The organism is Lactiplantibacillus dongliensis, from assembly GCF_005405105.1.
In the GTDB taxonomy this organism is placed as follows: domain Bacteria; phylum Bacillota; class Bacilli; order Lactobacillales; family Lactobacillaceae; genus Lactiplantibacillus; species Lactiplantibacillus dongliensis.
The window spans coordinates 1-57671 of record NZ_BJDK01000003.1 but is presented as its reverse complement, the minus strand read 5'-3'; the positions used below and the strand labels follow the sequence as shown (position 1 = coordinate 57671).

At 45.8% G+C, this 57671-nt stretch carries 50 protein-coding genes and 1 tRNA gene; 28 read left to right on the top strand and 23 right to left on the bottom strand.

What is annotated here, in order from left to right; all coding sequences use genetic code 11:
* Positions 1 to 569 precede the first annotated feature (569 nt).
* The gene (locus tag FFM80_RS01015; protein ID WP_137639115.1) at positions 570 to 764 is read left to right on the top strand and encodes a hypothetical protein; all 195 of its coding nucleotides are present in this window, start codon (positions 570 to 572) and stop codon (positions 762 to 764) included.
* Positions 765 to 824: 60 nt separating this feature from the next.
* On the opposite strand, the gene FFM80_RS01010 is transcribed toward FFM80_RS01015, so the two are convergent.
* The 3 genes from FFM80_RS01010 to FFM80_RS01000 all read right to left on the bottom strand — a co-directional run bounded on the left by FFM80_RS01010 (position 825) and on the right by FFM80_RS01000 (position 3544).
* The gene (locus tag FFM80_RS01010; RefSeq protein WP_137639114.1) at positions 825 to 1091 is read right to left on the bottom strand and encodes a metal-sensitive transcriptional regulator; all 267 of its coding nucleotides are present in this window, start codon (positions 1089 to 1091) and stop codon (positions 825 to 827) included.
* 8 nt (positions 1092 to 1099) lie between these two features.
* Entirely contained in the window at positions 1100 to 1420 is a 321-nt protein-coding gene (locus FFM80_RS01005) for a thioredoxin family protein (RefSeq protein ID WP_137639113.1), read from the bottom strand.
* Positions 1421 to 1630: 210 nt separating this feature from the next.
* Positions 1631 to 3544, bottom strand: coding sequence for a heavy metal translocating P-type ATPase (locus tag FFM80_RS01000; protein ID WP_137639112.1), 1914 nt, complete (start codon positions 3542 to 3544; stop codon positions 1631 to 1633).
* A 113-nt stretch (positions 3545 to 3657) separates the two neighbouring features.
* On the opposite strand from FFM80_RS01000, the gene FFM80_RS00995 reads away from it, so the two are divergent.
* Positions 3658 to 4623 carry a GDSL-type esterase/lipase family protein gene (locus FFM80_RS00995; RefSeq protein ID WP_137639111.1) on the top strand — a complete coding sequence of 322 codons (966 nt, stop codon included), beginning with the start codon at positions 3658 to 3660 and terminating at the stop codon, positions 4621 to 4623.
* A gap of 302 nt (positions 4624 to 4925) precedes the next feature.
* Here FFM80_RS00995 and FFM80_RS00990 read toward each other — a convergent pair whose 3' ends face one another.
* The 4 genes from FFM80_RS00990 to FFM80_RS00975 form a co-directional block, all read right to left on the bottom strand.
* Positions 4926 to 5624 (bottom strand): ElyC/SanA/YdcF family protein, encoded by a 699-nt coding sequence (locus tag FFM80_RS00990; protein ID WP_137639110.1) that lies wholly within the window; start codon positions 5622 to 5624, stop codon positions 4926 to 4928.
* Positions 5617 to 6345: a demethylmenaquinone methyltransferase gene (locus tag FFM80_RS00985; RefSeq protein WP_137639109.1), complete on the bottom strand. Its 729-nt coding sequence runs from the start codon at positions 6343 to 6345 to the stop codon at positions 5617 to 5619. The genes FFM80_RS00990 and FFM80_RS00985 overlap by 8 nt, the downstream gene beginning before the upstream one ends.
* A gap of 195 nt (positions 6346 to 6540) precedes the next feature.
* Positions 6541 to 6613 (bottom strand) — tRNA-Ala (locus tag FFM80_RS00980).
* Between the two features lie 64 nt (positions 6614 to 6677).
* On the bottom strand, positions 6678 to 7049 hold the full coding sequence (locus tag FFM80_RS00975) for a hypothetical protein (RefSeq protein ID WP_137639108.1): 372 nt from the start codon (positions 7047 to 7049) through the stop codon (positions 6678 to 6680).
* A 145-nt stretch (positions 7050 to 7194) separates the two neighbouring features.
* Between FFM80_RS00975 and FFM80_RS00970 the strand changes: the two genes are divergently transcribed.
* Positions 7195 to 7527, top strand: a complete 333-nt coding sequence (locus FFM80_RS00970; RefSeq protein WP_137639107.1) for a hypothetical protein — start codon at positions 7195 to 7197, stop codon at positions 7525 to 7527.
* A 256-nt stretch (positions 7528 to 7783) separates the two neighbouring features.
* The gene (locus FFM80_RS00965; protein ID WP_137639106.1) at positions 7784 to 8836 is read left to right on the top strand and encodes a C40 family peptidase; all 1053 of its coding nucleotides are present in this window, start codon (positions 7784 to 7786) and stop codon (positions 8834 to 8836) included.
* A 106-nt stretch (positions 8837 to 8942) separates the two neighbouring features.
* Here the strand turns inward: FFM80_RS00965 and FFM80_RS00960 are convergent, their stop codons facing one another.
* Together FFM80_RS00960 and FFM80_RS00955 are read right to left on the bottom strand one after the other, a co-directional pair.
* On the bottom strand, positions 8943 to 9134 hold the full coding sequence (locus FFM80_RS00960; RefSeq protein ID WP_137636160.1) for an LBP_cg2779 family protein: 192 nt from the start codon (positions 9132 to 9134) through the stop codon (positions 8943 to 8945).
* A 104-nt stretch (positions 9135 to 9238) separates the two neighbouring features.
* Positions 9239 to 10891 carry a phosphoenolpyruvate carboxykinase (ATP) gene (locus FFM80_RS00955; protein WP_137639105.1) on the bottom strand — a complete coding sequence of 551 codons (1653 nt, stop codon included), beginning with the start codon at positions 10889 to 10891 and terminating at the stop codon, positions 9239 to 9241.
* A 481-nt stretch (positions 10892 to 11372) separates the two neighbouring features.
* Between FFM80_RS00955 and FFM80_RS00950 the strand changes: the two genes are divergently transcribed.
* Positions 11373 to 12011 carry a TetR/AcrR family transcriptional regulator gene (locus FFM80_RS00950; RefSeq protein ID WP_171001010.1) on the top strand — a complete coding sequence of 213 codons (639 nt, stop codon included), beginning with the start codon at positions 11373 to 11375 and terminating at the stop codon, positions 12009 to 12011.
* Positions 12012 to 12173: 162 nt separating this feature from the next.
* Entirely contained in the window at positions 12174 to 12671 is a 498-nt protein-coding gene (locus FFM80_RS00945) for a MarR family winged helix-turn-helix transcriptional regulator (RefSeq protein ID WP_137639103.1), read from the top strand.
* A 630-nt stretch (positions 12672 to 13301) separates the two neighbouring features.
* Here the strand turns inward: FFM80_RS00945 and FFM80_RS00940 are convergent.
* Complete coding sequence (locus tag FFM80_RS00940; protein ID WP_137639102.1) at positions 13302 to 14264, bottom strand: DUF1002 domain-containing protein; 963 nt, start codon at positions 14262 to 14264, stop codon at positions 13302 to 13304.
* A gap of 179 nt (positions 14265 to 14443) precedes the next feature.
* Between FFM80_RS00940 and FFM80_RS00935 the strand changes: the two genes are divergently transcribed.
* The 4 genes from FFM80_RS00935 to FFM80_RS00920 all read left to right on the top strand — a co-directional run bounded on the left by FFM80_RS00935 (position 14444) and on the right by FFM80_RS00920 (position 16928).
* Positions 14444 to 14767 carry a hypothetical protein gene (locus tag FFM80_RS00935; protein WP_137639101.1) on the top strand — a complete coding sequence of 108 codons (324 nt, stop codon included), beginning with the start codon at positions 14444 to 14446 and terminating at the stop codon, positions 14765 to 14767.
* A gap of 19 nt (positions 14768 to 14786) precedes the next feature.
* Complete coding sequence (locus FFM80_RS00930) at positions 14787 to 15368, top strand: TetR/AcrR family transcriptional regulator (protein ID WP_223877268.1); 582 nt, start codon at positions 14787 to 14789, stop codon at positions 15366 to 15368.
* 3 nt (positions 15369 to 15371) lie between these two features.
* Positions 15372 to 15890 carry an O-acetyl-ADP-ribose deacetylase gene (locus FFM80_RS00925; RefSeq protein WP_137639100.1) on the top strand — a complete coding sequence of 173 codons (519 nt, stop codon included), beginning with the start codon at positions 15372 to 15374 and terminating at the stop codon, positions 15888 to 15890.
* A 210-nt stretch (positions 15891 to 16100) separates the two neighbouring features.
* Positions 16101 to 16928, top strand: a complete 828-nt coding sequence (locus tag FFM80_RS00920) for an undecaprenyl-diphosphate phosphatase (protein WP_137639099.1) — start codon at positions 16101 to 16103, stop codon at positions 16926 to 16928.
* Positions 16929 to 17562: 634 nt separating this feature from the next.
* On the opposite strand, the gene FFM80_RS00915 is transcribed toward FFM80_RS00920, so the two are convergent.
* Both FFM80_RS00915 and FFM80_RS00910 read right to left on the bottom strand, forming a co-directional pair.
* Complete coding sequence (locus tag FFM80_RS00915; protein WP_137639098.1) at positions 17563 to 18027, bottom strand: threonine/serine exporter family protein; 465 nt, start codon at positions 18025 to 18027, stop codon at positions 17563 to 17565.
* A gap of 12 nt (positions 18028 to 18039) precedes the next feature.
* On the bottom strand, positions 18040 to 18792 hold the full coding sequence (locus FFM80_RS00910) for a threonine/serine exporter family protein (RefSeq protein ID WP_137639097.1): 753 nt from the start codon (positions 18790 to 18792) through the stop codon (positions 18040 to 18042).
* 409 nt (positions 18793 to 19201) lie between these two features.
* Here FFM80_RS00910 and FFM80_RS00905 point away from each other — a divergent pair, with 409 nt between their 5' ends.
* On the top strand, positions 19202 to 20062 hold the full coding sequence (locus FFM80_RS00905; RefSeq protein ID WP_137639096.1) for an aldo/keto reductase: 861 nt from the start codon (positions 19202 to 19204) through the stop codon (positions 20060 to 20062).
* A 128-nt stretch (positions 20063 to 20190) separates the two neighbouring features.
* Here FFM80_RS00905 and FFM80_RS00900 read toward each other — a convergent pair whose 3' ends face one another.
* Positions 20191 to 21741, bottom strand: coding sequence for a bifunctional metallophosphatase/5'-nucleotidase (locus tag FFM80_RS00900; RefSeq protein WP_137639095.1), 1551 nt, complete (start codon positions 21739 to 21741; stop codon positions 20191 to 20193).
* Between the two features lie 356 nt (positions 21742 to 22097).
* Between FFM80_RS00900 and FFM80_RS14440 the strand changes: the two genes are divergently transcribed.
* Both FFM80_RS14440 and FFM80_RS00890 read left to right on the top strand, forming a co-directional pair.
* On the top strand, positions 22098 to 24281 hold the full coding sequence (locus FFM80_RS14440; RefSeq protein ID WP_171001005.1) for a GW dipeptide domain-containing protein: 2184 nt from the start codon (positions 22098 to 22100) through the stop codon (positions 24279 to 24281).
* A gap of 683 nt (positions 24282 to 24964) precedes the next feature.
* Positions 24965 to 27568 carry a cation-translocating P-type ATPase gene (locus FFM80_RS00890; RefSeq protein WP_137639094.1) on the top strand — a complete coding sequence of 868 codons (2604 nt, stop codon included), beginning with the start codon at positions 24965 to 24967 and terminating at the stop codon, positions 27566 to 27568.
* 55 nt (positions 27569 to 27623) lie between these two features.
* Here FFM80_RS00890 and FFM80_RS00885 read toward each other — a convergent pair whose 3' ends face one another.
* Positions 27624 to 28097, bottom strand: a complete 474-nt coding sequence (locus FFM80_RS00885; RefSeq protein ID WP_137639093.1) for a nucleoside 2-deoxyribosyltransferase — start codon at positions 28095 to 28097, stop codon at positions 27624 to 27626.
* A 381-nt stretch (positions 28098 to 28478) separates the two neighbouring features.
* Here FFM80_RS00885 and FFM80_RS00880 point away from each other — a divergent pair, with 381 nt between their 5' ends.
* Both FFM80_RS00880 and FFM80_RS00875 read left to right on the top strand, forming a co-directional pair.
* Positions 28479 to 28940, top strand: a complete 462-nt coding sequence (locus FFM80_RS00880) for a DUF1836 domain-containing protein (protein ID WP_137639092.1) — start codon at positions 28479 to 28481, stop codon at positions 28938 to 28940.
* A 23-nt stretch (positions 28941 to 28963) separates the two neighbouring features.
* Complete coding sequence (locus FFM80_RS00875; RefSeq protein ID WP_137639091.1) at positions 28964 to 29902, top strand: alpha/beta hydrolase; 939 nt, start codon at positions 28964 to 28966, stop codon at positions 29900 to 29902.
* A 23-nt stretch (positions 29903 to 29925) separates the two neighbouring features.
* Here the strand turns inward: FFM80_RS00875 and FFM80_RS00870 are convergent, their stop codons facing one another.
* Together FFM80_RS00870 and FFM80_RS00865 are read right to left on the bottom strand one after the other, a co-directional pair.
* Positions 29926 to 30621: an ATP-binding cassette domain-containing protein gene (locus FFM80_RS00870; RefSeq protein ID WP_137639090.1), complete on the bottom strand. Its 696-nt coding sequence runs from the start codon at positions 30619 to 30621 to the stop codon at positions 29926 to 29928.
* A gap of 161 nt (positions 30622 to 30782) precedes the next feature.
* Positions 30783 to 32000: an MFS transporter gene (locus FFM80_RS00865; RefSeq protein ID WP_137639089.1), complete on the bottom strand. Its 1218-nt coding sequence runs from the start codon at positions 31998 to 32000 to the stop codon at positions 30783 to 30785.
* 663 nt (positions 32001 to 32663) lie between these two features.
* Between FFM80_RS00865 and FFM80_RS00860 the strand changes: the two genes are divergently transcribed.
* Complete coding sequence (locus tag FFM80_RS00860) at positions 32664 to 34037, top strand: cytosine permease (protein ID WP_137639088.1); 1374 nt, start codon at positions 32664 to 32666, stop codon at positions 34035 to 34037.
* A gap of 47 nt (positions 34038 to 34084) precedes the next feature.
* Positions 34085 to 34468, top strand: coding sequence for a DUF1398 family protein (locus FFM80_RS00855; protein WP_137639087.1), 384 nt, complete (start codon positions 34085 to 34087; stop codon positions 34466 to 34468).
* An 83-nt stretch (positions 34469 to 34551) separates the two neighbouring features.
* On the opposite strand, the gene FFM80_RS00850 is transcribed toward FFM80_RS00855, so the two are convergent.
* The 4 genes from FFM80_RS00850 to FFM80_RS00835 form a co-directional block, all read right to left on the bottom strand.
* Entirely contained in the window at positions 34552 to 34845 is a 294-nt protein-coding gene (locus FFM80_RS00850) for a hypothetical protein (RefSeq protein ID WP_137639086.1), read from the bottom strand.
* A 15-nt stretch (positions 34846 to 34860) separates the two neighbouring features.
* Complete coding sequence (locus FFM80_RS00845) at positions 34861 to 35055, bottom strand: hypothetical protein (protein WP_137639085.1); 195 nt, start codon at positions 35053 to 35055, stop codon at positions 34861 to 34863.
* A gap of 119 nt (positions 35056 to 35174) precedes the next feature.
* Complete coding sequence (locus FFM80_RS00840; RefSeq protein WP_137639084.1) at positions 35175 to 36614, bottom strand: DHA2 family efflux MFS transporter permease subunit; 1440 nt, start codon at positions 36612 to 36614, stop codon at positions 35175 to 35177.
* Between the two features lie 97 nt (positions 36615 to 36711).
* A complete protein-coding gene (locus FFM80_RS00835) occupies positions 36712 to 37128 on the bottom strand; it encodes a Zn-Finger Containing protein (protein ID WP_137639083.1) in 417 nt (138 codons plus the stop codon).
* Positions 37129 to 37282: 154 nt separating this feature from the next.
* Here FFM80_RS00835 and FFM80_RS00830 point away from each other — a divergent pair, with 154 nt between their 5' ends.
* The 4 genes from FFM80_RS00830 (at position 37283) to FFM80_RS00815 (ending at position 46780) form a co-directional block, all read left to right on the top strand.
* A complete protein-coding gene (locus FFM80_RS00830; protein WP_137639082.1) occupies positions 37283 to 37567 on the top strand; it encodes a hypothetical protein in 285 nt (94 codons plus the stop codon).
* A 459-nt stretch (positions 37568 to 38026) separates the two neighbouring features.
* Positions 38027 to 38839, top strand: coding sequence for a hypothetical protein (locus FFM80_RS00825; protein WP_137639081.1), 813 nt, complete (start codon positions 38027 to 38029; stop codon positions 38837 to 38839).
* Between the two features lie 506 nt (positions 38840 to 39345).
* Complete coding sequence (locus FFM80_RS00820) at positions 39346 to 43608, top strand: bacterial Ig-like domain-containing protein (RefSeq protein ID WP_137639080.1); 4263 nt, start codon at positions 39346 to 39348, stop codon at positions 43606 to 43608.
* Between the two features lie 268 nt (positions 43609 to 43876).
* A complete protein-coding gene (locus FFM80_RS00815) occupies positions 43877 to 46780 on the top strand; it encodes a mucin-binding protein (protein ID WP_137639079.1) in 2904 nt (967 codons plus the stop codon).
* Between the two features lie 117 nt (positions 46781 to 46897).
* Here the strand turns inward: FFM80_RS00815 and FFM80_RS00810 are convergent, their stop codons facing one another.
* Complete coding sequence (locus tag FFM80_RS00810; protein ID WP_137639078.1) at positions 46898 to 48028, bottom strand: GGDEF domain-containing protein; 1131 nt, start codon at positions 48026 to 48028, stop codon at positions 46898 to 46900.
* 39 nt (positions 48029 to 48067) lie between these two features.
* Positions 48068 to 48718, bottom strand: coding sequence for an EAL domain-containing protein (locus FFM80_RS00805; protein WP_137639077.1), 651 nt, complete (start codon positions 48716 to 48718; stop codon positions 48068 to 48070).
* 246 nt (positions 48719 to 48964) lie between these two features.
* Here FFM80_RS00805 and FFM80_RS00800 point away from each other — a divergent pair, with 246 nt between their 5' ends.
* The 7 genes from FFM80_RS00800 to FFM80_RS00770 all read left to right on the top strand — a co-directional run bounded on the left by FFM80_RS00800 (position 48965) and on the right by FFM80_RS00770 (position 56968).
* Complete coding sequence (locus tag FFM80_RS00800; RefSeq protein ID WP_137639076.1) at positions 48965 to 49396, top strand: CopY/TcrY family copper transport repressor; 432 nt, start codon at positions 48965 to 48967, stop codon at positions 49394 to 49396.
* Positions 49397 to 49572: 176 nt separating this feature from the next.
* Positions 49573 to 51627, top strand: coding sequence for a heavy metal translocating P-type ATPase (locus tag FFM80_RS00795; protein WP_379853066.1), 2055 nt, complete (start codon positions 49573 to 49575; stop codon positions 51625 to 51627).
* 744 nt (positions 51628 to 52371) lie between these two features.
* The gene (locus FFM80_RS00790; RefSeq protein WP_137639075.1) at positions 52372 to 53358 is read left to right on the top strand and encodes a choloylglycine hydrolase family protein; all 987 of its coding nucleotides are present in this window, start codon (positions 52372 to 52374) and stop codon (positions 53356 to 53358) included.
* A 220-nt stretch (positions 53359 to 53578) separates the two neighbouring features.
* Positions 53579 to 54256, top strand: coding sequence for a VIT1/CCC1 transporter family protein (locus FFM80_RS00785; protein ID WP_137639074.1), 678 nt, complete (start codon positions 53579 to 53581; stop codon positions 54254 to 54256).
* A 24-nt stretch (positions 54257 to 54280) separates the two neighbouring features.
* Positions 54281 to 54973 carry a VIT1/CCC1 transporter family protein gene (locus FFM80_RS00780; protein ID WP_379853067.1) on the top strand — a complete coding sequence of 231 codons (693 nt, stop codon included), beginning with the start codon at positions 54281 to 54283 and terminating at the stop codon, positions 54971 to 54973.
* 172 nt (positions 54974 to 55145) lie between these two features.
* On the top strand, positions 55146 to 56036 hold the full coding sequence (locus FFM80_RS00775; protein WP_137639192.1) for a DMT family transporter: 891 nt from the start codon (positions 55146 to 55148) through the stop codon (positions 56034 to 56036).
* Between the two features lie 305 nt (positions 56037 to 56341).
* Positions 56342 to 56968 carry a uracil-DNA glycosylase gene (locus FFM80_RS00770; RefSeq protein WP_137639072.1) on the top strand — a complete coding sequence of 209 codons (627 nt, stop codon included), beginning with the start codon at positions 56342 to 56344 and terminating at the stop codon, positions 56966 to 56968.
* An 8-nt stretch (positions 56969 to 56976) separates the two neighbouring features.
* Here FFM80_RS00770 and FFM80_RS00765 read toward each other — a convergent pair whose 3' ends face one another.
* Positions 56977 to 57429 (bottom strand): GNAT family N-acetyltransferase, encoded by a 453-nt coding sequence (locus tag FFM80_RS00765; protein WP_137639071.1) that lies wholly within the window; start codon positions 57427 to 57429, stop codon positions 56977 to 56979.
* Positions 57430 to 57671: the final 242 nt, after the last annotated feature.

Here is a 57671-nt window from a genome sequence, read left to right as displayed (position 1 = left end):
GCTATGATTAGCGAAGCAACTTAAGATTGATGGTAGCAAGTAAGGGCTAGTTGAAGTTGCCGCCTACCGGTTGGTTTCTAAAATGCTGGAACGCTGTGGGCCATTTTGAAGCCAAAGTTCGGTCTTCAAAACTGACCTTGGCCTAAGTCCGAGCAGACCACTCGCACTAAGGCCAACGACACGGCTGAGCATTTTAGAAACCAACCTCTCGGCTAAATGACCGAAATGAAAATAATCAAGTGTTAATTTTTTTAATCCCCGTTTGTTAACGGCGGGCGGCCCAAAATTGGTTCAGTGGTGTCGTTTATCTTAGTCGGTGATTTTCCGACTTAGATAACCCCCGGTTTGTAGAAGACCGCACTTGGCTTTCAAACGCGGCCACCGTGTTCCAGCCGATTCTGGGCCAACCAGAGTGGTAAGCTGATCCAACTAGCACCAAGCGTATTCTTTGTATTGATGCAACCTTCGATACTTATGATCATGGCTAGTTGCGCGAGGTTAGAATTCTGCGCTATACTGACGCTAATAAAAACAAAGTATTTAAGTTAACGGTGTTGGAGGCAATGATGATGGCAGTGAGTGATATTATCGTTTGGACAGTTGTATTTATCTTGTTTACCGCCTTTGTCACCATTGTGACGACCGCCGTCTTAATGCGGCAGGCGAAACGACGCCCACATGATTCCCAAGAACCCAAAGAAGATGACTGGGATCGTGATAACTGGTCGAAAGATGACTGGAAAAAGGGCGGCTGGGATAAATAGATTGGTAAAATTGAATAAATAAAAAGGCGTGCTGAAAAATCGGCACGCCTTTTAAAGGTCTTATTTGGTTTTTAGTAATAGATCCAACGAATGGGTCAGCTTTTCAGCATCAACGTTGGCCTGATCGTCGACACAGTTAGTAATATTGCGGGCAATGACGAGTTTCATTGCCTTATCAACGCTGGATTTAACTGCGGCTAATTGAACTAAGACATCTTCACAAGGCCGATCTTCGGCCATCATGCGTAAGACACCGTCGAGCTGACCAGCGGAGCGTTTGAGGCGGGTTGTAATTTGTTTACTGGTCACGTAACTGTCAGTTGTCATTGGTTCACCTACTCGAGGGCTTTCTTGAGTTCAACTTCGAAGTTGGCTTTGGGCCGGGCCCCAACCATGTGGCTGACGACTGCACCGTCACGCTTAATTAAAAAGGTCGGAATCCCTTGGACTTGGAACTGACTCGCTACGGCTTGGTCATTGTCAACGTTTAAGGACACAAAGTTTACTTTGTCTTTGTAAGCTGGATCTTCTGAGAGTGATTTCAGAATTGGGTCCATCATCTTACATGGTGGACACCAGTCAGCCCGAAAGTCGACAACGGCAATCCCCGTATCAGTTTCAGCAGCAAAATCTTGGTCATGAATTTCTTTAATCATTAGAAAAGCCTCCATTGTTATTACCCTAGTAGGTATTCGTTAGTAAACGTGTGTTTTGAACTCAGTGTTTGGAAGTACCAAATGATGATTCAAACTAAGCACGCTATTTAATATACCCCCACCGGTATATCAAAGCAACTAATTTGCCCGGGAGTGGCAGATTGTAAAAAAATAGCCCACCAGATTGGCAGGCTATTTAAAGGGGGGAGCTTAAGCAGTGGTCGTTTTCGGTTGAGTAACCAGCGCTGGTTGGGCTTTATCGAATTTAGTTTGGAACTTGATTAAGCGCATCGCGTTGAAGATGACCACTAAGATGCTGGCTTCATGGACAAACATGCCGCTAGCCATGTAGATGTAGCCGAAGATTAAGCCAATCAATAGGAAGGCAACCGTAGCAATCGCAATGAAGATATTTTCGCGAGTGTTTAAGACGGTCTTCTTGGCTAAGCCATGGGCATGGACTAAAGCTGGAAAGCTGGATTGCATTAAGACGACATCGGATGTGTCAATGGCGACATCCGTCCCGCTACCCATTGCAATCCCAATATCAGCGTTGGCAATTGAAGGACTATCGTTGATGCCATCACCGATGAAGGCAACGGTATTGCCGGCTGCTTTCAATTGTTTGACGTAGTCGACTTTTTCTTCAGGGAGTAAGTTTGCATGAACTTCATCAATGTTTAATTCCCGCGCCACGGCGTCCGCAGTTAATTCATTGTCACCAGTCAACATGACTAAGCGTTTGATTCCTTGGGCTTTTAAGGCGGCAAGTGACGCTTTGACATTTGGTCGTACCGTGTCTGAAATACCGAAGATTAATTGAACAACGCCATCGATGGCCATGATAACGGTTGATTTACCAGCATGCTGCATGGTATTTAAATCAGCAGCTTGAGCGGTAGTTAAGTCAATATGATGGGCAGTTAACATCTTTTGATTCCCAATGACGACTTGTTGATGATTGACGTCGGCGCAGATACCTTGGCCCTTGACAGTTTCCGTATTGTCTAAAGTTGGAACGGTCGTTGTTTGAGCTTTTTGACCGGCATAATCGATAATTGCTTTGCCAAGCGGATGATCGGAAACGCCTTCGATAGTGGCAGCGAGTGTTAATAGCTGGTCTGATTGACCCTGATATTGCTTAAAGCTTGAAACAGCGGTATTGCCTTCAGTTAAGGTTCCCGTTTTATCGAAAACTAATGTATCAACTTTGGCAAATGTATCAACGACTTCGCCACCCTTAATTAGGATGCCGCGTTTAGCACCATTCCCAATCCCAGCGACGTTCGAGACGGGTGCGCCAATGACCAACGCCCCAGGGCAACCGAGGACCAACACGGTAATTGCAAGTCGGAAATCACGCGAGAAGACGAAGACTAATGCGGCCAAAACCAAGACGGCGGGGGTATAATACTGAGCAAAGCGGTCGATGAATTTTTCAGCTTTCGACTTTGTGTCTTGGGCTTCTTCGACCAATTCAATGATTTTAGCAAAGGTCGTGTCGTCACCGACTTGGGTGGCTTGAATCTTTAAGTAGCCGTTTTCGACTAATGTTCCCGAAAAGACTTGGTCGTCTAAGTTTTTGTTGATTTGGCGGGATTCACCAGTAATTGAGGCTTCGTTAATATAGCCGTTACCTTCAACGACAACACCGTCAACGGGAACTTGGCTCCCAGTCTTGACTAAGACGACATCACCTTCGTCAACATCATCGACATCGACTTCTTCAGTACCGTCATCAGTCACTAAGGTGGCGGTGGTTGGGGACATATCCGTTAAGCCTTTGATGGCATTACGGGTTTTTTGTAAGGTCTTGCTTTCGAGGTAAGAACCGAATAAGAACAGGAAAGTCACAATGGCGGATTCGTTGAATTCACCGATGATGAAGGCCCCAATAACGGCGATGCTGACTAAGAGTTCAATACTGAAGACTTTATTGATCAGCGCGCTCCAAGCTCGAACGGCAATTGGAATGACGGCGATAATGGAAGCCACGGCCAAGATCACTTGGTAGCCGAGGGTAAAGTTAATGAGATATTTGCTGAGATAACCGAGCACGATTAAGATCCCAGTAATGAGTGTAATTTGATTCGTATGTTTAGTTAAAAATTGTTGAAATTTCATATTTAGGGCTCCTTACTTGATTTGATGACCCTAGTATATAAGCAATACCTTGATTGGAACTTGATGGTAGTCAAGTTTGGCAAAAGAGATTGAATTTAAATGGAGGTAGCGACATGCATTATCAATTAACGACGGCCAATAATCCCGTCATGACAGCCTATTTTCAAGGACGCTGGGCAGTGAAGACGTTGCAGCAGACGCCCGTGATGACGAGTACCAACTTAGGGGCTGAGTTCTGGCTACAAGTGACCGGTGCCAGTTATATCACGTTGGAATTTTTAAATCTGACGATGATTAGTAGTTGGATTGCGGTACAAATTGACGGGTTGCCTTATCAACGCTTCCCAATCGCGGCAACACCGTTTCGGTTAACGTTAGACGCGGCCCCGCATATCTTGCGTGTGGTAATGAGTGGTAATACGGATGAGGATCAGGTCTGGACGACCGCGGCGGGGTTTGCGGTCAAAGGGGTTCAGACGGATGGCGAATTAGCGGCCGTTAAGCCCGGTCGGCATAGCATCACCTGGATTGGGGATTCACTGACGGCTGGTTGTTGGGTCGCTGGTCATCAGCCAGCCGAAGACTATCGTGGTGAAGCCAACTATGCCGCGATTGCGAGTGACTTGCTAGATGCCCGGAATGTTCGGTTGGCTTATAGTGCAATTGGCCTCAGCAAGCCGGGAACGGGCGGGGTGCCGCCATTACCTAATGTATTAACAGCTTTGGATCGGTCGACGGCGTGGCAGCCGGTCCCGACTGACGTGGTGGTGGTCAATGTCGGGACGAACGATGGTCGCGCCACGGCCGATGAGTTTGCTGCGCAATTTAGACAGTTTTTAAATCAAGTTCAGACGTTGTACCCGAATAGTCGCTTAGCCGTCATGATCCCATTCAGTCAACGTTTTGATCGGATGATTCGATTAGTTGTGGCCAGCTTTATGCAGATTGACTTGATTGAAACAGCGACTTGGGAGCCCACGACGACGGATCGGATTCACCTTGATCGCGCTGGCTCGCAAGTGGCTGGTCAACTGACAGCGGCCGCACTGCGTCAATTGTATCCACATATTTTTAACTAACTGGTCGATAGAAGTGTTGCGATGTTGATATTAGTTGGATTAAACGGTCACTCTGGTTGGACCAGCATCGGCTGGAACGTGGTGGCCGCGTTTGCGATCCATAGGTCGGTCTCGCAAGCCGGGCTTTATCTAAGTCGAAACCCACGACTAAGATAAACGACACCACTGAGCCAATTCTGGTCCGCCCGGCGTTGATTAACGACCTTTTATGGATTAAACAGTTGTTACTTTAGACAGTAGGCTGATATTACAAAAATAGGATTTCAGAAATTGATATTTCTGGAATCCTATTTTGAATACGGTTAACGTTCCCGTTTTAATGAGGCTTGTAGCAATTCTTGGTAGGCTGTTAAGACCGCTGCCGGGATGTCGATGTGCCGAATATAGCCGCTCCCGGCTGGCCCGTAACCTTGGGGGGTATCCCAAAGGCGCTGGAGTTCACCTAGTAATAGTTCGGTAAAGTAAGCTGGCTCCCAAGCGTGGTCATAGGCCGCATTCATGCCGAATGCCAGTGGCTCAAGCTGACTTAACTGGAACTTAGGTGGGAGATAACGGCTGAACTGAGTCGTTGGTTCCCAGACTTGTTCAAAGGTCAACTGAGTGCGTCGTGCGAGTAACGGATCTTGCACAAGTAGAACATGTTGCCAGTCAGTCGGCGCTAAAGCCAAAGCATTGCGGGCATTGGCGCCGGTATTGGTCGATTGACGATCTTGTAGAATGGTGCCTTGATAACCGGCTGACCGCATTAACCCGGTCATTAGTTCGGCTTCACTCAACTCATTAGTGACACCCATATTTTGCCGTAAGTATTTAGTGGCATGACCGATGCCGCCAGCAATAATCACCGTTTTGAGCTGGTGCTCATTGGCCAGGCGCGCGGCTAACTGGGCAGTTAGTGGCAGGCTGTTGCCACACAGGATTAACCCATCGACCGTCGCTAGTGCGTCTGCGGGTGCGGTTAACCAAGCTAAACATTGATTTAAAGCGGTTAAATTAGTCATGAGCATCCTCCAAACTAGGCTTGGTCCCGAAGTGAGCTGCCGCGGCGCCAAAGTTGAAGCGTTGATAGTGGACCGCCTGAAAGCCAGCTTGTTCGAATAACCCCACTAGTTGGCGATAACTTACAAAGTGGCGGGTCGTTTCTTGTAAGTAAGAATATTCTTGATATTGATGTGCAAATAAACGCCCGAAAAAGGGGACTACTTTGGTAAAGTACCATTGCCAGACCGGTTTGATCAGCCGTTGGTCTGGTTGCGAGGTCTCTAGGCACACTAATTGGGCGCCTGGTTTTAAGACCCGATAGATTTCGGCCAAAGCTTGCGGTTTATCTGGTAAGTTGCGGAGCCCAAAGCCAATCGTGACTAAGTCGAAGCTATTGTCATGGAAGGGAAGGTGCATCGCATTGCCACGCCGTAACCAGACACGGTCAGCGACATTTGCCTGATTGACCTTTTGTTGGGCAATTTTTAGCATCGGCGCTGAAAAGTCCAAGCCAATTACTTCACCAGTTGGTTGTAGGTCGTTGGCAATGGCGATAGTCCAGTCGCCGGTGCCGCAACAAAGATCCAAAGCCTGTGCAGTGGGTGCTAGCTGAATCTGGGCCATCGTTTGGCGCCGCCAGTGCCGATGGGTACCGAGACTGATAATGTTGTTCATGCGATCATAATTAGGGGCAATGGTATCGAATAACCCTTGCACGTTATGTAAATAGCGATTTGCCATAAAATTCTCCTTAGTAATAATCCGTTTAAGCCTACTATAGCAGGTTTAATGGTGAAGCTGAATAAAAAATCATTGAAAGCTTACTGAAATGGTTTTTGTCATAAAAAGTGCTCAGATAAGGTAGCTAAAAAAGTTGAAAATAGAGCCGAAAAAAACACCACCTAGCCAATCGCTAAGTAGTGTTATTACTTTTTATGGACCTTACCGGATTTGAACCGACGACCTCCTACATGCGAAGCAGGCGCTCTCCCAACTGAGCTAAAGGCCCAAGTACTATTCTAGTATACAATAAAATTCGGTGAGTGCAACCCCTGAAAGTAAGCGGGTTCAAACTAATGGCGACTAGCCCGGTGGTTTTGGCCCCCGCGGATTTTATGCACGCGCCGTTTAAAAGTTGGCTGGTTATTGCTAACGAATTTAAAGTGTTGCATCTTGCCATTGAACGCTTGACCATTTAACCGCAGTTTGAGCCAGTCTTGCATGACGGCGACCATTTGGTTAATTTGGTCGATACGTAACTGGTCAGTCTGTTGTTGCGCCAGTGGCAATAAATTAGTTTGTAATTGATTAACCAATTTTTGATGATAAGCCATTAATTCTGGGGTTAGTGGTGCATTGGTATAAGTGTTAAATAACTTTTGGATCGTCTGGAGTGCGTCTTTGATATCGTTTGGTTGGTAGTAACGGTCATTCGTATTAGTCAAGCTGAAAACTCCTTAGTCAGTGTCAGGTTGGTTTATTGTTCAAAAGGTAGTATAACAAATTTCCTAATAAATAGAGTGCTTGCGATAGCTAATTTAAACGAAGCTCGTTAGAATAGGGATAATTTAAAGAGGGGGTCTTTTAAAAATGGCAGCCACGACCGCATTAACCACGCAAGCTGAATTTGTCTTGAATCAAGCTTACGATCAGTTTCGCACGGTTCAATTACAACGTAGCAAAACTGATTTATTTGATAACGCCGCGGAAATTTTCTCAATTACACAAATTACTGAAGCAACCTTGCTGTATTTGTTCGATGAAGAAGTCGCTCGTCGTGTGATTGAACTTGATACTAAAGTTGTCACCACGATGTACGATCAAGCGCGCCAAACCGAATTCGTGAAGTTAAACTTTACTGGCAATGATATTCGGTGGCTCTTAGGCCTACCGCGGATGCATCATCATCGTCAGACTAGTTAGGGGACTGGAGTGACGAGCTTTACTAAGGACTATTGATGGAATCTGAAGTTGCGGCTTCAGATTTTTTTTGTCAAAAACAGCTGTTTTTAACTGAAATCAGTCATACTGTCAACTAATTGTAACCTACGCAATATAATGTTATTTATCTGGTACCCCAATGTAATACAAACTGAGTAATATAGAGAGTGGCTTGAAAGTGTCATACGTGACTTTTTCTTTGGAGTGAATCATTATCAAAATCAACTTAAAATCAGCAATGTTAGGGACGGCGGCTTTAGCCGGCCTATTAGTTGCCGGGCAAAGCGTCGCTAATGCCGATACATTTACCATTCAGGCGGGCGATACCGTTTGGAATTATTCACAAAAGTACCACGTTTCGATTAAAAAGATTGTTGCCGAGAATAAGCTTAGCGATGCCAGTTTAATTATTGCGGGGCATCAGATTACGATTCCAACTGGCGAGGCGGCAACTGGGTCAACTACGACCAGCACTGCTAAATCAGCGAAGACCGCGACTAATCAAAGCGAAACCAGCGCGGCGGCCAGCCAAGGTACGAGTCAAGCAGCAAACAATCGTACCGCGAAGACTGCTAGTTCGACCGCAACCGCTGCGGCAAGTGCTAGTTCGACTTCCGCAACCAGCGCCAGTTCAACGGCAGCTTCAACCGCGACTAGTCAAAGTCAGTCAGCAGCTAGTTCTGCCAGTCGGAGTCGTACCAGCAGTGCGGTAACCAGTTCGACTAATCGTACCAGCAGTGCAACCACGCGGGCACATGTGCAAGCACAAACGGCTAGTCAAAGTAGTGCCAGCACGGCCAATGCTAGTGCTACTAGTCAAAGTTCAATCAGTTCAGCCACGAGCGCTAGCGCCACGACGCCTGGTGCAACCACGAGTAACACCAGTTCCGTGACTAGCTCGGCTAATTCGAGTTCAGCGACGGCCGGTCATTCAACGACAACTAGCACTACTGGAACCGCCACGGCGAGTTCCATCGTGGCGGCAGCCTATTCTTATTTAGGGACACCGTACGAACAAATGGATTGTTCGGCCTTTACGCAAGCCGCTTTTGCTAAGGCCGGGGTTACGATTGGTCGGACTACTTATACGCAGGCCACGGCGGGAACCCACATCTCCTTTGGTCAAGCTCAAGTTGGTGATTTGGTTTTCTGGGGATCTGATGCTGCGCCTTATCACGTGGGGATTTATTTAGGTAATGGCAAATATATCGCTTCACCAGATTACGGCGAAACGGTTTCCGTTAAGAGTACCGCCTACTTTACCCCTAGCTTTGCAATTCACGTTCGGTAACGAGCGTTTAATGATAGCGTTGGTTGCAACGAACCTGTTACGGTAGGTGGCAATCAAAACACGACTAAAAAAGGCCTCCCAAGCGGGGGGCCTTTTTGGATGGCATTTAGCTTTTGCTATTCATGAATTTCTTCAATAATTGAACTTCTTCTTGTGTTGGCGTCATTTCACCAGATTTAATATTATGGATCCGTTCCACTGATAATTGACTGCCAAAGGCTAAATCGTTGTCGGTCAAATGGTGATCCCGTTCGAACGCAATGATTTTTTCAGATAACTGACTTAATGGTAGTTCCATGCTCTTCACCCCGATTATTAGATTCGTAAAAGTTCAGTGCTTGTAACTGATACTTTCATTATAACCTTAATTTGAAAAAAACGGGGCTAGAATGAAATCCTTAGTTAGTTGCGCTTCAATTGTTGTTGTAATTTAAACAACACATCGCTAGTTTCGTGCGGCAAGCGATCGTTATGGGTATGTTGATAATGGTCGATGAAGTTTGAACGAATCTCCAGCCGGGTTGCCACTAGGTCGCGATAGTCAGGATTATCATAATCAACTGGGAAATCAGCTAACTTTAAGTTTTGCAGGTGATCTAAGCCAGCAAAGGATTCCCATTCGGTTGTCCCGTTAACAATTGCTTCCAAAGCTCCTAATGTGATTTCCTTAGGGACTTTCTTGTCACCAAAGTAACCAGTATTGAGTAGGTAGCAGTCTAAGTGGCGTTCTTCAAATAACGCTTTAAAGTCGTGGTAATCTTCAGATAGTGGGTAAACTCTGAATGGGTTAGCGAATGGTTCGATGACTAAGGCGTTACGGTCAACATTGCCGATCAAGTTTTCAGCGGAGCTCCGTTTGGTGGCCAAGGTAGCCCCAAAAGTGGCGGCGAGAGTCGGATCGTCGACTTTGATTACAGGTGGCAAGCAATCATCCTTCATGATCCAGAAGATGGCATTAATTGGGGCCTCTTCTTTGTCGACGCGGTTAGTGGAGGCGTAACGGGACTTAATTGTCCGGCCATTACCATTACGCAAGTCTTCAGTGACCAGAACTTTGCGACCGTGATCGTCTAACGTGACGCCGACATTTTGAATGGTCATAAAGTATTTGGGTTCCTTAGAAGCCATAGGATAGTCGTTAGTTTTATCAAAATAAGAGGGTTCTAAAGCAACGGAACTCCCATTTTGGCGATTAATAACAAAGGCATCGTCATGCAGTACGGTAATGTCGTATTTGTAACCATGTTTGGCATGCGTTAGCGTTGATTTGCCGGAACCAGATAAGCCAAACATCGCGAAGACTTGATCTTGTTTGTCGGCAAAATGGAATGCCTTTAAACCGCCGTGACAAGCAACGTAGCCGTGCCGATGCGCAATCGACCACGCTAAAGTCAGGGTTGATTTCTTTAATTCACCGAAGTATGGCATTCCCAAGATGGCGGCAACATTATGTTCAGGATCAAAAATGGCTAGGCCATCAGGATAATCCGGGTCATGGTAGGTAGGGTCCGCGTAGATGTAAATGTCGCCTTCTGGGTAGGCCGTCGAATGATCAAACATGTCCTGATACTGCTTGGTAATTGGTTGGAAGTTGAGCAGATAGGACAGTAAATTATTCGCATAGTTATTCTGAATCGCTAAGTGGGCGCGCACGATAAAGTCATTGTCTAAGCCCACAAAGACATCCGTTTTGATGAAATGCTCATTTTGAGCTTTGTAGATAGCTTGGCGGAGCCGCCCAGCCATATCGGCCTCATCGACGCCAGCGGTACCGAGAATCCGCCGGGCTTGAGCGGTCCGACCGACCACTTTACCGGTATTTTCAACGAGCATTTTGGCGTCTGCCGGTAAGCCGAGATCAGTTGCCCGATAGATCGGTAAATCGGTCTTAACGGTTCCGGGACCGTTGACGGCTAACTCGTAGGCCGTTGCGACATTTGGAACGTGGGTCATGTTATTGGCGTAAAAAGCTGTCTCAACGGTCGAGCGAATTTGTGAAAAAATTGGATTGTGACGACCGATATCAGCTAATGGATATGAATTTTGAGTACTCATGCTGATTGCCTCCCTATCATCTTTAATAGATTAAGTTTACCACAAATGACGATTGCGAAAGCGCTTTATTTATGACTGTATCAAGCTTTGACGGATTTTGAACACTGCAAAATCAAGCGATGATGCAGTTGTGACAAGCTAAACTTTAGTTGCTTTAGCATCGGCTGAGACAGAGTGGTCGCATTGATGATCGGCACTAACAATACGTGTATAAAAACTTATCAGTTGATAAGGCAGTTTCTTTAATCGCGAGTACCAGACTGGTTTTGATTCGTAATCGGGGCAGATCGTGGCGAACAGTTGTCTTAAACTTGCACTGAAAAGTATATTAGTATAGCTTTAAAAGGGGAAAATAACGAGAAATTCTAAAAATAGTTAATTGATATGATAAAATAATTAAGCCGGTTAATTTGGATGATCAGTTAATTGGCGGGCGAGGGGGATGAAAGTCGTGCCACGAAAAAGAAATACGCAGCGCCGAATGGAGATCGTGAACACCGCTTTTCGTTTATTTGCGGAAAATGGCTATGACAATGTCCAGATGAAAGATATTGCCGAAGTTTGCGACATCAGTAAATCGTTATTGCAGCACTATTTTCCTAAGAAAATCGTGCTTTTAAGTACGATGTTAAATGAAATTATGTTAAGTGCGTTTGTGTACAGTAATGAGCAGTTGACGGCTTTATCTGCGGAGCAACGAACCATGATTCAGATGAGCTTTATGCTACGAACCTTGGATGAAAATCCCAAGATGGAAAACTTTACTAAAGATATTTTTGAGAATCCAGAATTAACCACTGAATTGGTCTTGGTGACCCTAGATTGGCTGGAATCAATCGGGGTTAAAGGGGAGACCGCGGTGATCCGCTATGCCATTAACTTTGCGGTTTCAGGCGGGATGGCGGTCTTCTTTAAGCGGGTCTTATTGAAAGCCAGTGTCGAAGTCATCTCAGAAAATATTTCGCAGGCATTTTACTTATTAATCGGTGAACAGCGGCAAAAAATCGACCAGATTTACTTAAGTACAGCGAAATATAATACCGATCGCTACTATCAACAATTTATTAGTTACTTACATGAGCATGCCACAATCGATTTGAGCGCTGAAATAAAAATTTAATATAAAAGATAACCTAAATTCCTTGTATTTCGTAAAATATACTAGTACACTTTAAATCGGGGAAATGATAAAAGACGCTTACTAATTTTAAAATAACTTTGGAGCGGATTATGACAATTGATGGCCTAATTCGACTTTTGAATTGAAAGGGAGATTTTTATTATGAATGAAGACATGGAGCTTTTTAATCGCTTTAGTCACATGTACTTACACGGTTTTAAGAACTTATCCGACATGTTCGCGGAACCAGCCACGGAGCACGGGATTACGCTAGACGAATTTTACATTCTTTATGATATTGCCGAAGCCAAGGGCAAGATTCGTTTAATGGATATCGCGGAAACTCATGGCGTTACGCGTTCAGCAATTTCACGATTAATTGGTCGCTTATTACGAAAAGATTACTTATATCAAGAAGCGGAAGATCATGATCGTCGAAACAAAGTTTTGAAATTAACACCAGAAGGGGCCCGGATTGAACACGTGGTCTTCTCAGAATTATTACAACGCAATCGTGCGTGGAGCCAATCATTTAACTTAGCTAAGCAATATCAAACTTTAGATTTAGTTGATGAATTTATGGATCAGTTTGTCAACAATAATGCCGGCAAGCAATCTGAAAAGGCCAGTTATGCCGATATCAAGCGGGCCGAAGCATAAACTAGTAACTTGTAACAAAGTGTCAATCATTTTAAAAAATCGTTCACGCAGTTTGAAGAGTACTGCGGGGACGATTTTTTAGTATAGACGGAAATGATTGGTTAGTAAACTAACTTAACAGTCAAAATGATTGAACTAAATGATAGCTGGCAAATGTCGACCCGGTTGATTTGGATTGACACTAGAACATGGTGGCCACCACTGAGCATCATCCAGTCCGCTCGCTGCTAATTCACGACTATGTTGTAACAAGTATAGCAAGTTTGATTCTTAAAGATTAGATTGAGACTTCGACAACTGGTTTTGTTATTGGTGAGTTTCAGCTAGAGTCGTTATCGACTTACCGTTTTAGCCAAGGCAATTTGAGTGTAGCTGAGCGGATGAGGTGTCCCGTGTCGATGCAGTTGGCCAGCGTTATTGGCTGGCCTTACTGCATGGGACGCCTTCGAAGACGTGAGCTTCGGCTTCGAAGCGAAGACATAGACTGCACTTTGGCTATTCCTGGTCCCCACCGGATACCTTATCCGCTTGGCGGAGCGTGGTTGGTAATCTGCCCAACGATTATTTAGTAAAAAAACTAGCAACTACTCGGGCACGGGTCCAAGTGATTGCTAGCTTTTTTAATGCCGTTTAACCAAAAATAGATTTAAAGATTGAACTGAAGAAATTGGTAATTGACGTCCAGACCTTTTGGAAAGCATTTTGGTTTTCAGGGGTATTTAATTTGTTGAAAATACCTTTGGCGTTTGATTGAATATTCTTCATCAATGAGCCGGCTTGTGTCTTGAAACTGGATGAATCCAATGCACCAGAATCGCGAATTTTAACCAGTAAGTTGATGATTTGCGTCTTTTGATTGTTGGTAATGACATTAGTTAAGTTATTATTGGTGATTTGATTATTGACGATCGTTGTAATTTCGTTTTTGGTGACGTTACTCCCTTTTTGTGCCATGTCTTTTTTGGCACCGGCCACCGCATTATTTAATTGGGCATCAGAATAACCGTCCTTATCCTTGTTATCCTTAGTAATTCCACTTAGCGTGCTTAATTCGTTTTGAGCAGCACTGACTTGCTTGTTGTTGAGACTGTTGCCGGCTTTAGCATAAGCTGCATAGATCCCAGCTAACGCGCCCGAGCCATCGATGGGGGTAGCCGATGTGATATAAATGTTGGCATCGGCAATCCCGGCAGTTAAGGCCGCGTTTTTATATTGATCAGCGGTAATGGTCGTGATGTTATTACTGCCATTATAGTCGAGAATCTTAACATTGATCCCGGACCCGGAACTGGTCTTTTCAATCATGGCACTGGACCAAACTCCCGAACTACTCGTGAAGCTCTCGCCAGCGGGGTTAAGGTATTTGACCAAAGTGTCACCATTGACGGTTAACGTTTGATAATTGCTACTGTCGTCGAGATTGGCAGTTAAGGTCTTGATGGTACCGTCCCTTTGACTGCTCGTTAGGCTGGTTCCCAGTGTCACGATGGGGGTGTCAGTTGAACTGTCATCGGCACGTGACGTCAATTGCCAACCACCGATACTAAGTAGTAGGGCAGCTAATAAAACGCCCCATTTGAATTTAAATTGCATGATACATTCCTCCGCATCTTAACTAATGCACCTTGAATTATAGCAGACCCATCCCCAAATGGGATAACCGGACCATAAACTTGAAAGACTTCTAAACAACTTAACCGTTCTTTAGGATTTGCCGTGACGCGTTGGGTTCGCTATACTCGTGGTAAAGTCTGATTGGGGAGGCGTTGTTCATGCAACGAAATCGTATGATTGATAGTTTGAGTTATTTAAGCATTTTGTTCTTACCAGTCTTGTTTCCATTAATCGTGTGGGTCCTGACTGGCGACAACCCTGAAGCCCATCGCACGGCGGGACGGGCGTTCTGGCTCCATGTCTTACCAGCCGTCATGGCCGTCATCTTATTGATTGTTTTAGGTGTTTCAGGACTGTATATGGATAACTTGATGCATAGCGGCTGGTTGGCCATTATTTTACTCGCCATTTTCGGGATAGTCGCTGTTGTCAGTTACTTCTGGTCAATTATTCGTGGGATTCAAATTTTAGTGACCGCGTAAGCAGTCGGGAGGTTTTTAAATGGCAATGACAACGCAATTAACACCAGCCCAAGTGACGGAAAAGTTAATGATCCAATTTTGGACGGTTGGTTATGGGCAAACGACCGTAGCTGATTTAGCTGCGGCCGGGCAACTCTCACGCTCCCAGTTTTATCGCCGTTACCGTAGTAAACCAGTCGCATTACGTCAATGTTTACAAGCCTATCAGACGGTATTGAATCAACAATTAACGCGGCTGATTGAACGTGATCAAGCGCTCGGCACACCGTTGCCAGCACTACTGGCAGATTGTTTGTTAATGCCGTTTAAGAGTGAGACCTGGCCAGCAGGTTGTTTAATGGTTAACTTGATGGCCGAGGTCGGTGATGCCGATTCCTTGATTGCTGATCAAACGCAAGCTATTTATTTAGACTTACAAACGCGATTAGTTGGACTGTTGACGCGGCAGGCGCAATCATTGCCAGCTTCAACGGCGACGATTGCAGCTAGCTTGATGCAACTGCGCACCGGCCTGCAGATTCTAGCCAAGCAACAGCCTGGGATGACACAATTAAAGCAACAGGCGGTCGCGAGCGTGACACTTCTTTTGAAAGCAGGGTAGCATATGGCAACGATTGAAATTAAGTTAGGGGACATTACCACAGTTAAAGTGGATGCTATCGTCAATGCCGCTAACACGAGCCTACTTGGTGGTGGTGGCGTTGATGGTGCTATTCATCGAGCAGCCGGACCAGAATTATTAGCGGCGTGTCGGCCATTGAACGGCTGTGCCACGGGTGACGCCAAGATTACGCCGGGCTTTCGGTTACCGGCTAAGTTTGTGATCCATACCCCGGGTCCAATCTGGCGCGGTGGTCAGCATGAGGAAGCTAAGTTGTTGGCGAATAGTTATCGCCATAGTTTAGACCTAGCAGCGGCCAATGGTTGTCGCAGTGTCGCGTTCCCGTCAATCAGTACGGGCGTTTACCACTTTCCGTTAAAGCTGGCCGCGACGATTGCGCTGACCACGTTACGTGAGACCGCAACGATGACGGCGTCAGCGATTCAAACAATTCAGATTATTTGTTTCGATGACCAAACTAAGGCAGCTTATGAGACCGCGCTGGCCGCTTTAAATGGTTAAGCTTTACTGAATCCTTACCTGATAGAACTATTCAGGTTGCGACGTGCTTGGTATAATAAAGTGCACTTAGAACTGATTAGTTGGGATTGCCCAGCGTTACCGCGTGAACCACTTTGGATTGAGCCAAAGGTGGTTAGCTGTTGGGATTGTTGAGCAGGTAGGTGCAAAACTGGTTTTGAATACGCTACGCACACAGAAAGGAATTATATCGTGTTAGACATTATTAAAGCAGTGATCTTGGGGATTGTTGAAGGGATTACTGAATTCTTACCTATTAGTTCCACGGGGCATTTAGTGTTGGTTGATGAATTCATCAAGATGCAACAATCAACGCAATTTACGGATATGTTCAACGTCGTCATTCAATTAGGGGCGATTATGGCGGTCGTCGTTATTTACTTCCATAAGTTAAACCCGTTATCACCACGCAAAAGCAGCGGTGAGAAGCGCGACACTTGGGTATTATGGAGTAAGGTGATCTTAGCCGTGATTCCATCAGTTATTATTGGGTTACCATTAAATGACTGGATGGATGCCCATTTGATGAATTGGGCGGTCGTTTCAGCGACCTTGATTATTTATGGGATCTTGTTCATTGTGATTGAAAACCACAACAAGTCCTTAACACCGAAGTTCGCTGATTTAAAAACATTACCTTATACCACGGCGCTGTTTATTGGGGTCTTCCAACTCCTTTCGTTAGTGCCGGGGACCTCACGTTCCGGGGCGACGATTTTAGGTGCTATCTTGATTGGTGCGTCACGTTATGTGGCGACTGAATTCTCCTTCTTCATGGCGATTCCAACGATGTTTGGCGCGTCACTGTTGAAACTATATAAGTACTTTGACCATGGCAATTCGTTAATGGGCTTACAAGGGATGGTCTTGGCAGTCGGGGTGATTGTCTCCTTCGTTGTTGCCTACATCTCAATTCGCTTCTTGCTTGATTACATCAAACGTAATGACTTTAAGGCGTTCGGTTGGTATCGAATTGTGCTAGGGGCTTTAGTGATTGGGTACTTCACGTTAATTCATTAAAAGTAATGATCAAAAAAGGAATCCCACGAGGATTCCTTTTTTAGTGATGATCATGCCAGATTAAATGATGTGCCGCGATGGTGTTCCAGCATTTTAGACCCCAACTGGCAGGCGGCAAGTTAAACTAGCCCCAAGCGTTTTAGCTATTTTGTAAGTTGAGTGTCTCAACCTGGATTATGGTCTGCCAAGCGACTTTATATTATAAAGCCCAAAAGCACTAAATCATTAGTCATAAGCCCTTAAAACTTAAGAATCTAACGTTTTTGGTGTAAAAGACTAAAAAAAGAAAACCCTAATCTTTCTTTAATGGCTCTCAAATGACACTACTGGTGTAAGCGCTACAATGGAACCGTAAAGTAATCAGAAAAGGGTGAATGATGATGGTATTGAGTATTATAACTATTTTAGGTATGGGTTTGATTGCAGCGACGGGTGCGCATTTTGTGAATGCCGCACGAACAATGCAAGCGGGGACAGTAGACCACCATCATGGTAAAATGCCTGCAAATCTCCACCAAATCGACTTTCTTTAGGTTACTTGGCTGTTACAGCTAGGTCGATGTTAATGACTGGTTGACAAGTCTTCGGGACACTACCGAGACTTGTCAGCCAGTTTTTTGATATAAGGTGGCTACTAATGCCGTAATTGCCATAAAAGGCGGTTGATAAATTCGGCGAGTAAAAAGCCGATAGCAATAACGCCGGCAATAATGACGACTTGGGCTAAGTACTGATTGGCGATTGCCGGATGACCGGTCACTAAGTTACGCACCACGCGATACGACTGACCGCCGGGGACTAGTGGTACTAGACTTGGAATATTAAAAATAATCATCGGCATCCGTTTATAATGGGCGGCAAGCCCACTGAAAACTCCGATGACCACGGCAGCAACTAAATTGCCAATTGCGAGTTTAATATTGATGGTAGTCGGTAAAACTTGGTAAAGGGCTTCGTAGGTCAGCCAGCCGGCCGCTCCCACCCAGCCGCTAAGATTAAGCGCGCGGCGCGGAATGTTCAGCAAGACGCCAAAAGCGGCGGTGGCAAGGTAAGCAAGAATGGTCTGTAATAAGCCGGTCGTAAAGATCCAATGCAGCATACTGGCCGCCTCCTAGTAAAAGATTGATGTGAGGGCAATGCCCAGACCGATAGCGCAAGCTGATAGTAGCGCTTCGATCGCCCGGGCGGGGCCGCTTAATAAGTTACCGGTCATGGTATCGCGCACAGCGTTAGTGATGGCGACGCCCGGAACGAGCGGCATGACAGCGCCGATAATAATGGCGTCAGGATGTAAATGGCCGTGACTGATCCAAAAGCTGATTAAGGTAACCAGCCCGATTAAAAAGGCCCCGACGAATTCACTAAGAAAACGAATTCGCCCAATTCGATTAATCGCAAAGAACGCTGCAAAGCCAACGACACCGGCCACCGCACAAGTCGTTAGGTCGATGAGGGTGGCGTGACCTGTAAATGCGACCATTAAGGTGACACTGACGATGAGCGCAGCCACGAGCAGCCAACTTAATGGGAATGTTGGGACCGCCTGATTCACGTGGGCTAAGGCGGTGGCAAATGCCGGTAAGTCAATTTCGTGGTCAGCGTAGCGCCGCGATAAAGTGTTAACTTGATCGACTTTTTCCAAGTCCATCCCGCGTTGGTGAATGGCACGAACTTGACTGGCTGCGACGGTTGGTAAGGAAACGGTGATCCCGGTTAGTAAGACGAAAACTTGGGCATCAGGATAACCGGCATTGGTGGCGATGCGCTGCATCGTATCTTCCACCCGCGCAATCTCAGCGCCGTTTTCAAGCAGGATAGCACCGGCTAGTAACGTGGTATTCATTAATAGATTGGCGTCTGTCATAGTCGCGACCTCCGTTTCTTAAAAGGGTTGTTTACGCTTGGTGCTAGTTGGCTTAAATTGTCACTCTGGTTGGTCCAGAATCGGCTGGAACGTGGTGGCCGCGTTTGGAAGCCAAAGTGCGGTCTTCCAAGCCGGGGGTTATCTAAGTCGGAAAATCACCGACCAAGATAAACGACACCACTGAGCCAATTCTGGCCCGCCCGGCGTTAATAAACGGGAATTAATGACTGTTTATTGTCGGCCCCAGATATAGCCGGCAGATGGCAAGTTCAACTAGCACCAAGCGTGGTTGTTTATATTTTCGCACTTATTTCCGAGACCGTCATCTTTTCTGAAACAGATTACTTGGCAGCGGGCTTCGTTAACCGGTAAACTTAACGTTGTAATTAAAAATTGGAGGTTTTTTGGCATGACAAAAATTACCAAACTCACCGATACGTATGCATTAAATAATGGCACTAAAATTCCGGTTGTTGGCTTTGGCACGTGGCAGACACCAGATGGTCAAGTTGCTTATGACTCGGTCCTTGCTGCTTTAAAGGCTGGCTACCGGCACATCGATACGGCGGCTGCTTATGGCAACGAAGATAGTGTTGGCAAAGCCATCGCCGATAGTGGCGTTGACCGCAAAGACTTATTCGTCACGACGAAGCTTTGGAACGCGGACCATGGTTACGAAGCGGCTAAGCAGGCGTTAGCGACATCTTTAGACAAGTTAGGCTTGGATTATGTTGACTTATACTTGATTCACTGGCCTAATCCTGCCGCTATGCGTGACAATTGGCAACAATTAAATGCAGACACGTGGCGGGCGATGGAAGAAGCTTATGCCGATCGGAAAGCACGGGCCATTGGGGTCTCCAACTTCCGGCCGAAACATTTGGATACCTTGTTAGAAACTGCTAAAGTTGTGCCAGCGGTTAACCAGATCTTCTTGAATCCTAGTGACATGGAACCAGAAGTTGTGGCTTACAATGAAGCCCATGGCATTTTGTCAGAAGCTTACAGTCCATTAGGTACTGGTAAAATCTTTGGCATCACGGAATTACAAACAATGGCAGAAAAGTATGACAAGAGTGTAGCTCAAGTGGTGCTACGCTGGTCTTTGCAACACGGTTTCTTGCCATTACCAAAGTCAGTCCACGCTGATCGGATTCAACAAAACACCGAAATCTTTGATTTTGAGTTAAGTGAAGACGATATGGCAACCATCGATGGCCTGCGTGGTGTCGCTGGTTTAGCGAATGATCCCGATACAGTTAACTTCTAAACGTTCAAGCTAAAATAAAACGTCCAACTTTAACATCGGTCAATAACCGGTGCTAAGGTTGGACGTTTTTAGTTTAGACCGTACTGTGGCTCAAAAAACGTAGCCCTCACGCTCTCACCGATGCTGGACTAGTACTTGACCTTAAAGTTAGTTGGTTGTGTCGCCGTAACAACGGGATGTTTGGCGAAGTAGTCGGCAATTAAGACGGTCATATCGGTTGGCAGTTGGCGTTGAATCTTGGTGGTGCTGAACATCGGATAGTTACCGCCGCCACCAGCACGATAATGATTTAGAGTTACCGTTAAAGTCTGTTCAGGCGTCACGGCTTGGCCATGATAATCTAGTTGAACGACCCGTTGTCCCATTGGGCGGGTTAAATCAAAGGTGTAGTCGATGCCACTGTAAATGTCATAAACATAATGCCGTAATTTGGGCTTTAAAAATTCTGGATTAACAATAACGTGGCTGTCTTGTAACAAGAAGTAGCTCGCACAGCGTTCCAGAGCAGCTTTTAAATCGGCGCCGGTAATGGTTTCAATCGCTAGTTTATTCGGATAGACGTAGCTATTCATGACTTCACGTAAAGTGACATTGGGCTTTAAGCCTGGGACATCATCATTAAAGAGGGCCGTGGCTGCAATATCAGTGCCAGTGGCCGCCATTTCAACTTGATTAATAAAGTTCAGATACGGATGGTTATGTAACCGGGCTGCGAGTGGTTCGTGAACTAACATATCCCCGTTAATGGTCCCTAGTGGGGTATCGAGCCAATCTTCCATTTGATCATTGATTGGTTTAATTAATGCCATTGCTTGCGCATCTGGGGCGGCATGCTTTACGCTTAAGGTTTCAGCCTGACTGGTGGTGATGTGGTGTTGGGCATCTAAATCCAAAGTAATCAGGCCAACGTTTTGGCCCTTCATGCCGGGTTGGGTCACTGGGACGCCATTAATGTTGACGGCTAAGCGGCGATGCTGATGGCCAGTGATTAAAGCATCGATGCCGGGTACCTCATTCAATAAGGCTGAACCCCGGTTTTCACCGTTTAAACGTTCAGTTGGATGATTGGTCTGCGGATCGCATTCCAACCCACCGTGGTAAGCGACAACCACAACGTCAGCGAGTTGTCGCAACTTAGGTACGTACGCTTTAGCCGTAGTCACGATGTCTTTAAAGTGCAGGCCTTTCAAATGAGCGGGCAGTTCCCAGCGACCAACGAATTGGGTGGTTAGGCCAAGAATCGCCACTTTAACACCAGCCCGTTCCAGAATGGTATAGGGTTTGGAAAACAACGTACGATGTTGGTCATCTTCGATATTGGCCGCCAGCATTGGGTAATGGCGAGCTGATTCGCATAAGTCCAAGAAGTCTAACCCGTAGTTAAATTCGTGGTTACCAAAAATACCAGCTTGAACATGGTTGCAGTTTGCGAGTCGTGAGTATAACGGCGCGGCTTCTAAATGTTGTCGCGCAATGAAGTACGTTAATGGTGATCCTTGCACAAAGTCACCATTGTCAATGACGATCGGCCAGACCGTGTCGTCATCCGTTGCCGTCAGTTGACGAATCAGGGTAGCGGCGCGACTCAGACCAAAAGGCGCGACATCGGTCCGGCGGCTATAATCAGTTGGCGCTAGGTAGCCGTGGACATCGCTGGTCGAGATTAGTTTAATTTGCATTCCGCACACCTCCGTTTTTGAGTTTATGGTCTAATTATACCAATGTTGACCCGAATTTCGTTAATCATGGCAACAAACTATTTAATATTTTGTACATTTAGTCAGTTAACCAGCTATGCTTGAGATATATTTGGCGTTAGTTGGCTTAAATTGCCACTCTGGTTGGGTCAGAATCGGCTGGAACGTGGTGGCCACGTTTGGACCCCAACCGGCAGGCAGCAATTTTAACTAACACCAGCCGTACTAAGAATATATGTCGATTGTTTTACAATTGGTTAACAAATCTTTCTGTTAATGGTTTTCATGATAGACTAAAACTAACCAGGAAAAAAAGGGTTATGGGGAGGAAATTTATAATGAAACAGAGTACCCGCCGACGGACCAATTGGGCAGCCGGCTTAGGATTAGTTACCATGGGTGTGTTATTGACAGCTGGTGGCACCACCTTAGTTCAACCACAAGTCAACGCGGTGGCGGCAACAACCAGTAATGTTAAAACCATCAATGCCAAAGATGCCGGGTTAGTCGGCAATAATGCGGCGATCGATAACGTGAAGAACTTGCAAGACATCATCGATGCACATACTAGTGCGCCGCTCGTGATCAATGTTCCCAAGGGTGATTATCACTTTGGGAGCGATGAAGGTACTGAAGTCGTTAAGTTACATTCCAACATTACATTTAATTTCGAAGATGGGGCTAATTTCATCGTCGATAATGCGCGGCGGGTGAACTTTGTCTATCCAAGTCCTCAGGCTGGCTACGATGGCGGAATCTCCAATATTACTTGGAAAAACGCCACATTTAGAGGCAGTCAAACCGCTGCTGGTCAATCGATCTTCACGCAAAGTGTGCACCATGCGTCTAAGGTCTTATTTGACGGTTGTACGTTTGACAACGCTGAATCACCAACTGGTCACTATATCGACTTAGATGGTAGTCATGATATTACGATCCAAAACTCAACTTTTACTGGGTTCAATGGCGCTGATAAGCAGTATAAAGAAGCCATCCAAGTTGATTACTCGAACTTAAAGGCGATGTCTTATAAGAACCCGGGTGATCAATATGATAACTTACCAACTTATGACGTCCATGTCACCAATAACAAGTTCTTACCAGTTCAAAAGACGAACGGCTATGTTCAAAGCTTTGCACCGAACCCAATCGGCCAACATGCGCTTTATAACCATGGTAAAGACGGTATTATTCATGACGTTTACTTTGAAAATAACTATGTTCAAGATGTACGGCCATTATTAACCGAAGATGATGCCAATATTCATTTCCGGGATGTGTCGAACTTATACATTCAAAACAACCAATTTGTAAATAAGTATGCCCTCGGTTCTGGGAATTATATTCGTTTATATAATACCGAAAAAGACATTACGATGGACAACTTAAACATTAAAAACAATACGTTCTCTAACTTGAGTCCTGATAACCGTTATGTCTACTTAGATGCCAAGACGGGTACTAAGATGACGAACATTACGATTACCGGCAACACGATTCAAACGGCCAAGAGTAGTGTGCCATTTGTTACGGCTAACTTTGACACGGCTGGCATGGCCATTAGCAACAATAAATCAACGGCTTTACCAGGGACCCAGGTTGAAGAAGTGCCCGGTGGGACGCAAATTGAAGATTCTGGTAAATTATCCATCTCAATGCCAACTAAGAAGCGTAAAGCAACGAACAAGACAGAAACTTACTTCCACGGGTCACAAGTGCAAGCAGCCAAAGTTAGCGCCAAAGCTGTTAGCAAGAAGTATGCACTCTATAACCATGTTCGCGGTCACAAAAACTGGAATTTAGTTGTACCAGACTGGAAGAAGTTAGGCGCAACGGTTTACGTTGATAAGTATGCTAAGGCGTCATCTGGCCAATGGTACCGGATCGCATTTAGTAGTGCAAAATCAGCTGATCATTATTGGATGCGGATTGGCGGGGTCTCAATCTCAGCTAAGAAGCGCAATAATTTGCAGTCATTGAGTAGCTGGTCGACTAAAAAGCATGACCAGACTAATGATACCCAAACATATCGGGGTGGCTTGGATACTCAACATGCTGAATTAGCAACGACTTTACAAGCGAAGAATTATGTCCTTTACAACCATATCAAGGGTGCTAAGAATTGGAAGACGACTAAGGTCGATTGGAAGAAGCTTGGCTATACGCGGGCTTACATTGATATGAAAGCTGACGCCGATTCAGGGACTTGGTATCGAATTCGTTTCACTAAGGATTCCGCCGCTAAGAAGTTCTGGATGCGTAAGAGTGGCTTAGTCTTCGATAAGATTACGTATGAAGACTACAGTAAGACATTGAACTTGATTAAACGTTACCCAGTCTATGACAAAGTCTTTAATGCTGAAGATTTGGCTAAGGCGAAGGGGACGACCGGCGATGTTGCACAATTGAACGTTAAGATTGTGCAACGGGCTCGCCGGACCGATTCTAAAGGTGCTGTGACAACTTTCTATCAAATGGAAAATGGAAATTGGACACGTGCTTCTGCTTTTGATTTGAAATAACAAGATTGACGATAACCTCACGGGCTTAACGGCTGGTGGGGTTATTTTTTATGTGATTAGCCGTCTCCGTTGACCAGCAGCTTCGCGGTGGGGCAGACCTGCAGCCAAAGGGCGGTCTGCAGGGCACTTATTAGCCGAAAATCACGTCTAACAAGCTGGCCCAATCACTAAGACCGGACAATTCACCGGTCTAAGTGATTCGACACGGCGAACCTACTGGTCACTGCGACTAAATTTGGTCTACTCGATATAACAGATTAAGTTCAATCACAATTAGCCTGCTATTTAGCGTAGGTTAGGCTGGATGATGCTCAGTGGTGAAATTTCACTTGGCCGAGTGGTTTGCTCGACCTAGTGAAAGCCCGGCTTGCGAGACCGTACTTTGGCTCGCAAACGTGGCCACCACGTTCCAGCATCAATCCAGCCTAACCGGAGCGGAACGATTAGCATATTAGTGAGGACCAACGAAAAACAAACCAGAAATTTCGAGCGACGGCGTCTAAAGATTGGTTGGCTATAAATTGCGTTATATCAGTGCTGGGCGGTGACTACTTTGTTGATTTAGTTGCGCTGGTCAATCGTCCTCATAGTTTCTTCATATTCTAGGCAAAATCTGACAAAATGTTTCCGTTATCATTAGATTATAGCAATTGTAACGATAGGATTTTGAACGGAGGAGCAAGATGTCAAGAAAGCAGATGAAGAATTTTATACGTACTCCAAAGTCCGGATTAAGTCAGGTAACGGCCACGCAACGGTTAGCGGAAGTTGGTGCTAATGAATTGGTTGCTAGTCGACCAATGCCATTATGGCGTAAGGTTTGGCAACATTTGAGGGATGTCTCATCGCTAGTACTGTTATTTGCAGTCGGTTTGGCGAGTTATATGGCTATCGCACATGATGGTGGCTGGACGAAGTCGATTGTGATTGGGTCGATTCTGGTTATTAATGTTGCGATTGGGTTGTACCAAGAGGCTTCCGCTGAAAAAGCATTGGCGGCCTTAAAATCAATGAGCCTACCAACGACGACGGTGCGTCGCGATGACGTCGCTCAGACGGTAGCCGCTAAAGATATTGTGCCCGCCGATTTGGTCTTGCTAAAAGCTGGTGATCAAGTGCCCGCCGATGCGGTTGTTTTAACAAGTACGAACTTAGCGATTGATGAAGCGGTTTTAACTGGTGAAAGTGTCCCGGTCAATAAACTGGCCATGACTGATCTGGATGGTGCCAATGATGACCAGCAGGTGTTTGCTGGGACGGCCGTAACGGCTGGGACCGGAGTCATTCAAGTGACCACCACTGGGATGGCAACGGAATTAGGCCAAATTGCCGGTTTGTTGAATCAGACCAAACGGCGCGCGACGCCATTACAAGGCCGATTAAATCGACTTTCGGGATGGTTGACAGCTTTTGCCGTAACGGGTGGTTTAGTCATTTTTGCACTGAGTGTTTGGGCCCAAAATCAAGGTATTGCCGATAGTTTGATGATTGGCATTTCGTTAGCGGTGGCCGCGGTACCGGAAACACTGCCGATTATTGTGACCATCAGCTTAGCCCATGGGGTTAAACGGATGGCGAAACGGCATGCCATTATGCGGCGGGTCAGTGCTGTTGAAACGATTGGTGGCGTAGATGTGATTGCCTCAGATAAGACGGGGACGTTGACGCAAAATAAGATGACCATCACTAAATTTTGGACGCCTAGCACTGGAGTGGCTGCAGCTGACGCGGCCTTAACGCCGGCCAGTCGCGACTTGATGCGATATTTAGGTTTAGCGACGAACGCTGAAATCCAACATGTCGCTGGTACTGAGCAAACCGTGGGTGATCCAACGGAATTGTCAATTGTGCGCTGGTTAGCGCAACATGAGTTGACCCGTGATGATCTTGAAGTTGACGCGCCGCGGTTGGCGGAAGATCCATTTGACTCGACCAAAAAGATGATGGCGACCGTACATCAATTGAACGACCGTGAAAAGTTGGTCATTGTTAAAGGGGCACTTGATCGGCTGCCTGTGGATCAAACAGCGGCCAGTTATGCCGCGGCCAAGCGGGCGCATGATCAATTTGGAGCGGCTGCGTTACGAGTCTTAGCAGTCGGCTATCGGATTGTCCCAACGGAGACGGATTTAGTGTGGGCCAGTTTACTGACTGATTTGACGCTAGCGGGGATTGTCGGCATTATTGATCCGCCACGACCGGAAGTTTATGCGGCGATTCAGGCAGCTAAAGACGCTGGTATTCAGCCGGTCATGATTACCGGGGACCATTTGGTGACAGCGACGGCGATTGCTAAGGATATTGGGATTCTCAATGCTGGCCAGCAAGTGATCTCAGGGGCCGAGTTAAACCGATTATCGGATCAAGATTTAACGGCACGAATTAAAGACATTGCTGTCTATGCGCGCGTGTCGCCACAAGATAAGATTCGGATCGTGCAGGCATGGCAAGCGACCGGAGCGACTGTTGCGATGACGGGTGATGGTGTGAATGATGCGCCAGCCTTAAAAGCGGCCGACGTCGGGATTGCAATGGGGATTACCGGAACGGAAGTCTCTAAAGGCGCCGCGGACATGATCTTAACGGATGATAATTTCGCTACGATTATGACGGCGGTCAAAGAAGGCCGGACGGTTTATCAAAATATTTTAAAAGCGGTCGAATTCTTAGTGGGTGTGAACTTTGCCCAGATCTTCTTGATGGTCGGGGCGGTCATGTTCGGCTGGGGTGCCCCGCTGTTGGCGGAACAACTCCTGATTATTAACGTCTTAGCAGATGGTATTCCAGGCTTTTACCTGAGTCGGGAACCGGGAGAAGCGGCGACAATGCAACAACCGCCAATTAGTAATGAGGAGAGTCTATTAGCTCGTGGGCTAGGTCAACGATTGGCAGTGCGGGCCGTGACGTTTACGTTATTGACACTAGGCGTCTACGCGCTTGGTCGATTCGGCTTAACCACAAATCAAGCGCCAGTCGGGATGACGATGGTCTTCATGGTCTTGGCGATTGGGTCGATGATCGATATTTATGCCATCAAGGATCGCCAACCATTAACGTGGGCTAGCTTAAGACGAAATCCACGTCTCAATCAGGCACTACTAGCCGGTATCTTAGTGGTCTTGGCGTTAGGCCTAGTACCAGGATTACAGTCTTGGTTTGGCTTAGTTAATTTAGCTGGTCTTAATTGGCTGATCATCTTGGTCGCAGTCTTTGTGCCAACGATGGTGCTAGAATTAAATAAACGGCGTCAACAACGGCAAGTAACCGTGGCCGAGTTAACTGAATAATCAAAATAAAAAACGCGCTGAGCCAATTAGCTCGCGCGTTTTTGAGTAGGCTGATTTAGAAAACAGGCCGTTTCGCTGGTTTTGATTTGAGATCATCGCAATTATAAGTGGCTAACTCGGCTAAGCCATTTTGGCTGGCATCGAAGTAGGCCGTCAATCCTTGCGCAATCATTAAGTTCAATTGTTTGTCAGCATCAAATTGGACGACGAGTACGGGCGTCTTCTCGGCTACCGCAGCGCCAATCTCAAACATCGTGCCGGAATCCGGTTCATTGGTGTCGCTGGTCATATCAAAGTCTAGGATCGCAACGATCAGATCGGCGCGATGCACTTGACGCATATCGGAAGCGTAGACATATTGTTGCCAGGCCCGACTGCCGAAAGGTTCTGCTTCAAATTGGTGTTCTTCGGGCAAGAAGATCCCCGTGCTGTTGATGGTCGGATTAGCGATCAAAGCCTCTTTGACTTGGGCAATCCGTGCTTTTTGCGCATCGTCAAAAAAAGGCGCAGCTAGATAAACGTTATTCATGAGAAAGTTCCTTTCTGTCATGGCGTAATGATGAGTTGGCGTCAAAGCCAACTTTAAAGTTTAAGACGACGTTTGGTGCTAGTTAGGCCAACATCGGTGGCAACGTGAATCGGACCTAAGCTGAGAAGCCTAAGTCAAACAACGCTACTGAACCAATGCTAGTCCACCGGTAGTGGTTTTAACGAGCACCTAGCGTATGAAGACTCTCTTATTTTAGCGGAAAGGGCCCGGGCCGCGCAAGTCAAGCTGGCATAAGCTCAGTGATTATTAATGATTATGTAGATGATAAGTCTAGATGATATAATTTATTAAACTAGTTATTGTTGAAATTGATCCTAGATTACGGTAAATTAGTTAGAGCATTCAGAAGGGGGAATGACGATGGCTCAGACCAAGTCAGGTTTAGCACACTTTGAGTTAACATCGTGGCAGGCCTTACCAGTGATGCCCATCTACATGGAACAATTGTTGCAACTTGTTAATCAGACGTTAGCGCCATTAGGAATTACGGCCGTGACGAAAACAATGGTCAATAGTTATGTGAAGCAGCACTTTTTTAGTCGGCCAGTTGGGCGGCAGTATACCCGTAATCAGATTGTCGCGGTAATCGTTGTGACGATTTTAAAGCAGGACTTTGATTTGACGACGATTAGTCGCGCAATCTTGAAGATTCGAGATTCCCGAGCGATTGAGCCGCGGTATCAACAATTCAAAGTCGCTTTTGAACGTGCCTTACGCTTGCAGTCATTACAATTAACGCCGGCTGATGCAACGGCCCAAGCCATTGAATTAGCTGCGCAGACGGTGGGCGCGCATTTATTAACGCAACAACGATTAAGCTAGCGGTTTTAGAGAGGAACGAATTGATGACTAGACGAAAGAAATGGATTTTAGCACTCAGCGCTTTAGTCGCGGTGCTCGTGATCGGCATTGCGGGCGGCAGTTATTATTTATATCACTTTGCCTTTGAACCGACACCCAAAGTTTTAACGCATAGTTCAAAAAAGAGCCATGCTAACTTGGTCCGCAACCAAAAATGGCTAAAAAATGTCGCGAAACAAACTTGGCGGGAAACCTCAGCCACGGACAACCTGAAGCTGGTAGCTGATTTTGTTCCAGCAGCGAAGGCGACCAAGCGGACGGTGATTGTGGCGCATGGTTATATGGGAAATAAAGAACAAATGGCCAGTTACATTCGCTTGTGGCATCGTCAAGGCTACAACGTTTTAGCGCCGGATGATCGGGGGAACGGTCAAAGCGAAGGCCATTACTATGGTTTTGGCTGGCCAGATCGTTTGGACTATCTCAAATGGACGCAGCAAGTCATTCGCCGAGTGGGGTCAGACAGTCGCATCGGGCTATTCGGTGTTTCGATGGGTGGTGCGACCGTCATGATGATGAGTGGCGAACACCTGCCATCACAAGTTAAAGCAATTATTGAAGATTGCGGCTATACTAGTGTGGGTGATGAACTGACTTATGAGTTAAAAGCGTTATATCATTTGCCAAAATTCCCATTGATTTATACGGCCAATTGGGTAGCGCAATCCAAGGCTCACTTTAACTTCTTAAAAGCCAGTTCGGTGACGCAACTGAAGCATAATCGCTTGCCAATCTTTTTCATTCATGGTGGTCGTGATACGTTTGTCCCAACGAAGATGGTCTATCAAAACTATCGCGCAACGACTGTTAAAGATAAACAACTCTGGGTTGTCCCAGGTGCCGGCCATGCGGAAGCCTTTACGAAACAGCCACAAGTGTATACGCAAAAAGTCGATACTTTTATGGCGAAATATCTTAAATAAATCACTGGAAACTAGTGCGGGGCCTAATTGGTCGTTAGCACTAGTTTTTTTGCGGCTTGCGTTTTGACGATCTGACCGTGTTGTAGTTCCACTAAGTAGTCAGCCAAGTGCGTGGCCGCTTGATCATCTTCAGTGACCATGACGGTGGTTAAGGCTAAGCGCCGCGCAACGGTGGCAACGGTCGTCCGTAGTTGCTGGGCTAAGTCAGCCTTACCTAGACTCCAACTTTCATCAAAGATGAGCACGGCTGGTTGTTGGGCTAAGATACGGGCTAAGGCGAGATGCTGCTTTTGTAACTGACTTAAGTCACCGGGATAGCGGTCCTGTAATTCAGTCAGTTCCAGCTGTACTAGTGCTCGATTGACCCGGGTGATTAACGCTTGTCCCGTTAACGTATTACGCAGCGGAAAGGCAATGTTTTCGCGGACCGTTAGATGCGGCCAAAAAGCGAAGTCGAGACAGAGCATTGCCACTTGTCGATCACGGGGTTGCAAGCTAAAGTGATGGGTTTCATTGAAGACCAAGCGCTGATCAAAGTAGATCCGGCCCGTGTCCGGTTGTTGGTAACCGGCAATGAGATTAAGTAAAGTGGCCTTACTAGCACTAGCTGACCCGGTGATCGCAGTAATTTGTTGAGCGGGCAAGGTGAGATTAAGTGGTTGGAGAATCGGTTGATCTAGATAACTTTTCTGCACATTTTTGAGCTTGATAACCGGCATGATGGGGCCTCCCTGGCAACTAATTGATACTTTAAGCTTACCGGTTAAACGTATTGGCGGCGTAAAGAGTTGATATTGTTTGTGTTAAGTTCATGTAAATAAAAGGAACCCCCAGCTTAACCGGCAATGTTGACGGTTAGGCTGGAGGTTCTTTAAGGTGATTACGCTTTTGGTTGCCAAGGATGTCGCAGTTCAGGGATAAAGAACAGGACGAGAATAAAATTCAATAATAGCGATAAGGCCGTAAAGATAAAGACGCCGCTGTAATTAAACCAATTCGACACTGCCCCACCAGCTAGGGAGCCGAACATACTGCCGAGTGCTTGAAACGATTGATTCCAGCTGAAGATAGAGCCGGTCAATTCACGCGGCGTGTTTTTAGAGAGCATCGTTTGGATGGTTGGAAAGAGGGCGCCGTCTGAGATGCCAATCATGAAGCGCAAGAGTCCTAAGACCCAAATACTGGAGACTAAGCCTTGGGGAAAGTACATCAAAATGGCAAAAACGAATCCGAAGACGAGAATGCGGCCAGTTCCGCGAGTATCACCCAAATGCCCCAACCGCGGAGCTGACAATAAAGTTGAGATCCCTGGTAAAGCCGCAATGATTCCGGCAACCACGGTGATAGGACCGACATTGTGCATCAGTTGCTTGACGTAGAGACTGATGATTGGGGTGATGGAATTATTACCCATTTGAATAATCATGGTTGATACTAACAAGACGATAATCAAGGTTGGGTTCTTAAATTGACTGAGCAGACTGCCTTGACGTGTCGCCTGGGCTTGCGGGTTAGGCCGATATGTTTCGTGAACGAAGAAGAGGCTTAGCGCGAAAACAATCAATAGTAAGATGCCAGTAATGATAAAAGTGAGTCGAATTGAGAAAATCTGGGCTAAGACCCCGCCTAAAATCGGGCCGATTAAGTTACCTGACACATAACCGGTCGTTAGAATTCCGATGGCGGTCCCGCTATTTTCCTTCGGGGTCTCAGTGGCAATCAGGGCGCTGGCATTAGGAATATAGCCAGCGCATAGTCCTTGTAAGAAGCGCAGTAAAATTAAGATCCAGATGTGATGTACGAAGCCCATTAATCCAATAACGATGGCCATGCCTAGTGATGAACGTAAGAGCATGAGTTTTCGGCCCCGGCGATCCGCCAGTTTACCCCATAGTGGTGAGACCACGGCAATGACGAAAAAAGTCACAGCATAAGTCAGCCCGCTATACATCGTCAACTGGCCGCGGGTAAAGTGCCCGAGTTCGCCAACATATAAAGATAAAAACGGCATGATTTCGGAGAATCCCATGCCGGCAATAAAGGTGCCTAACCATAAGACGGCCAAGTTACGCCGCCAACCAACTAAACGACCATGCATGTTACACACTTCCTAATTGAATTATTTTTGGAATGTTAAAGTTTCCACTCTGACTAGTCCGGCGTTAGGCTAACGCTGAATTGATGAGTGTTTTGGTAGTAGCCCGCTGGATTTTTGTTGACAGCTTATTAATATTGTTATGCTTGGTGCTAGTTGAAATTGCCGCCTGCCGGTTGGTTCCTAAAACGCTGGAACGCCATGGGCCATTTTGAAGCCAAAGGGCGGTCTTCAAAACTGGCCTTGGCCTAAGCCCGAGTAGCCCACTCGCACTAAGGCCAACGACACGGCTGAGCATTTTAGGAACCAACGGCTCGGCTAAATAACTGAACTTAAAATAAGCAAGCGTTAATTTTTTAATTCTGGTTAGTTAACGCCGGGCGGACCAGAATTGGCTCAGTGGTGTCGTTTATCTTGGTCGGTGATTTTCCGACTTAGATAAAGCCCGGCTTTCGAGACTGCTCTGTGGCTCGAAAACGTGGCCACCACGTTCCAGCCGATTCTGGGCCAACCAGAGTGGCAGTTTAATCTAACTAGTACCAAGCAGTTATAGATTATCTTACGGCTAATTTTTAGTCACCGCAATGCAGGAAATTCGTTGAACACGCTTGACCATTGCTTACGGATAAACCTACAATGGATAACATTGTAGAAAGGGTGACTATTGTGAAGCAAGAAAGTAAATATCAGATTGAAGTGATTCCCACTAAGCACCGCCATATGGCAAATTGGGACATGTTTGCAACGTGGATTGGTGCGAATGCGAATAACGGAACCTGGTATGTTGGCGGTGTCTTAGCGGCGTGTGGCCTGCTGACGGCCTTAAAAGTCATTATTGCTTCATCAACCTTTTCATATTTATGTTTATCCTTAGTTGGCTTTATGGGTTATCGGACTGGTGCCGCCACGATGAGTCTGATTCGCGGGTCGTTTGGGATCCGTGGCAGTTATGTGCCATCGTTTGTTAATTTAACCCAGTATATCGGCTGGACAGCGGTCAATACGTTTATTGCAGCGACTTCGGTCAGTTATTTATTGCATGATATTGTCGGCTGGCCGGTGTATGGTAAGCCAGGTGGTGCTAAGGGGCTCGTCTTAGGCATTATTGTAATGAGTGTGCTGCATTTGTTGAGCGTTTCGGTGGGCCAACGTTCGGTCCAGATGATTGAACGGGTTGGCATTGTGCTGGTGATTTTATTTGTCTTGTGGGAAACGGTGGTCGTTTTTAAGACCGTGACCTTTAGCGAACTCTTACATTGGCACGCGCCGACACACTTACAAATGACGCCGGGAGCTGGGATGGATACGCTGGCGGCCTTTAATCTCTCTTGGGTGACGGCTGGCGCTGATTTTACCCGGTTCACGCGTAAACGGTCCGGGGCCACCGGGATGCCGTTTCTCGGCGCCTTTACAGGGGTATTCTGGTTTGCGTTTATTGGTCTTGCAGCGACCATCAGTATTGCGATTACGTCTGGAACGTACGATCCAAACAACTCTGATCCAAGTACGATTGCGAGTCGGTTAGGTCTAGGCGTGTTGGCGTTGCTTGTCATTGTATTAACAAGTATGACGGCGAATGCGGTTAACTTACTAGCGGCCGGTTCGGCATTGTCAAATATCTTTCCTAAGATTCGGTTGCGGCCAGCACTGTGGGCGGTGACCATCATTGCTACGTTGGTCACGTTAATTCCGTTAATGGTCGGTAGCTTCTTGACGGCGTTTACAGCCTTTCTGGATTATATCGGGATGGTCTTAGGACCAATGATCAGTGTGATGTTGGTTGATTACTATTGGCGACATCACCAACATTATGATGTCAATGAATTGGCCAATTCGCATGGTCAGTACTGGTACGCTCATGGGGTGAACTGGATTGCACTGATTTGTTGGATCTTGGGTGTCGGCTTGTTCTTATTACTAAAACAATTACCAGTGGTTGCTAACGTATTAGGCGCAACCTTTATTGATATGATCTTGATTGCGTTGATTTATATGGTACTGATGCGAATTTTCTATCCGTTAAAAGACATACAGGCTTGATTTGGATTACAATAGAGACGGACTAACTATACGAGGGAGACGAAACTATGTTTAAATTAGCAGCAATTGATGAAGTCTTGGCTAGCTTAGGCGACCATGCGGACTTTGCAACTATCGCGAAGAAGGAAGCTGACCTAGGCGTCCAACATTATGAATATGATGTGCGTGCCGGCGCAACCACGTACTTTGGTGAAAATGGGTACTTGGTGGAACGGTTAACGAATGGCTTAGGGACTAAGGTAGCCATTGAAGAAGATGCCGACAAAGTTCAACAACTTGGGACGGATTATGTCGCTGGTAAGTTGAGCTTGGCAGAAGCTGTTAAAGGGTTAGCTGCGGCGGGTTGTCAGACTTGGACCGCTAACTTGAAACGCAAGGTGATTGATTTTGCCGGTGCTGAAGGTAAGATCATGGCTGTCATTGCCTTTTAGAGTTGGGTATTAAAGCAATTGAGCGATAAAAATAGCGGTTCCGAAAGTTTAGTATTTCGGAATCGCTATTTTTTGGTGTCCGCTTAGTAGCCCGCCTGATGATATTGGCGGCTGAGCTTGCGTTCGATTGAGAACAACGTCAACGGATTGATGCGCCGTAGTGTACTAGAATCATAGCGCATAACCAGTTGTTCAGGACTATTCACCGTCACTTGTGAGACGCCTTTTAGGCCTTGTAACGCGTGTAAAATAGACTGTTGTAAGTCCGGATGTTGTGGCCAGACAGGTGATGTTAACATGACTAAGCCATGCTCTGGATGCTGCATGGTGATGTGATACTTATCTAAGTATTTATTGAAGATTTCAGCTGGATTCATTGATCAGACCCCCCTCTAAAGACTAGTCCATAGCGGAATAGCGGCCCAGATGAAGAAGCCGGCCAACCCAACTAACAGCAAGCCGACTACGAGCCAGATACTGGCCATGAGCCGATGCTGACCGAGTCGAAAGCAATGAATCGCTTGCCAAAAACAGATGATGGCTAAGATGGCACTAGTACCAATAATTAAATCAATCGTCGTTTCCATAAAATAAACTCCTCGTGTATCCAATTCCATTGTGGCGGAAAAGGTGGGAAAGTGCAATCTAAAAAGAGACCAAGTTAAGACTCATTAGCGAATCTTAACTTGGTCATTTAGTTTAAAAATTAATGTTCCGCAGCTGCGCGTTCAGGGTGACGCTTTTCAGCTAGCGGATCGATTGACTTCTCAGGTTGATTGCTGACTAAGAAAGAGAGACAAAAGCCTAAGATGGCTAAAGCCAAAGTGAACCAGAACCCATAATGTGTCCCATGAACAAAGGCTGTTGCGCCAGTTGCGTGACTGGCATGTTGACCGATGCCTAACAAACTCGTCGCAATCGCGGTTGCTAGGGCACCTAAGATTTGTTGCAAGGTGTTCAAAATGGTACTCCCATCAGCGGCGACCGGTCCCCGTAAGGCATTTAAGCCGTATGTTTGGGCTGGCGACATGGCTAGCGGGGCGCCGATCATAATGATGACATGCGCTAAGATCACATACCAGTAGGCCGAATGCGTGGTGGTGAAGATCAGCATTGCCGCGCCGACGAAACTTAGTGCGAATCCTAATCGGGTTAAATATTTGGCCCCGTAGTTATCAAATAAGCGGCCAGCAGTAGCTGAGACAATTGCGTTGACGATCCCGCCAGGTAACATTAAGACCCCAGTTAAAGCAACGGGTACAACGAGTCCCTTTTGCCAGTACATTGGCAATAAGTACATCGATGACATGATAATGCCGAAGTCGACCATCACGAGGATGGTTCCCACACTGAACTTCTTAAAACTAAAAGCACGCAAGTTCAAGATGGGGGTCGCTAACTTGAGTTGCCGCCGGGCGTAAACGTAAAGGGCGACGATCCCAATGGCTAACGCCAACAAAACAATGGGGTTGCCCCAGCCACGGTCACCGGCGAGACTAGCGCCAACGACTAAGCCACCGAAGCCAAATGAAGATAAAATAATGGATAAAATGTCAATTTTAGGCTTGGTGACGTCGGAAACATTTTGCATGAAAATCAGCGTAATAATCAAGGCGATTGCTAATAAGGGAATGAATAGCCAGAAGATCCAGTGCCATGAAAGGGTCCCGAGAATCAGGCCAGCGATGGTCGGTCCTAAAGCGGGGGCAAACATGATAACTAAACCAACTAACCCCATGGCGCTACCGCGTTTTTGTGGCGGATAAATCGCTAACAAAACGGTGAAGATCAATGGGAGAATCAATCCGGTGGCGATCCCTTGAATCATCCGGCCGACTAGTAAGACGGCAAAGGTACTGGCCATTGCTGAGACAGCGGCCCCCACCATGAAGTCGGCTAACGCAAAGATCAATAATTGCCGGGTGGTGAAATGCTTGGTCAGCATACTTGATAATGGTAGGACGATGCCGACCATTAATAAGTAACCAGTGACCAGCCATTGAATAGTCCCGGTATTAACATGTAACTGTTGTTCCAATTGGGGGAGCGCGATGTTTAGCGCAGTTTCACTAAACATCCCGACAAAGCCACCCAAAAGTAACCCAATCATAATTAAGGTTGGGTTGGATTGTGACTGCTTTTGCATATAAAAAACATTCTCCTTCTAGTAACCAGTAATATGAGCACAATTGATTACTGTAACAGAAAATGAAAATTTTCGTAAGTGATTTCTGAAAATCAACTTAGGTCCGCGCTTCAAATTGATGCCCACATTTGGGGCAAGTGACCCGAACACGCCCGTGGTGCCGCGGAATTCGGATACGTTGGTGGCACTGAGCGCAATGAAAGAACCGGTAACGCCAATGTTGCTTGAGCGAATAGCTGGCCCGCGTAAAAGGCCGTACAATCGGGAACCAGATACGTTGGAACCCCCGATTGAGTGCGACTTGTTGGTAGATCTTTTTAGAAAAGAGTCGCCAGTAACTGAGGACTAATAATAGGAAAGCAATTAAGACGAGCCAGCCAATTCGAGTGAAAATACTGATGACTAACAGTAAGAGCGCCAAGTTGTTTAAGCATTTATTCAAAGTGTCATTTTGACCGTAACGACCGCGCATAAAATTCTGGAGCCGTTGGAGCCATTTTGAGGATGGTTTCATATGAGTCGTAACCTCCGTTTAAGTTAGTAAGCATCGCAATACAATACCCTAACATATTCCCTAATGAGCTGCAATTGACAAACTTTTGACTAGCTTTTTTCAGAAAGCTTAGCGTATACTAAACCTTATCCTAAAAAGGGTGGGGGCTTGAACCATGACACTTAAACAACAAACAACGCAAGCGATGGTCTTGGATGCCATCAGTCGCGCGGCTTTAACGCTAGACCGAGCTGACAACGCTCAGGCTGGTCTGCAGCAATTATTAAATGAATTTCGACGGACTTTATTACAAACCAATGGGCAACAGTCGACCTCCGTGTTGTATCAAGGTCGCGTCATGAGTTATTTATTGCAACATCCAGCCAATTACCCAGCCACGGTCGATACATTGACTGCGGTATTGGCACAATTTGTCAGTCAACAATCACGCGATAACTGAATAGATGAAGTCGTTAATTAGACGCTAGCGTCTGATTAACGCTATTTTTTTGCTTTTTACTACCCCACTCGTTCCAAAACTATACAAACTAACGCCAACTGATACTAACGATGCTAATTAGGCAAATATAAAAATTGGTATAGTTGAAGAGTGGCTTAATAAATAGCGTTATTACAGCAAATGAGTAGTTTTTATGCGTTTACAATTGTCACTAAAATAAATCGGTATATTAAGGATTTGTTATTGATTTATACTAATACGGTGTGTTATTCTATAAATGCAGAAAGGGTTTAGCTATTTACCCGATTGATTAAATTAAATGATAGTACCAATTATGAAAAGATTGATTTATCAGTGGTTAACCGGATTATTGACTTTCCGATATAAGTAAAAGTAATACTACTGATTGAATTCAAAGGGTAAGCTTAAGTTTTTTAACAGAATTTGGGGGTATCAAGGATGCGTAAATCAATGAATTTAAAAAAACTACAACAGCAAAGTCGAGTTTGGCTGTTGGCGGGGGTCGCCCTTGCTACCTTAAGTATGACCGGCATCGTTAGTCAAGCGGATGATGGGGCCGCAACGACTGGCGACTCAACGACGGTCACCGCAACAACTGATAGCCAAGCAACCGATCAAACCAGTGATCATACATCCGATAGTACAACTGATGCTCAGACTGGGGCGACTGATGAGGCAACTTATGATGCCAATACGAAGACTGGCGTCAGTGAAAATGATGGCACGAAGACCACCACTTATGATGATGGGAGCACGACTGAAGAAATTACTGATCGGATTAACTTATCACCGCGCCCAACTAGCCACAAACAAGCTAAAGCAACGACTGGTCAAGCTGCTGCTAAGTCGACAACCACGACTAAAAAGACGAGTCAGCCAGCCGCTACGGCAGTTAAAGCCACCACTGGTTCAGCGACGACTGCTAAAGCCACAACGGTAACGGCTACGCCAGCGAAGGCTGCCACGGTTAAATCAGCCGTTACGACCGCGCCAAAAGCGGAAGTTGTTGCGGCTAGTGCGGTTAAGACCGCTAAAGCGACGAAGCCGGTAACGGTTAAGACGACCAAGATTGCGACAACTGCTACCACAGTTAAGCCGGTTAGTGTGAATTTAACCACTAAGCCAGCCATTACCATTGTCGGTAACGGCACGCCAACGACAACGCCAATTTCCATGGCCGGGGGCTTGTTATTAGCCTTGACGACTTTGACTGGCTTAGCCGGTGTGAGTCGGAAGTTGCGCCAAGCTTAGAAATTAAACAGACTAATTAATTAGCGCCATTAACCTATTGAAGGATAGGTTAATGGTGTTTTTTAGTTATCCCACGTTTTCCGTGTCTAGCGTTAGTCAAATTGTGAGTTGCAACAATTTGTTTTGGGAAAATTAAAGGACGTTAGGCAGTGCTATGCTTGATTAAAATAGACAATGAAACAATAAGACTATTCCTTTATTTCATAAAGATAAGTGTTGATAGATTAATGATTATTTGACTTATCATATAAGTTTAATAGTATTAAAAAATAATCTGTATATAACGAATTTATGTTGATTTATACTGACTTATCGTGCTATATTATAAACATAAAAAGTGTTTATTTATTAAGCATAGTAATTAATGATTTAAATAGCAATTATAGCTAAACCGGTGTGAGTGATGGGTTTGCTGATATCGTTATTAATAAATGTAATCGACCGGTGGTTTGAACGCTTAGTAATTGGCTAGTGTTTGAGGCGTCGCTTAACTTGGGGGTAGTGAAATGACAAAACAAAATGAAAAGGTTTACTACAAGATGTATAAAAAAGGTCGCTTTTGGATCTTTGCGGGGGTCGCAGTGGCGGCGTGGAATGTTAATGCGTTAATGGGTCAAGCGGCCACCACTAGTGATGATAGTAGCGCTGCAGCTGTTAGCGAAACGACGAGTACCAGTGAGCTCAACCAAAGTGCGGTACCATTAAAGAACGGTAGCACCATTGATCAGAGTAATGGGTCAGACGTAGCTGCTGGGCAAAAAGCAGGCACTACGGCAACCACTAAGGCTGATATTACGACTGAGACTGATAAGCCAGCTGCAGCTGAGGCAAATGACCAGAATAAACCAGAAATTGATAATTCTAAAGTTGATACTGAATCCGTTGATACTAGCAATGGTGCTAGCGATGATTCGAGTAATAAAGAAATTGCCCCAACTAACGATGAAAAAGGACAAGCTGACGACACATCAGTTAAGTCAGATTCGGTAAGTGACCCAACTGAACCGGAGAAGCCAGCCACGACGACACCCGACACACCAGTTGTAACGGCACCGGTGGCTGATGCCAATGTTGAACAGCCAGTGAACGATGATCATTCGGAATCTGAAATAACTAATCCGGTTGAAGATCAGGTTACGGTTAATACTAATGATTTAGTTACTGATGAGAATGTTAATGGCTTGACTGAGAATGACTTATTAGTTGGAAATACGAATTATTTAGCGAACGGTTTGTTGGATAGTGCGATTCAGGCGGCAGCACTTCAGTCTTCTCGGTTTAATTTAATGCGTCTGGCTACAGCACCAGCTGTTGTTGCATCTGGTAAAGATGGAACTAGCCCATGGGAAATAACTGATGATGGTGTTTTAACCATTAAAGCTGGAACACTGGTAAATCAAAATGCATCAGATAATCCTTGGAAAAGTCATGCTGACCAAATTACAAAAGTTGTGATTGAACCTGGTGTAATAACGGGTACCGATATGCAGTACTTATTTTATTATTTGACTAAAGTAACTGAGTTTGAAGGCTTGGAGAATCTTGATGTATCACAAGTTACCAATATGAAGGGACTATTTGATAATGATACAAGCTTAGAAAGTATTGATTTAAGTAGCTGGGATGTCAGCAATGTGACTGATATGAGCCTAATGTTTTGGGGTGCTTGGACTACTACGGCCCTGACTTCAGTGAAAATTGGTCAATGGAATACGCCATATTTAACGACTGTTAGTAACATGTTTCAGTGGAATACCAAGCTAGCTGACTTAGATTTGAGCCGATGGACGGCAAATAGTGGGTCCTTAACAACAATCAATGGTTTCTTAGAATACACGGGTTTATCAACAGCTGATGTTTCAAATTTTAATTTGAGTAATGTGGAAAGAGCTAGTTCGGCGTTTGGCGATATGCCTAATTTAACTAGTCTTACATTTGCAACTGGTCCTAAGTTGACCGGAGTACCATCAGTTGATTTGATGATTTCTAATGATCCCAAATTGACGTCATTAGATCTAACAGGTTTCAACATGACCAATATGTCACAAGGCTTTAGATTATTGTTAAATGATGCAAGTCTAAAGACTTTAAGTTTAGACGCTGGTGTTTATTTAGCGGCCAAGCCTAATATGACTTTAGGGGCTGAACTACCTGCCATTAAAAAAACAGCGCAGTATACTGGACTCTGGGTCAACGTTGATGATGCAAGTAAAACATATACAAGTGCGCAATTAATGGCGCTTTATGATGGCGTTAATGGACCATCAGCAACTTATATTTGGCAAACTAGTAGTAAAGCAGCTATTACAGGAAAACCAGCAACAATCATCGCTGGACCGAATGCAACTTGGAATTGGGCTGATAGTGTTGTTAGCTTAATGGATGCCGCTGGTAATGTTGTTGATGTTAATAAACTATATAAGGATAATTCAGATGCTATTACGGTTACTGGTGATGTGGTTAACTTGAAACAAGCGGGTAATTATAATGTTACGTTAACTTATACCGATGGCAAAACTGCAAATGTCACTATTACAGTCGTCGACAGCCAATCTGTCTTGGTCGGTAAAGCAGTCAGCGTCAACCAAGGCACCACAACTTGGACGGCTAGTGATAGTGTTGATGCCACGCAAAGTAAAGATGCGGCGGGTAATGCTTTAACAACTGCTGAATTGGCCAAGGTGACAAGTACGACTTTAGATACCAGCAAGGCTGGTTCCCAAACAGTAACCTTAACTTACGTTGATGCTGCTGGGAATGAACGGACTGCCGACGTTACCGTCAATGTGGTTGCCAGTCAAGCAACACTAACGACGAAAGATTTAACCATCGTGCAGGGTGACCAAGCTAGTTGGAACCTCTTCGATCATGTGACGGGGGCTACTGATTTTGCTGGCAATGACGTCACTGATATCAAGAGTCTGAACATAACAGCTAATACGGAACCTGATTTGAAAGCGATTGGTAAGACCCCAATCACGTTAACTTATACCGATAGCGAAGGCAATCAACACAGCTATCAAGTTACCGTCAATGTGGTTGCTAATGGCGCTGGCTTGGCGGTTAAGGACGTTACGGTTACGGCTGGTCCCAACACTGCTTGGTCGATTGCGGACAGTTTAGCGAGCTTGACGGATGTTGCTGGCAATGCTGTGACTGATTTGACAACAGTTAAGCTTACTGCCAGTCAAGCACCAAACTTAACCACGCCGGGAATCCAAACGGTTGTGATTACCTACACTGATGCCGCTGGCTATCAACATGAACAGACAGCGACGATTAACGTGGTTGCATCACAAGCCCATGTCAATACGACAAATTCTACGATTGTGATGGGACCTAACGCTGCTTGGCATGCAAAGGATAATTTAGCGTCAGTTATTCAGGCTAGTGGTGATACGGTTAGTGCCGATGATGTGGTTTTAGAAAATAACGTCAAGGTCGCAGCTAGAGTTATGTCAGTGATGTACAGCTATTTACGGACCGATGGCACCACGGTGACGGTTAGTGGGACGGTCGATTTGAGTCGAGCTGGTCGGAATGAATTGACCTACACGTATACTGATAGTCAAGGCAATACGACCACGTCCACGGCTGTTGTGATGGTCGTTGCTTCCCAAGCGGATGTAAAAGCTAAAGATACCACGGTCATTCAAAGTCCGAATGCTAGTTTTAATGCAGCTGACCAATTGACCACGCATCAAGACGAATATGGTCAACTAGTCGATACGAGCGCGATTACGGTTGGTGGCGACACGGTTGATTTAACTAAACCTGGTCAATATCATGTGACCTATCACTATGTCGATGGTGCTGGGAATGTGTTGGACGATACGGCGACGATTACGGTCGTTGCAACCTCAGCTAAGATTCAGGCTAATAATAGTACGGTGATTGCTGGTCCTAAAGCTAGCTGGCAGTTGAGTGACAGTTTAACCGGCGTTCAAAACGAAGCTGGTCAAGCGGATGATTTAGGCAAAGTCACGATGACGGGCACGGTTGAGTTAACTAAGCCGGGAACTTATACAGTCACTTTGCATTATACGGATGGCCGAGGCAATCAAGTGGCACAATTAGTGACGGTTACCGTGGTTAAGAGCCAAGCAGATTTGCAGGTTAAAGACAGTACATTCACGGCTGGCGGGACGTGGAATGCCACGGATAACGTGGTCAAGGTTCTTGATGCCAAGGGTCAAGCGGTTGCGACTCAACAGGTCGCGGTGATCGGCACCGTTGATCCAATGACGGCCGGCACTTATACGGTAACGTATCAATATACCGATGCTGCTGGTAATCTGATTAGTAAGACCGCGACAATTACGGTGACGGCTGATGAAGAGAGTGGGAATACTGATCAGCCAGGGGTAGATGTTGACCAACCTGATGGTAACGATGAACAAGGCGATACCATTAATCCCGGAACTGACGACTCTAATCACGGGCAACCTGCTGATGATCACCAGACTAATCAACCGCAACGTGGTCAAGGCACCACGGCGGCAAGCACTACAGTTAGTGCTGCCACGATTACCAAACCGGCGACGACTGATGCTCAAGCAGCCACGATTAGTCTGAGCCATACGACGACAGTAGCTAAAGCCGCAACGACAGTTAACTCAACGACTTCAACGGCTAAAGTTGAGTCACAGACGTTACCACAAACGACTGAAGCTAAGTCAGAAGCCACGGTTTTGGGTAGTGTACTATTAGCCTTGACTGGGTTGATGGGTGGCTTAGGCCTAAGTCGCAAGCGTCGGCATGAGCATTAGAAAGAAGTAAATAAAGTTAAGCCAAGTGACCTATCAAACGACTGATAGGTCACTTTTTTGAGCGCATTTAGTCGCAATTAAAATGGGCTTAAGTATAATACAAAGAATATTGTTATTTTATTAGTGATATTTCAACAAGAAAGGGTTTACATGAATTAACGATAGGGTATAATAATTAAAGAGGTATACTTATAAGAGCGTTAATATAAAAAGATAAACATCAATAATTTTAGCTACTGGTAGACATTTGACTCAGGGGGAGATTAAAATGCGCATTAAGCCAACTATTACATCAACGAAACACACTACGATTCATCCCAACTGGCTAACGGCCGGGGTAGCAACCATGGCGATTTCATGGACTTTTTTAACCGTGCCACACAACGCCCAAGCCGCAACCGAACCAGCTGCCAGTGATGCTGGAACGACTCAGACGGATCAACAAGCTGGTCAACTGCAACAGCCAGAGGTCACCTTAAATGCGGATGGCACTAAGTCGACTGAAGATGCTGCCAGTTCAAGCGAAGCCTCAAACACGACTGAATCACAAGCGCCCGTATCAGAGACATCAGCCAGTGAGACTAGTGCAACTTCGGCAGCATCAACAGCATCCGCAGCGCCAAGTGAAGCTGGTTCAGTTGCTAGTGAAGCGACCTCAGAATCAGCACCAGCAGATAGTGTTACTGAAAAACCAGCTGTTGCCAGTAGTGCCGTCAAAGACGTTAAAAAGATGAAAGCCGCGGCGCCAACAGCGCGCAGTGTCGCACCTAAAGCCAAGGCGGTTAAGGCCGAAGTCAGTGATACAGATATCGTGACGATTAGTGATACAAACTTATTAGCGGCCGTTAAAAAAGGCTTGGGCTTAGCAGCCGATGCTGATTTAACGATTGGGGATATTCGTCAGACGACGAAAACGTCGCTCAGTGTTACCGTTTCGGATGTTGATGTGACAACTTTAGCTGGCTTAGAGGCATTGCGTTACTTACCTGAAAAAACAGTGATCAAGCTGTCATTGAATATTAAAGCCGCCACGGTTAATGCGCAAAATCAAGTAGTGGGAACTGATTTTGATCTGAAACCGCTCCAAAACTTACATTTTAATACGCTTAGTTTGTACACTAACTACTTCAATCAGGTTGATCTAACGCCCCTTAACAACATTTCAACGACTGATTTACAATATGTAGACTTACAATCAAATGATCCGGATTATGAGTATTACCACAAGAACTTTAATGGGATGACGAATGCCCAGTTGGCGCAGATTGCGGCCTGGTTAACGGATTTTCTTAACAATGGGTACCATGGCGGCAATGGCGGTGGCTTTAAACAGGTCGGGTTGGCTGGTAATTGTCTGACTGATTTTTCAGTATTTAATGGGGTTAATCCCAATGCCTATGTCCGAATCTTTGCGGCTAATCAGACTTATAAAAGCACCGTTGCAATGAACATTGTGGCTGGGCAGCCGATTACGTTTGAAGCGACTGATCAGATTGGTATCAATGGTGAATATTTACAACACAAAAACACCAAATCATACAGTCTGCCACCGGTTTCTACCACGGTTACGAATGCAGACGGGAGTACTAGTACTAAAAAGACTTGGGATTCCGTCACTGATTTAGGCGATGGTAAGTATCAAATTGATGCCCCTATTCAGACTGAGGATTATTTTTCATATGGCCAATGGGGCTATCTCGCGCATCCAGTGGGGCCAGATTACTATTTTGATGTTAACTATGGTGATGGTTACAATAGTTTAGAATTATTGACTGATGCGATGATCTATCGTCCAGCTAACTGGCAAGAAAATCCCAGTATTCAAGTGAATTACATTGATAGCACCACTGGTAACGTCATTAAAGCCCCAGAAAAATTAGGCACGGACCAAAAGATCGGCGCAACGGTTGATCTAACGCCATACACCAAATTAAAGGGTTACGATTATGTTAAGACCGATGCGGATGCGTTAGAGCTAACGTATACGGCCGACCCGCAAACGGTTAACCTTTACTTCACACCGGCGACGACCCAAGAAGCAGCTGGTGAAGTGACGGTTCACTATGTCGATACTGATGGCACGGTCTTAGCTACCGACACCGCGACGTATCCCAATGGTCAGTGGGTCGGTGAGCGTTACACGACGACTGAAAAAGCAATCGCTGGTTACACCTTTAAGCAGATGGATAATAGCGGCTTGGCAGCTAATGGGACGTTAACTAAAGCTGGCGGGACGGTCACTTACGTCTATCAAAAAGAGACCGTGGCACCGAGTGAAGAGGGTAAAATCACAATTGTCTATGTCGACGATACGACGGGCAAGACGTTGACCAGTGACACGGTTACCGGGGCTCAGGGGAATACTAGCGACTATCAGACTAAGGCCATGATTCAACATTATGTTGACCTCGGATATGTCTTAGTTAGCGATGACTTTCCTAGTGCTGGAGTGGACTTTGACGATCAAGCGCCAACGTATACGGTCCACCTTAAACACCAAGTCGTGATGGTAACCGATAGTCGAACGGTCACGCAGACAATTCATTATGTCTATGCGGATGGTACCACGGCGGCAGCTGATAATGTGCAACAACTGCGCTTTAATCGTAGCGGCCAACGGGACTTAGTGACTTGGGCCACAACTTGGGGCGACTGGCAGAGTGACCAGAATGGGTTTGCTGCGCAAGTGTCACCGATGATTGCCGGCTACCAGGCTGACCAAACAACGGTTGCGGCCGTCGATGGGGTCACGGCCGATAGCGCGGACCTAGTCGCAACGGTCACTTACACAGCGGTTACGGATCCAAGTACCCCCGATCCTGATACTCCTGATCCAGAAACGCCAACTGAACCGGAAGATCCTGGTCAAGGGGATACGATCAATCCTAATCCGCAACCAACACCAGCTCCGGATCAACCGGCGACGTCAACTAAACCCGGAAACCAAGCGACAACTACGCCAAATGCAAGTGGCACTAGTGAGGTTCAAGCAGCGCACATCTTACCAACGACTAATCCAGTTGGTAATCCGACCCGTCCAGCTAAGGCGACAACTGCCAAGGCGACGACACTGCCGCAAACAAATGAAGCCGACAATTCACGTTGGGGGTTACTTGGTAGTCTGATGGTGCTGATTTTAGGCCTAGCTGGTTATCGGCATAAAGAACATTGATGCGGCTAATTTTAATCTAAGCCACGCTCGCCTGACTGATAAGCTATTAATTTAACCCAAGCAAGGCTAAACAAAAAAACTGACTTTAACCAATATCAGGTTAAGGTCAGTTTTTGTTTATTTAGCCGTAATTTGATCACGGCCATTATTTTTAGAATGATATAAATAGCCATCAGCACGTTTGTAAAGATTAGTACTGTCTTCATCATCGGCATGTTGTTGGGTCATCCCAATGGAGATACTGATGTGAATCGTCTGGGTGTCATATTGAAAGTCGGCATTGCGGATCATATTCGCAATCTTTTCAGCGTGTTTAACGGCATCCGGAAGTTCATAATCATTGAATAAAATGGTGAATTCTTCGCCCCCGGTACGATAGAGGACGAGGTTGTTGTCGACGCTATTTAAGTATTTTTCAATCAATAGTGCGAGTCGTTCCAAAACATAGTCGCCCGCTAAGTGACCATAAGTATCATTGATCGCTTTGAAATGATCGATATCGAACAGCATCACGGTAAATGGCCGTTGTTCGGCCCGATTGTGATCGAAAGCTTGACTATACTTAGATCGAAAGGCAAAGAAGTTTTTGGCGTGGGTCAGCTCATCAAAGTTGGTATTGTACGTGAGTTGTGCCAGTGTGGCGGCATCGCGATACAACAGGTTGACATAAAAATAAACGGTGACGAGCATGATTGCCATGTACAGTAATTCCTGTAGCACTAAGTTTTGAGTCAAGTGCAATCGGAAAGCGACCACTGTCCATAGTGCGGTGGAGAAGAGCATAGCCACGATAATGTATTTCCAAAAATCCCAATTATCGTAGTGCCGATGCCGCTTTAATAGCTTCATGACAAAAAAGAAAGCCACGAAAATCACGGTATACAACCACGAGAGCGTCTGCGTAATCGTCCCATTGATTAACATAAATAGGACGGCGGTGATCACCCATTGCCATAGCCTGATACCAAGTAAAAGAAAATAACTAACAAACACAACTGCAAATAGCTGAAAATTCATAAAGACCCAGGTCGTGGTCTGCTGACTCACAATCAGTTGCAGGCTTAAGACGAACAGTGCCATATATAACAAGCCAACTACCGTCCGCACCTGTTCTTGATCAAATTTTTTGCCACGTTTTTCGAAGTAGCGGATCGCCTTGTCCGCTAAGGTCCAATATAACGTAATCATTCCTAAAAGGAAAAAGATACTAGTCACCAATGAAGGCACGTACCAGTGAGTTAGTGTCATCTTTATCGGCCTCCCATCCGGCGATGTAGATTTTACTAGTTAAACTGGAATTTCCGGCTTACCATAAAGGTAGCCTTGGTGAATCTTAATCCCATATTTGTCGGCCAATAATTGGTCATGATGATCCTCAACGCCTTCGAGAACCATCTCCAAACGATATTGACGCGCAATGTTCGTCCAAAAAGCCAATAATTCAGGAATCTGGTTGGCCTGACCGCTCATGCGCAAGTTTTGCATGGCAAATTTGATCTGGTCAACGAACGGCAATAGATTTTTGATGTTGTCGTAAGTATTTGTGCCGGTGCCGACATCGTCTAAAACTAATTTCATCCCATATTGGTGTAGTAACAAGCTGTAGCGTTGAACTTCATCCAAAGTAGGGGCGTCAGTCAACTCGATGGTTAAAGCTGCTGGATTAAGCCGTTTCTTTAGCGCGACAATCGCCCCTAACGTTAGTGGGTTGTCGATCTGTTCCCGGTTAAGATTGAAAGCAATCACTTTATTGGTTAAGGATGTTTTTAAATCCGCCGCTGTTTGTTCGATCAGCTTGGTCTGGTCGTCTAGCGAGATCTCGGAGAAGTTCGTAGGTAATGTCCAAGTGTCCTTTTGACGCTTGCGTAACAACGCTTCGTAGCCGTAAATGGAATGATCTTGCTCATTAATTTGCGGCTGCACAAAAAATTTATAGATGAGAATCTCCTCCTAACTTAGTAAAGTTATTGAGTTATTGCTCAAATCCGTCTATTATTATTTTAATATACATTTATAACGTTATCAATGAAGCAATCTGGATTTTGATGCTAATATAAACGCATTTATATACGAATAAACGTGGTAAAATTAAAGTTGGTTGTGACGATATGTGAGACGATTACTTGCAATTTGTTGTTTACGATTGTAGACTAAATAAAACTTTAAAGAAAGGTGGCTAATTAAGTGGAAGCACAGACCAAGATTGAAATTAGTGATGCCGAATGGGAAGTTATGCGGGTGACTTGGACCCTTGGGAATGTGACTAGTAGTCAGATGGCTGAGATTATGGCGGAAAAGATGGGCTGGAAGACCGCGACTGTCAAGACGTTGCTTGGCCGCTTGATTAAGAAAGGGGCCTTGCGCGCTGAAAAGCATGGTCGCGCCTTTACTTACTATCCAACGGTCGATGAACAACCGTCAATGGACGAAGCCGTGACAACTTTATTTGGCCACCTGTGCCAGATGCGTGTTGGTCAGACTTTAGCAGATCTAGTCGGCCAATTAAATTTGAGTCAAAATGATATTGCCAATTTACAAACGGTACTCGCAAAAAAGGCGACCACAGCGCCGGCAACGGTTGATTGTGATTGCTTGCCGGGTGAAACCAGCTGCTAAGTTGGTGAACTAAATAACTGAAAACTAGCGGAATGCCGGGATAACACGGCGTTCCGCTTTTGTATTTTCAAGAAGTTGACGGCAATGCTTGACTTTCGACGTTTACGATTGTAAACTATAACTGTAAATTACAAATGTAAACGATAAGAGAGAAACGGTTGAGGAGGACGAGTATCATGAAAAAAATGGCAATGACTAAAGCGCCAGCCAAAGATATGAGTAATATGGACATGCATGATATGGATATGGACATGGGCAACGGTCAGATGATGCATATGGGTAATTTGAAGCGTAAATTCTGGGTATCGTTGATTCTAACGCTACCGCTGATTATCATGAGTCCGATGATGGGGATGCAGCTACCGTTCCAATTGATCTTTCATCCGTGGACTGATTATTTAGCGGCCATTCTGGGGACCGCAATTTTTATCTATGGTGGTCAGCCCTTCTTCAGTGGTGCCAAAGCCGAATTAGCCAATCGCAAGCCGGCGATGATGACTTTGATTGCCATGGGGATTGGCGTTGCCTTCGTCTATAGTATCTACGCGGTAGTGGCAAATAACTGGTTGCAAGTAACGCCGCCAGTGACTGACTTTTTCTGGGAGCTTGCCACTTTGATTGATATTATGTTGCTTGGTCACTGGATTGAAATGAATACCGTTATGAATGCGGGTTCCGCCGTTGATAACTTGGCCAAACTGTTACCAAGCAGCGCACATAAAATTGTGGCTGGACAAGTGAGTGATGTCGACGTGGCGGCATTAACTACTGGTGACCATGTTCAAGTACGGGCCGGTGAAAAGATTCCTGCGGATGGTGTGATTGTTAGTGGTGCGACTAGTGTTAATGAAGCCATGGTCACTGGTGAAGCTCGGCTAGTTGAAAAACAAGTCGATGCACAAGTTGTCGGTGGGTCAGTCAACGGTGAAGGTACTTTTGAGATGCGGATTACCGGGACCGGTGAAGATGGGTATCTGGCACAAGTCATGAAGCTCGTCTCAGACGCCCAAGCTGCTAAGTCTGCGCAAGAAAATATGGCTGACCGGGTGGCTGGACTCTTGTTCTATGCGGCCTTGACTGTCGCCATTGTGGCGTTTATTGTCTGGATGCTAGTGGGTAATTTGGCCTTAGCTTTATCCATTGCGGTAACGGTCTTAGTAATTGCCTGCCCGCACGCCTTAGGTTTAGCGGTACCATTAGTCGTTGCTCGGAGTACGGCGATTGCGGCTAGCCATGGGTTATTGATTCGGAATCGGGATGCAATGGAACAAGTCAAAAAGTTGAACTATGCCTTAATGGATAAGACGGGGACATTAACAGCTGGTAACTTTAAGGTCGCTGAATATCAAAGCTTGGATTCAGCATATACGGCGGACCAAGTCTTAAGCATTATGGCTAGTCTGGAAACTGGTTCTAGTCATCCCTTAGCGGTCGGAATCTTAAAAGCTGCTAAAGCCCAAGAATTAACGCCCGTTGAAGCTACTGACAGCGAACAACTGACGGGGGTTGGTCTGAGTGGGACCGTTGCTGGCCAGACGTATCAAGTCGTTTCCGCGGCTTACTTGGATCGGCAAAAGTTAGCTTATGACCAAGCGGCCTTTAATCGGTTAGCTTCAGCTGGTAATTCAGTCAGCTATTTGATCCAAGACCAACAAGTCTTAGGTTATGCAGCTCAAGGGGATCAGATTAAACCTGAAGCGAAGAACTTAATCGACAGTTTGAAGGCCCAACATATTACGCCAGTGATGTTGACTGGTGATAACGCGCAAAGTGCGCAAGTAGTCGCTAAGCAACTTGGGATTACTGAAGTTCATGCTAGTCTGTTGCCAGAAGATAAAGCTAAATTGGTTAAGCAATATCAATCTGATGGCAGTCATGTCATGATGATTGGTGATGGCGTTAATGATGCGCCAAGTCTGGCTAGTGCTGAGATTGGAGTGGCAATTGGTTCTGGGACCGATGTCGCGATCGATTCCGCCGATGTGGTCTTAGTGAAGAGTAATCCTAATGATGTGGTTGAATTCTTAGAATTAGCACGCAACACGACTCGTAAGATGACCCAGAACCTCTGGTGGGGTGCTGGATACAACGTTATTACGATTCCTTTAGCTGCCGGAATCTTAGCGCCATGGGGCTTCTTACTAAACCCCATGGTCGGAGCCGTGGTCATGTCATTCAGTACGGTGATTGTGGCGATTAACGCGATGACACTACATGTAAAGAAAGCATAAATTAGTTATTGAAGGACTTATCCGTGTGATTGGGATAAGTCTTTTTTGTTGTTATTAAGTATGGATGAAAGTTGCCACTCTGGTTGGGCCAGTATTGGCTGGAACGTGGTGGCCGCGTTTGCGAGCCAAAGGACGGTCTCGCAAGCCGGGCTTGATCTAAGTCGCCTAAAATCAGGCAACTAAGATCAACGACACCACTGAGCCAATGCTGGCCCGCCCGCCGTTAATTAGCCGTAGTGAATCTAGAGAGTCGTAGCTGTCTAATAGATAATTATGGACTAAAAATAATTGTTCACGTATAACTGATTAAATAAGATGGTAGTCTTTGTGAAGTAGTAGAAAACGCGACTGATCAGGAATCTAGCGAATTGAGTCGTTAGTGACTAACCTGCTGGTATAATCATGTTCCGATGAATTTGTTTGAACCCATATCGTCATCTTGGGTGTTATTAGCGCAGGGTGGGCTGGATGACGCTCAGTGGTGTCGTTTGACTTAGACCGGGGGAATTGTCCCGGCCTTAGTCAAAGCCCGGCTTGGAAGACCGCACTGTGGCTTTCAAACGCGGCCACCACGTTCCAGCGTCAAATCCAGCCCGCCCGGCGCGGCAAAATAAGCTAGCCCTAACTAGCTAAACGAAAAGCCACAGAATAAACTGATAATAGTAAAATATTTAGCGTGAATCTGTGTTTTAACGGGTTTGGGGTGCTAAAATAAAGATATTCAAATCAAGGAAGTGAGTCCCTATGTGTACTAGTGTAACGTATCAAACGACGGGCGGCGACCAGTTCTTAGCTCGGACGATGGATTTTGCATTTGAACTGGGTGGTCGGCCAGTGGCAATTCCACGGCAACACCATTTCAGTAGTGTCACCAATGCGGCTGGTTTTGATGCACCGTATAGTTTTATCGGTACGGGGCGTAATTTAAATGGCTATATTCATGTCGACGGGGTCAATGAATATGGGGTTAGTGCCGCTGCTTTGTACTTTGCGGGGCAAGCCCATTATGCGGCTACGCCAGTCGATGGTCAGATTAACTTAGCACCACATGAAGTTTTGATGTGGATCTTAGGCAATGTCAAGAGTGCTCAAGAGCTTGGGGACCGCTTAGCTAGCTTAACCATTGTGGAAGCGGCCGCTCCACTATTGAACATTGTGGTGCCGCTACATTGGATTATCAGTGATAAGAGCGGTGCGACTTATGTCTTAGAACAACAGGCAGATGGCATGCACTATATGAAGAATCCTGTTGGCGTCATGACGAACTCGCCTGACTTCGATTGGCATTTGAAGAATTTAAGTAACTATGTTCAATTACAACCTGATCAGCATGCCGATCGTCAATACGGCGACTTAGCAGTCAATGCTTTTGGCCCGGGCACGGGAGCGTTAGGGATGCCCGGTGATTTCACGTCGCCATCCCGGTTTGTGCGGACAGTCTTCATGCGCGAACATACGGAAACGGTCGCAACGATTGGTGCTGCCGTTAATGCGTTGTCACATATGCTAAATTCAGTCGAAATTCCTAAGGGCGTTAAGATTAAAGCGGATGGTTCAGTAGACTATACGCAGTATCGGGCCTATATGAGTATGAATGAACCGGCTTTTTATATGCAGCCTTATAACGACCAAACTATTACCCGCGTGGCTTTGACGCCAGCGTTAATGACTGCGGCACGACCAACCGAATTTACGTTGGCGACGACGCAACAATTTAATCAGGTTAATTAGGTGACATTTAACGAAAACCAACTGACTTGCGTAAAGTTAGTTGGTTTTTTGTTATGTTTACATAACGCTACTTTAAAATTGATGGTACACTAGATTTAGTTTTAGGGATACATAACTTTAGTTAATTAGTTAACTGGTATTAGACTTGCAATTCAAACACTAAAGGAATAATATGTATTACATGATAATGATTATAAAGTAGTTAACTGGGGGCGGCAGTATGAAGAAGAAAATGACCTTGGCACAACGCGTCAATATTTTGCGGGCGAGTGTGATGGGGGCCAATGATGGGATCTTATCCGTAGCCGGGATTGTAGTCGGGGTTGCGGGGGCGACCACCAACAGTTATGCCATCTTAATTTCTGGTTTAGCTGGGATGCTAGCGGGGACAATCTCAATGGCGATGGGGGAATATGTCTCCGTCAATACGCAAAAGGATGCCCAGAAGATGGCGATTAGTCGTCAACGAGCAGCGTTGAAAGATGACTATGCAGGTCAAGTGGCGATGGTCACGAAGAAGTATGTGGATCAAGGGATTAGTACGCCGTTAGCGCAACAGGCGACCCAAGAGATGATGCAAGAAGATGCGTTGGTCACGACGGTGCGTGAACGTTATGGGTTTAACCCCAGCCAATTCATCAGTCCTTATGCAGCGGGGATTGCGTCGATGATTTCATTTCCGACCGGTTCGATCTTGCCGCTAGTATCGATCACCTTTTTCCCGCCACAAGTGAAGATTTTAGCGACGATTATTGCGGTGGCGATTGCGTTATCCATTACGGGATTCGTGGCGGCCAAGTTGGGTAATTCTGATTGGCGACATGGCATGGTTCGGAACGTGATTTCAGGGTTATTGACCATGTTGGTTACTTACTTTATTGGCCATTTATTCGCATAGGTTGAGGGGGATTGTTACATGTTAATGTCAAAAACAAAGCCAAAAAAGGCCAAACAAACCATGGACGAAAAACTCAACACGTTGCGTGCTGGTGTCCTGGGTTCCAATGATGGGATCTTAACCGTTGTCGGCGTGTTGTTCAGTGTGGCGGCCGCGACGAGTAATCAATTTACGATTTTTATTGCAGGACTTTCAGATTTGTTAGCCTGCGCATTTTCCATGGCTGGCGGTGAATATGCGTCCGTTAGTACCCAAAAAGATACCGAAAAAGCCGTGGTTGAAAAGGAACGCCGATTATTGAAGACCAATTATGCGGATGAAGTTGCCGCTGTTAAACGGCATTATATGACGATGGGCGTGACAGAAAAGACGGCGCTGGCAATTGCGGATGATTTGTTAGCCAAGAAACCGCTTGAGACCATGATCAGTATTAAGTACGATATGCAATTAGGCCATTATATGAATCCTTGGGACGCGGCGTTTTCATCACTATTCTCCGCATCAGCCGGGGGTGTCTTCCCGCTAGTGGCGATGACGTTCTTACCGGATGCGATGAAGTGGCCGGGGACTATTTTGGCAGTGTCATTATCAGTGGCGTTGACCGGTTATTTATCCGCAGTTTTAGGTAAGGGGAATGTTAAGACGGCGGTTATTCGGAACGTGATTGTCGGGATTATTACGATGTTTATTCACTACTATATTGGGACTTTGTTCTAGGTTATAATTATCAATTCTGTAATGATAGTGGGACGTTGAAAGTGACGTGACCCGCTATTTTTTTGTTGAAAATAACCCGTTAATTTTCAGGAAACTTTAATCAAGCCCCGGTATAATATTGCCATTAATTAGATTGAGGTCATGAAAATTGCAAACAACAACTAATCGTTATATGAAGGGCATCCTGTGGGCGATGCTTGCTTCGACTTTGTGGGGAATCTCGGGGACGGTCATGCAGTTTGTTTCTCAGAACCAAGCGATTCCAGCAGACTGGTTCTTATCAGTCCGGACGTTGTCAGCCGGAGTTATTTTGCTGGCCATCGGGGCGGTCCAACAAGGCCGCGGAATCTTTAAAGTCTTTAAATCATGGTGGTCAATTGCGCAGTTAGTCGCGTATGCGACGTTGGGGTTGATGGCGAATATGTACACGTTCTATGTCAGTATTGAACGTGGCACGGCCGCGGCCGCTACGATTCTACAGTACTTAAGTCCACTTTTTATCGTCTTAGGGACGCTGGTCTTTAAACGGGAACTGCCCTTACGAACAGATATGCTGGCCTTCGGGGTCTCCTTGTTCGGGGTTTTCTTAGCCATTACGCGGGGGAATATCCATGAATTAGCGATTCCGACCGATGCGCTGGTCTGGGGAATCCTATCCGGGGTGACGGCGGCGTTATACGTGGTATTACCACGAAAAATCGTTGCTGATAATTCACCAGTCGTTATTCTAGGTTGGGGCACCTTGATTGCGGGACTGTTATTCAACGCCTATCATCCGTTATGGATCGGGGCACCAACGATTACACCGAAATTGGTCATCTCGATTGGGGCAATCGTATTGATTGGGACGATCTTTGCGTTCCTGTCACTCTTGCACAGTCTGCAGTATGCACCTTCCGCGGTCGTTAGTATTGTGGATGCCGTGCAGCCGGTCGTAACGTTTGTCTTAAGCATTATTTTCTTGAATTTGAAGGTCAGTGTGATTGAAATTGTTGGTTCCGTCTTAGTGGTGCTGGCGATTTATATCTTGCAGCGCTACCGGAGTGAACCCGGCATCGAATAGTGACGTTAATCCAAAAACCCTACGCTGTTTACGAAAATGTGAACGGCGTAGGGTTTTGTAGTATCGTGAACCTATGGCTTTTGTATAATGACAATATGTTTGGTGCTAGTTGGTTTAAATTGCCACTCTGGTTGGGCCAGAATCGGCTGGAACGTGATGGCCACGTTTTCGAGCCACAGAGCGGTCTCGAAAGCCGGGCTTTATCTAAGTCAGAAACCAACCGGCAGGCGGCAAGTTCAACTAGCACCAAGTATAATCACAATATACTTAGAAGTGTGAACTTAGGATTGATTGGAGGAATTTAGATGACTAGTATTTTGACGACCGCGCAACAAGCACAGGGTCGCGCGCTATTAACACAATTTGACCGTTTGGAAGGCTTTGTTCCCGGCGAGGGGAGTTTAACCCCGGCTTTAGTGATGGTGTCAGAAGCCCCCGGGAAAGTTGAAGCCCAGGTTGGCCATCCCTTTCAGGGACCAGCCGGCAAAGAATTAGATCGTTGGCTAGCTGCACTTGGGTTGACCCGCGCAGAAGTTTATCTAACCGGTGCGGTGCGTTCGCGGCCCTACCAGATTGGGCCAACTGGGTTAAAACGAGATCGGCGACCAACACCAGCTGAGGTTGCGGCGAGTGCGCCAATCTTAGATGCCGAATTACAACAGTTGCAAGGGCGATTATTGGTGCCGTTAGGGAATACCGGGTTACAGCGATTATTAGGGTCGAAAGTCAAGATTAGTGCGGTGCATGGTCAATTGTTAACACAGCCGATTCGGCAATGGTCCGCGGCTGATCAGCGCTTTGAATTGACCACGGTTAGTTATCAAATTTTCCCGCTGTATCACCCGTCATATAGTCGGCGATTCAAAAAAATCCTGCCAACCGTTAATGCTGATTTAACCACGCTAAAACAGCTTCTCGATTCACAGGATTAGATTGTTTTTCAAACTAAGACTAACGCGCGGGCCGGGGCCTGCATCTTAATGACTTGGGCGCCGAGATCCATAAAGGGGTCACCCGCAACGGTTAAGCCGAATTTTTCGTAAAAGTGTTGGACTTGGGTTTGGGCGTCGATTTCAATGGTGGCATTGGCATAGTGGGTCTTTAAGATTGCCATGACGTGGTTCATCAATTGGTTACCGAGGCCGGTTCCGCGATAAGCACTATCGGTGGTAATGCGGCCAAAAGTCACTAGGCCGGCATGCTCATAAATACGTGCGTAAGCGACTAGTTGATGGCCATCGTAAGCGAAGATATGGCGTGCTTCAAAGTCGGTATCATCAGGATCTTGGTAGCTGCGCGCTTGTTCTTGAATAAACGTCTTAGCGCGTAGTTGGTAGATGTCATGTAGTTGGGTGGTCGTGAGACCGGTGAACTTTTTTACGACCCATTTCATTGGTGGTTCCTCCTTGAAAACTGGGTCAGAAAACCCGAGTTATTTTCAAAATGAGTCTTAAATTTAACACCGCAGTTTAGGCAGGTCAACGCAAAAGGACCGTGATTTTAAAAGCCTGATTTAAGTGGGGCAAAAATGAAAAAGCTATTAAAAAATCAGCGAAGTTGAAGTGAACCCTTAAAATTGGACAAATTGTTAAGCTGCTTTTTGAACGGCGAGTTCTCGGTATTTTACCGGGGGCT

Excerpts from the sequence above, each read along its gene's own strand:
- FFM80_RS01015 (WP_137639115.1), top strand. The coding sequence starts at position 570 with ATGGCAGTGAGTGATATTATCGTTTGGACAGTTGTATTTATCTTGTTT.
- FFM80_RS00865 (WP_137639089.1), bottom strand. The coding sequence starts at position 32,000 with ATGCATGGTCGTTTAGTTGGTTGGCGGCGTAACTTGGCCGTCTTATGG.
- FFM80_RS00950 (WP_171001010.1), top strand. The coding sequence starts at position 11,373 with ATGGAGATCGTGAACACCGCTTTTCGTTTATTTGCGGAAAATGGCTAT.
- FFM80_RS00780 (WP_379853067.1), top strand. The coding sequence starts at position 54,281 with ATGTCAAAAACAAAGCCAAAAAAGGCCAAACAAACCATGGACGAAAAA.
- FFM80_RS00795 (WP_379853066.1), top strand. The coding sequence starts at position 49,573 with ATGAAAAAAATGGCAATGACTAAAGCGCCAGCCAAAGATATGAGTAAT.
- FFM80_RS00985 (WP_137639109.1), bottom strand. The coding sequence starts at position 6,345 with ATGGCAAATCGCTATTTACATAACGTGCAAGGGTTATTCGATACCATT.
- FFM80_RS14440 (WP_171001005.1), top strand. The coding sequence starts at position 22,098 with ATGAAACAGAGTACCCGCCGACGGACCAATTGGGCAGCCGGCTTAGGA.
- FFM80_RS00835 (WP_137639083.1), bottom strand. The coding sequence starts at position 37,128 with ATGAAACCATCCTCAAAATGGCTCCAACGGCTCCAGAATTTTATGCGC.
- FFM80_RS00770 (WP_137639072.1), top strand. The coding sequence starts at position 56,342 with ATGACTAGTATTTTGACGACCGCGCAACAAGCACAGGGTCGCGCGCTA.
- FFM80_RS00905 (WP_137639096.1), top strand. The coding sequence starts at position 19,202 with ATGACAAAAATTACCAAACTCACCGATACGTATGCATTAAATAATGGC.
- FFM80_RS00775 (WP_137639192.1), top strand. The coding sequence starts at position 55,146 with ATGAAGGGCATCCTGTGGGCGATGCTTGCTTCGACTTTGTGGGGAATC.
- FFM80_RS00970 (WP_137639107.1), top strand. The coding sequence starts at position 7,195 with ATGGCAGCCACGACCGCATTAACCACGCAAGCTGAATTTGTCTTGAAT.
- FFM80_RS00935 (WP_137639101.1), top strand. The coding sequence starts at position 14,444 with ATGCAACGAAATCGTATGATTGATAGTTTGAGTTATTTAAGCATTTTG.
- FFM80_RS00915 (WP_137639098.1), bottom strand. The coding sequence starts at position 18,027 with ATGCTGCATTGGATCTTTACGACCGGCTTATTACAGACCATTCTTGCT.
- FFM80_RS00930 (WP_223877268.1), top strand. The coding sequence starts at position 14,787 with ATGGCAATGACAACGCAATTAACACCAGCCCAAGTGACGGAAAAGTTA.
- FFM80_RS00995 (WP_137639111.1), top strand. The coding sequence starts at position 3,658 with ATGCATTATCAATTAACGACGGCCAATAATCCCGTCATGACAGCCTAT.
- FFM80_RS00815 (WP_137639079.1), top strand. The coding sequence starts at position 43,877 with ATGCGCATTAAGCCAACTATTACATCAACGAAACACACTACGATTCAT.
- FFM80_RS00900 (WP_137639095.1), bottom strand. The coding sequence starts at position 21,741 with ATGCAAATTAAACTAATCTCGACCAGCGATGTCCACGGCTACCTAGCG.
- FFM80_RS00945 (WP_137639103.1), top strand. The coding sequence starts at position 12,174 with ATGAATGAAGACATGGAGCTTTTTAATCGCTTTAGTCACATGTACTTA.
- FFM80_RS00910 (WP_137639097.1), bottom strand. The coding sequence starts at position 18,792 with ATGACAGACGCCAATCTATTAATGAATACCACGTTACTAGCCGGTGCT.
- FFM80_RS00880 (WP_137639092.1), top strand. The coding sequence starts at position 28,479 with ATGGCTCAGACCAAGTCAGGTTTAGCACACTTTGAGTTAACATCGTGG.
- FFM80_RS00790 (WP_137639075.1), top strand. The coding sequence starts at position 52,372 with ATGTGTACTAGTGTAACGTATCAAACGACGGGCGGCGACCAGTTCTTA.
- FFM80_RS00955 (WP_137639105.1), bottom strand. The coding sequence starts at position 10,891 with ATGAGTACTCAAAATTCATATCCATTAGCTGATATCGGTCGTCACAAT.
- FFM80_RS01010 (WP_137639114.1), bottom strand. The coding sequence starts at position 1,091 with ATGACAACTGACAGTTACGTGACCAGTAAACAAATTACAACCCGCCTC.
- FFM80_RS00890 (WP_137639094.1), top strand. The coding sequence starts at position 24,965 with ATGTCAAGAAAGCAGATGAAGAATTTTATACGTACTCCAAAGTCCGGA.
- FFM80_RS00960 (WP_137636160.1), bottom strand. The coding sequence starts at position 9,134 with ATGGAACTACCATTAAGTCAGTTATCTGAAAAAATCATTGCGTTCGAA.
- FFM80_RS00940 (WP_137639102.1), bottom strand. The coding sequence starts at position 14,264 with ATGCAATTTAAATTCAAATGGGGCGTTTTATTAGCTGCCCTACTACTT.
- FFM80_RS00850 (WP_137639086.1), bottom strand. The coding sequence starts at position 34,845 with ATGAATCCAGCTGAAATCTTCAATAAATACTTAGATAAGTATCACATC.
- FFM80_RS00925 (WP_137639100.1), top strand. The coding sequence starts at position 15,372 with ATGGCAACGATTGAAATTAAGTTAGGGGACATTACCACAGTTAAAGTG.
- FFM80_RS01005 (WP_137639113.1), bottom strand. The coding sequence starts at position 1,420 with ATGATTAAAGAAATTCATGACCAAGATTTTGCTGCTGAAACTGATACG.
- FFM80_RS00810 (WP_137639078.1), bottom strand. The coding sequence starts at position 48,028 with ATGACACTAACTCACTGGTACGTGCCTTCATTGGTGACTAGTATCTTT.
- FFM80_RS00855 (WP_137639087.1), top strand. The coding sequence starts at position 34,085 with ATGTTTAAATTAGCAGCAATTGATGAAGTCTTGGCTAGCTTAGGCGAC.
- FFM80_RS00840 (WP_137639084.1), bottom strand. The coding sequence starts at position 36,614 with ATGCAAAAGCAGTCACAATCCAACCCAACCTTAATTATGATTGGGTTA.
- FFM80_RS00870 (WP_137639090.1), bottom strand. The coding sequence starts at position 30,621 with ATGCCGGTTATCAAGCTCAAAAATGTGCAGAAAAGTTATCTAGATCAA.
- FFM80_RS00765 (WP_137639071.1), bottom strand. The coding sequence starts at position 57,429 with ATGAAATGGGTCGTAAAAAAGTTCACCGGTCTCACGACCACCCAACTA.
- FFM80_RS00825 (WP_137639081.1), top strand. The coding sequence starts at position 38,027 with ATGCGTAAATCAATGAATTTAAAAAAACTACAACAGCAAAGTCGAGTT.
- FFM80_RS00830 (WP_137639082.1), top strand. The coding sequence starts at position 37,283 with ATGACACTTAAACAACAAACAACGCAAGCGATGGTCTTGGATGCCATC.
- FFM80_RS00990 (WP_137639110.1), bottom strand. The coding sequence starts at position 5,624 with ATGACTAATTTAACCGCTTTAAATCAATGTTTAGCTTGGTTAACCGCA.
- FFM80_RS00965 (WP_137639106.1), top strand. The coding sequence starts at position 7,784 with ATGTTAGGGACGGCGGCTTTAGCCGGCCTATTAGTTGCCGGGCAAAGC.
- FFM80_RS00785 (WP_137639074.1), top strand. The coding sequence starts at position 53,579 with ATGAAGAAGAAAATGACCTTGGCACAACGCGTCAATATTTTGCGGGCG.
- FFM80_RS00820 (WP_137639080.1), top strand. The coding sequence starts at position 39,346 with ATGACAAAACAAAATGAAAAGGTTTACTACAAGATGTATAAAAAAGGT.
- FFM80_RS01000 (WP_137639112.1), bottom strand. The coding sequence starts at position 3,544 with ATGAAATTTCAACAATTTTTAACTAAACATACGAATCAAATTACACTC.
- FFM80_RS00885 (WP_137639093.1), bottom strand. The coding sequence starts at position 28,097 with ATGAATAACGTTTATCTAGCTGCGCCTTTTTTTGACGATGCGCAAAAA.
- FFM80_RS00845 (WP_137639085.1), bottom strand. The coding sequence starts at position 35,055 with ATGGAAACGACGATTGATTTAATTATTGGTACTAGTGCCATCTTAGCC.
- FFM80_RS00875 (WP_137639091.1), top strand. The coding sequence starts at position 28,964 with ATGACTAGACGAAAGAAATGGATTTTAGCACTCAGCGCTTTAGTCGCG.